Source organism: Exiguobacterium sp. s160 (assembly GCF_018617575.1).
Lineage (GTDB): Bacteria > Bacillota > Bacilli > Exiguobacteriales > Exiguobacteriaceae > Exiguobacterium > Exiguobacterium aestuarii_A.
Window position 1 is genome coordinate 57672 of sequence record NZ_JACSKK010000004.1, and the last position, 57269, is coordinate 114940.

Genomic DNA, 57269 nt, shown 5'->3' on the forward strand with positions numbered 1-57269 from the left:
GCTCACGACCATCGTCTGTCAACTCGACATAGATGACACGGTTGTCTTGTTCACAGCGTCTTCGCGTGATCAGTCCTTGTGTCTCTAATTGCTTCAGGTGTCGGGTGATGGCGGCATGGTCGACATCGACGCGCTGTTGCAATTCACGCTGTCGCAATGGACCGACGTGATACAGGTTGCTTAAAATGTCGTAGCGACTCAGGCTGAGCCCGTCCATTTCAGAGTCGAATAATTGCCCCAATTCTTTTTGTACGGTGATGATGTGATAGAGAATTTGATCACGGAGCGAGCAGGAATCTCGCATGCACATCGCCTCCTCAAATCATTGATGACTCAATCATTGATGGGTCACACAATGTATAGTAAACCCATCCTGACGAGATTTCAAATAAAAAGTTTTAAGAAATGGGTTGTCAAACTGTTATATAATAGTCTATATTGTAATCAACTGATATATAACAATGGTTAAAGGAGGATGTGAACGCTTGGAACACTATGAACGACTAAATACGTATCATGTTCATGAAAAGCTGGTTGAATTTGTGAATAAAAACGTACTTGAACCCCAGGAAATCAACGTTTTTTGGGAAGGCGTTGAATCGCTTCTAGAGCGTTTCATTCCAGTGAATCAGACACTTTTGGAGCAGCGCATGACATATGAGCGATTGTTACAGGAGTGGTACAGTCGCGAAGAAGAAGTCGATCCAATCGAATATGAGACATTTTTAACGTCAATCGGCTATATCGAACCGATCGTCGAAGATTTTAACATCGATGTTTCGGGTGTCGATCGTGAAATCGCGCATCAAGCGGGACCGCAACTCGTCGTACCGTTAGACAATGCCAGATATGCACTTAACGCCGCCAATGCCAGATGGGGAAGTCTCTACGACGCCCTTTATGGAACAGATATGATTGAAGAGGCGGACGGTATGGAAAAGGGACGAGGATATAATCCCGTTCGCGGTAATGAAGTTATTCGGTTGGCGAAACAGTTTCTAGATGACACGTTCCCGCTACCGTCAGGGTCGCACAAGAAAGTGACGCAATACGTCGTTCGTGATGATGTCGCTTATGCGGTAATCGGGGATGACGAGCATTCGTTCGCAGATGATTCTTTCGTCGGTTACACCGGGGAACCGAACGAGTTGAAGACGTTGATGCTCAGACACCATGCCTTACACGTTGAACTGCAATTTGACCGCGAGCATCCGGTCGGCAAAATCGATCCTGCTGGACTGATGGACATCGAGCTCGAATCAGCCCTATCCGCAATCGTGGATTGTGAAGACTCGGTCGCAGCCGTTTGTGCGGAAGACAAAGTTCATCTGTATCATAATTGGCTAGGCTTGATGGATGGGACGCTTGAAGCCTCGTTCCAAAAGAACGGGAAGCGACTCTCTCGACGTTTAAACGAAGATAAGCGTTTGATTGGAAAAGGTGGAGCGGAAGTTGTGCTCCCAGGACGCGCGCTCTTATTCATTCGAAATGTCGGACACTTGATGACGACCGACTTGATGCTTGATGCAGAAGGTCGTGAGGTACCAGAGGGGATCGTTGATGCTATCTTCACTTCATTGATCGCGAGTCGCCATCTACATCGTCGGCTCAACTCTAGGGAAGGATCGATCTATATCGTCAAACCAAAAATGCACGGGTCTGAAGAAGTAGCATTCACCAATGACTTGTTTGACGCTGTAGAAGATCTGTTAGAACTTCCGCGCCATACGTTAAAAGTCGGCGTGATGGATGAAGAGAGACGAACGTCGCTCAACTTGAAAAATTGTATCGCTCAAGTAAAAGAGCGGGTCGTTTTCATCAATACGGGCTTCCTCGACCGGACGGGGGACGAGATTCATTCCTCGATGACACTCGGACCGATGCGTCGAAAGGGAGAAATGAAGACGTCACCTTGGCTCGCTGCATATGAACGGTTGAATGTATCAACCGGTCTCGAGAGCGGGTTCCATCATCAAGCACAAATCGGAAAAGGGATGTGGGCGATGCCCGATCGGATGCGGGACATGATGCGTGAAAAAATTGCACATGTACGCTCCGGGGCGACGACGGCATGGGTGCCTTCACCGACAGCGGCGACGCTCCATGCGATGCACTATCATCAACTCGATGCTTTTGATGTACAGCGAGAATTGATCAAGCAGCCTCATTCGAAACATGAGCGACAACAGCTCCTCGACATTCCGCTCGCGACACGCATCTATTCGCAAGACGAAATCAAAGAAGAACTCGAGAACAACTTACAAGGATTGCTCGGATACGTCGTTCGTTGGGTCGAACAAGGTGTAGGTTGTTCGAAAGTGCCGGATATTCACCATATCGGACTGATGGAAGACCGGGCGACACTTCGAATTTCGAGCCAACACGTGGCCAACTGGCTGCATCACGGCATCTGTTCAGCAGATCAAGTGGAAGTCACGCTTTATCGGATGGCACAAGTTGTCGACGAGCAAAACGAGTCAGATCCGAATTACCGACCGATGACACCGAACGTCGATCAATCGATCGCCTATCAAGCCGCCCACGAACTCGTGTTTCATGGGTTGAAACAGCCGAACGGGTACACTGAACCAATCTTGCATCGCCGCCGCCGTGAATTTATGAAACGACAAACTGTGGAGTTCAATTTAAAAGGAGGAACCTCATCATGACAACGAAAAAAATGGAAAGCGAACAGTTGATTGAACGTTGGGTCGTCCGCCGCATCGTATCTGGAGAATCGACAGCATCTTTAGCGAATACAGCATTCGTATACGGCAACGACTTGATGCGCCTCGTCTTGGATCGTGCCGACGGCTCGCTCCAAATCATGAAAGAGCCGATCGATGAAGTCGTCGTCTTCCGCAAACCGGAAGATCGGGACGAAGAGAACGTATGCCGTTGCTGTGGGATGGAGCATTCGACGTTCAAAGCAGCGTTGGAGTGCTGTGCTTACCTCGACTAAAGTGTTTAATTTGCACTATCTGTTATATAACAAATTGAATAAATTAAAATTAATATAATACAGGAGGGTTTATTAATGAAACAACGCGAAGAATTGGTGAACAGCTGGAAGTCAGAACGATTTGAAGGGGTAGAGCGTCCATACTCTGTAGAAGACGTCATGAAGTTACGAGGGTCTATCGTGATTGAACAAACGCTTGCGACAAAAGGAGCGGAACGCCTGTGGGAATTGATGCACGAGCGTGACTACGTCCATGCGCTCGGCGCGTTGACAGGGAACCAGGCCATTCAGCAAGTGAAGGCAGGACTTGAAGCCATTTACTTAAGCGGTTGGCAAGTAGCGGCAGACGCTAACCTGTCAGGTCACATGTACCCGGACCAAAGTTTATATCCGGCCAACTCGGTTCCGAGTGTCGTCAAACGAATCAATCAGGCGCTTCAACGTGCCGATCAAATTCAAACGGCAGAAGGAAAAGGCGATACGCATTGGTTCGCACCGATTGTCGCGGATATGGAAGCCGGGTTCGGTGGTGTCCTCAACGTATTCGAATTAACGAAGGCGATGATTGAAGCGGGTGCTGCTGGTGTTCACCTCGAAGACCAGCTCTCGTCTGAGAAGAAATGTGGTCACCTCGGTGGGAAGGTGTTACTCCCAACCCAGACGGCTGTGAAAAACTTGATTTCGGCTCGACTCGCGGCAGACGTCATGGGCGTCCCGACAATCATCGTAGCGCGGACAGACGCACACGCGGCAAACTTGATCACGAGCGACATCGATCCAATCGATCATCCATTCATCATTGGAGAGCGTACACCGGAAGGCTTCTATCGTACAGAAGCTGGTATCGAGCAAGCCATCGCTCGTGGTCTCGCTTATGCACCATATGCAGACCTCGTCTGGTGTGAGACGTCTGAACCAGATTTGGCAGAGGCACGTCAATTTGCCGAAGCGATTCATGCGAAGTATCCAGGAAAACTTCTCGCTTACAACTGCTCGCCATCATTTAACTGGAAGAAGAAGTTGTCAGACGAAGAAATTGCGACGTTCCAACAAGAAATCGGCGCAATGGGATACAAGTTCCAGTTCGTCACACTCGCTGGGTTCCACGCGCTCAACTTCGGTATGTTCGAGCTCGCACGCGGATACAAAGACCGTGGCATGGCAGCCTACTCGGAATTGCAACAAGCAGAATTTGCGGCTGAAGTACATGGTTACACGGCGACACGTCATCAACGTGAAGTCGGGACGGGTTACTTCGATGAAGTCTCACTCGTCATCTCAGGTGGACAATCATCAACGACAGCCCTGGCTGGATCGACAGAAGCAGAGCAATTCACAAATTAATCACACTTTGGAGACGCTAATTTGTTGGCGTCTCTTTGTTTATGTGAAAATGTGTGGTGTAAGACCTGAAATATGTGAAAAAAAGATGAATTCGAGTTCATTTTGACTTCTCTATATCGACGAATAGTTGTCACAAATAGCAAGAATAAAACGTTTCCATTCCTTGTATACTCAATCTGTTCACAAGTTGGACACAAAAAATAAGGGGGGAAGCGTTATGCAAGGGGAACGATTGAACAAACGCAACGCTTGGTATCGAGCGATTTGGCGTTGGCACTTTTATGCAGGTCTTATATTTGCACCGATTTTCATTATCTTGGCTGTGACAGGAAGCATTTATTTATTTGAACCACAAGTAACGAAGATGCAATACAAAGACATGATGACGGCATCTTTCACGAAAGAACAGCCGATAGAAATCCAAAAGGAATCATTCATGACAGAATATCCGGATGCGATGATTACATCGATTCGATTGCCGGATGAAGGTGAATCGACTCGAATCGGTTGGATGAACAATGACGAGATGATGTATACATATATCCATCCGGAAACTGCCGAAGTTTTAGGGACACGAACTGCTGAAGGTAGTATGGATTTGTTAGTTGTGATTCATGGCACACTATTAGGCGGACAAATCGGGAACTGGATTGTCGAGCTCGCAGCGTCATGGGCGATTATTCTACTCATCACGGGAACGTTCTTATTCTGGCCACGTGGGAAAAATCCGGTTCGGATGCTCATGCCGAAGCTCGGGAAAGGTCGGCAATGGTGGAAACAAATGCACGGTAGCGTCGCTTTATGGTCATCGCTAGGCCTCGTCATCATCATCAGTTCAGGTCTTGCCTGGTCATCCGTGTCAGGGGCTATGTTGCAGTGGGTCTCCTCGTCGACAAATACGGGAGCACCGATGTATGCCTATGCGTTTGGCGCTAAACCGGAATCAACTGTGACCACAAAAGATGTGGCAGAAGACGTACCTTGGGCAACACAAGCAGATCTTGTACCGGCATCTTCACCAAGTACACTGTTGCCAATTGACTTGAATCAGGTCGTGAACAATACGTCGATCAATCGACCGTACACAATCTCGCTTCCGGAAGGCGAAACAGGCGTCTATACCGTCACATCAGCAGCAGGACACCCGTTTAAAGAAGCAACGGTGAACCTAGATCAATATAGCGGTGAGACACTTAGTTCTGTAACGTATGCGGATTATGGGATTCTTGGAAAACTGATTACGATCGGAATCGCCTTCCACGAAGGTCGTTTGTTTGGATTACTGAATCAATTGGTCGGGGTCGCACTTTGTCTAGGTCTCATTTTTGTGGTCATCAGTTCGTTTGTGATGTGGCGCAAACGAAAAGTCGGATCTATCGAACAGATGAAGCGGTTCGAAGACGAACGGATCAAACGAATCGTTGGTATCTCGATCTTACTGCTCGGTGTGACATTACCGCTCGCGGGAATCAGTATCCTTATCGTTCTCGTATTTGATTGGTTGGTCGGACGCCGGAAGTTGAAAGCGGAGGTGGCAGCATGAGACGATTCAAAACAGTCCTTCCTGTCATCCTAGCGACGATTTGGTTAGGCGCGTGTCAGCTTCAACCGATTGAACGCACCATTGATCCGATTGGGATTCAATTGATTGTACCTGAACACGTGGAAGTCGGATTGACGACACTTGCGATGAAAGTAGAGAATGACGAACGCGTGACAGAAAGCCATATCCAAGTCACACCTTATGCCACCGAGGACACACGGACATACGAAGTGACGGAAAGGGATGGCTACCTCGTAACGAGCGTGAAGCTCGATCAAGGAATTTATCGAGTGAACGGCATGGTGCATGAAGGGCAGAAAGTGTATACCCCAACTGCATGGATGATTGTCGGCGATGTACCACAAGACCAAATCGACCAGATTGAACAATCGACAGTTCAGTCACATGATCACGATGGTGGACATCATCACTAAAAATAACCGCTGCACGCGCAGCGGTTATTTTGTTTGAGGCGTGCCCCGATTTCTCCGATGAGAATAGCGATTCCCATAAAACCTGCACCAAGTATGGCCATCTGATTCTGATTGGCCACCCCGACCTCGTTTTCGAATTGATAAATGTCACGAGTGAAGAATTGGATCGGCTCACCGGATGTGAGTGCTTGTTCATAACCGAGCCAAATCAAAATTGAGAATGTGACAATGGAGACACCAAGTCCGATGAGTGCAGCGATACTAACGCGGATTGCGATTCGAGTCATAGCGGTTCCTCTTTTCCTGTTTGCATACGATACGTCACAAGTAGAGGAAAAGATTCACAGTGCACTCATTTCGGAATGGTCAACACTTGTCCGACACTGATGAGATTGATGTTCGTGATGTTGTTGGCGGCTGCGATTTTCGCAACAGTCGTATTGTACATCGTCGCAATCTTATAGAGTGTGTCACCCGACTTCACGGTATACTTCACGGTCGTTGTAGGTGGTGGAGTGACGGTTGTTCCTGGAATGATGAGCACCTGTCCGACACTGATGAGATTGATGTTTGTGATTTTGTTGGCGGCTGCAATCTTCGAGACGGTCGTATTGTACATTGTCGCAATCTTGTAGAGCGTGTCACCCGATTTCACGGTATATTTCACAGTCGTTGTAGGTGGTGGAGTGACGGTTGTTCCTGGAATGATGAGCACTTGTCCGACATAGATTAAGCTATAGTTTGTGATATTGTTAGCTGCCGCTAGAGCGGATACCGTGACGCCATACGTCCGTGCGATGCTGTACAACGTGTCACCGGACTTCACAGTATACGTTTTGTTCGTTGACGTGTTTTGATAGGCGAGTAATTGCGAGACCGTGACAAATTGGTACCCTTTTGCTTTCAGTTGCGAAATCATCGTTGGCAATGCGAGTGGTGTACCCGGTGCACCCGCACCAGTATGCATTAAGACGATTGAACCCGGTTTAATATTGGTTTGTACTTTCGTATTGATTTGGCTCGCGGTCAATCCTTTCCAGTCAATCGTATCGATATTCCATTGAATCGTGTAACCATAGCCGGCAGCACCGACGTCGTTCAACACAGTACTATTGACGGCTCCGAACGGGGCTCTGAAAATCGGTTTCGTCGTTTTGCCGGTCAATGATTTAATCAAGGCTTCCGTGCGGTCGAGTTCGGATTTCATTTGAGTGGCAGTTAGTTTCGTGAAGTCAGGATGTGTATACGAGTGATTACCGAGTTGATGTCCTTTCGCGGCGATATTTTTAATGTATTGGGGATGGTTGTTTGCACCCGATCCTGTCAAAAAGAAAGTGGCTTTGACGTTGTTTTTTGCCAAAATGTCTAAAATCTTGTTCGTGTTCGCTCCGTCTGCCCCATCATCGAACGTTAACGCAACGACTTTGTTTGTCGTGTTCACGCTCGTGATAAATTTTGAAGCGGCGGCACTGACAGAAATCGATTGTGTGATCACCATCGCCAATAAGATGAACAGTGCCATCGCCCCACGAATGACCCTACGTTTCATCTGAATTCGCCTCCATTCATGATGTCATCCTCTTGATGTTAAGGCTTTCCAAATGCACACCCTATATAGTTTTTATATACCCCTTTTTAGAAATGATGGACTAATATTCGGAAATGGATGAAACAAATTTTGATTCAACTATATGTGTGAAATTTGTGAGAAGGTATCGTGGGTTATCTCACAGAATGCTCACACTCTTTCTGGAAAAGGGTGGTATCATGAAAAATGTGTGAAAGATGTAAGCGATTTATAAGGAGGACTTATGATGAAAAAGATGATGACACGGTTTGGGGTCGTGTTTGGACTCATCGGCCTGTTCGTACTCGGTGCATGCGGCACGGAGAAAGAAGCGGAAAGCGCAGCTGTCCCACAATCGATGGAGCCGGTAGAGGCAGAGTTGACGGTGGCTGCGACGGCAGATCAAGGAGAAGCGGTACCATTATCTGTTCGCGTCACACAGGACGGTCAGCCTGTAGACGATGCGGATGAGATCAAGTTCGAAGTATGGAAGAATGGTGCAAAGGAAGAAAGTGACATGATCAAGGCGTCGCTCACAAAAGACGGTGTCTATGAAGCAGAGACGACGTTCGCGGAAGAAGCGGTCTATACGGTCCAAGTTCACGTGACAGCACGTTCGATGCATACGATGCCAACGACGAATGTGACGGTCGGACATCCTGAAACGGCTGCCGAAGCGGAAAAGGATAGTGACCACCATCACCATGCAGGAGCGGACATCACGCTCGAACCGAAATCGGCGACAGCAGGTGAGGAACAGCCGTTCATGGTTCACGTTATGATTGAAGAGGAGATGTTAGCGGGGGCAGACGTACAACTCGAAATCTTCCAAGACGGGGCAGAGAAGCATGAGTGGGTGAAGTTAGAGGAAGCAGATGCTGGTATGTACAAAGGGATGCACACCTTTACTGAATCTGGCGCATACAACGTTCAAGTCCACGTCACGAAAGGTCATGACATTCATGAGCATGTGATGGAGACGGTAAACGTCAAATAAAAATGATCGGCTCGCGTGAGCCGATCATTTTTATTATGCATTTTGGTAAAGTGATTCAACTTGTTGTTGGAGCGCTTCGTTCTCCAAGTACTCATCGTAAGTTGCTTCTTTATCCACGATGCCATTCGGTGTCACTTCGATGATGCGTGTCGCAATCGTCGAGATGAGCTGATGGTCATGTGAGCTGAAGAGGAGTACGCCTTTGAATGACTCGAGACCGTTGTTGAGTGCTGTGATCGATTCGAGGTCCAAGTGGTTCGTCGGATCGTCGAGGACGAGCACATTCGAGTTTGAGAGCATCATCTTCGAGAGCATGCAGCGTACTTTTTCTCCCCCTGAGAGGACAGACGCCTTCTTCATGACTTCTTCGCCTGAGAAGAGCATGCGGCCAAGGAATCCACGAAGGAACGTATCTGACTCATCGGCTGGTGAGAACTGACGCAACCAGTCGAGGATGCTCTTTTCCGAGCCCTCGAAGTATTCCGAGTTGTCTTTCGGGAAGTACGACTGAGTCGTCGTCACGCCCCATTTGACCGAACCTGTATCTGGTTCCATCTCACCCATGAGAATTTTGAAGAGTGTCGTGATCGCAACGTCAGAACGACCAACGAATGCGACTTTGTCCGTCTTGTTAAGTGAGAACGTGACGTTGTCGAGCACTTTTACGCCATCAATCGTTTTCGAAACGTTGTCGACATAGAGAACATCGTTCCCGATTTCGCGTTCCATCGTGAATCCGACGAATGGATAACGACGTGATGACGGACGAATGTCGTCGAGTGTGATCTTATCGAGCAACTTCTTACGTGACGTCGCTTGACGCGCTTTCGATGCGTTCGAGCTGAAACGTGCGATGAAGTTTTGAAGCTCTTTGATCTTCTCTTCTTTCTTCTTGTTCTGATCTGCCGCCATACGTGTAGCAAGTTGGCTTGACTCATACCAGAAGTCGTAGTTCCCGACATACAATTGGATTTTTCCAAAGTCGAGGTCTGCCATGTGTGTACAGACTTTGTTCAAGAAGTGGCGGTCGTGGGAAACGACGATGACTGTGTTTTCAAAGTTGATTAAAAACTCTTCTAACCATTGAATTGCTTTGAGGTCAAGTCCGTTGGTCGGCTCGTCCAAAAGCAAGATGTCTGGCTTACCGAAGAGTGCTTGGGCAAGAAGGACTTTGACTTTCTCGCCACCTGTGAGTTCGCTCATTTGTTTCTGGTGAAGCGCTTCTGTGATCCCAAGACCTTGAAGAACCATCGACGCTTCTGACTCTGCTTCCCAACCGTTCAACTCAGCGAACTCACCTTCGAGTTCAGCTGCGCGCATTCCATCTTCGTCTGAGAAATCTTCTTTCATATAGATGGCGTCTTTTTCTTTCATGACGCTATAAAGACGCTCGTGACCCATGATGACGGTCTCAAGAACAGCACTGTCCTCATACGCGTAGTGGTCCTGTTTGAGGACCGCGAGACGCTCACCCGGTGTGATGCTGACATCACCCGTCGTCGTATCTTGCTCACCTGATAAAATCTTTAAGAATGTCGATTTACCGGCACCGTTCGCACCGATCAATCCGTAACAGTTGCCTGGTGTGAACTTGATGTTCACGTCTTCGAACAACTTGCGACCGCCAAATTGTAGGCTGACGTTATTTACTGTAATCATGTATGGTATCCCTCGTTTTTCTGATTAGTTTACGACGTGTATTGTATCACGTTTTTGAAAAACGCGCAGTGTCACGTCATGATTCACAAACGTTAAAGAAAAACTTGTGCATTAGGATAGAGGATTATACAACGTAAGATGGAAATATTATGTAGAACAGAAATGCACGTGAATCAAATGGGGGGTACTATGAAACAAATTAGACTCTGGCTGATCATCCTATTCATTGCGGTCAGTTCAAGTATCGTGAATTCGCTATTGAAGAATGAACTTCAAGCGTTTGAGGTGGGGAAATTTGAGTTTGGGAAATATGATGATTTTGACGAGGCGTTGGCTAAAGGTCTAACTTATGACATGAATAAATTGATTTATATAACACGACACGATGGGGTGACCATCGTCATGTACACGACGATTCCGGATCCTGTAGAGTTCCAAGATGTCATGGAGTTTCAAGATGTCATGGAGTTTCAAGATGATATTGATTTTCAAAATGAGATGGAGGCATTAGTCGTCCAGTTCTTTGAGGGGAATAATGAGGAAGGGTGGGAGCTTCTTGGACCAAGAGGGTGGACGCACTATGAAAACGACAATTTCACCTCATATAGCACATTTTTACGAGAATACGATGACGCCGGAAACGTCGAACATTCTTTCGATGTGACATTTGGAGAAGTAAACAATCCAAACATCGATACAGTTGAAACGAAATCCCATCACGACACTATGTTCACTGAGGCAACGATGATTCGAAAAGGTCTGGGTCGATATTATTTTCAAATCGGGCAAGGAGCGATTGTACGAGGAATTTCTGTGGACGGTGAAATCATCGATCAACAAGGTAGCTGACACTTCGATGCACAGAAAAAGCCATCATCATGATGGCTTTAATCGACTCGTATAATGGTCGTATTCAATTCGAACGCCACATTTCCTGCGAGCGCGCGTGAAATCATACATTGATCTTTCGCTTTTTTCGCAATACGCTCGACCAACGTGATCTCTCGGTCGGTCATCTCTGCAGGGACTTGAATCGTTGTCGTATAGCGAATCGTCTCGTAAGTGAAGATGCCGTTTGTCACATCGACGATTCCTTCCGCGTCAATCGTGATGCCACGGTGAGTCAGGTCACTTCGCCCGAGTACGGCTGCGAGTGTGATGATATAACACGTGGCCGCTGCCCCGAGTAACATTTCATCCGGATTCGTGCCGACTCCGGGACCGTCCATTTCGGGTGGAATCGAAATCTGTGTCTTTAATCGCTCAGCCTCGAGGGTACCGACGTCATTTCGTCCGCCATCCCAGCCGAGGTTCATGCTAAATGTATGTTTCATCAAAAATCGCCTCCAATGTCTCTAGTGTAAAAGAGAACGATTGGAGGCGCATGTGTTATGCTTGTGCACGCTTCGCGAATGTGCGAAGTGTTTCGATAATGACCGTTGTTGCTTTTTCCATGTTGTTCACAGAGATATATTCGAACTTCCCGTGATAGTTCTCGCCACCCGTGAAGATGTTCGGTGTCGGAAGACCCATGTAAGAAAGTTGTGATCCGTCTGTCCCACCACGAATCGGTTCAATCTTCGGTTCGATGTCAAGGCCGCGCATGACGTCAGCAACGGTATCGACGATGTGTTTCACCGGTTCGATTTTCTCGGCCATGTTGTAATACTGATCTTCCATTTTGAGTTCAATCCGCTCTTCCCCGTATTTTTGTTTCCATTCGAGGACAAGTTTCTCCATCAACGCTTTACGCGCTTCGAACTTCTGTTTGTCGTGATCGCGGATGATGTATTGAAGTGTCGTCTTCTCCACATCCCCATTAAAGCCGTTCAAATGGAAGAATCCTTCGTAGTTGCTCGTACGTTCCGGTGCCTCATCAGCCGGTAAACGGTTTTGGAACGCCATCGCGAGCTTCATCGAGTTGACCATCTTGTTCTTGGCGCTACCCGGGTGAACGTTCGTCCCGTGGAAGGTGACGGTCGCACCGGCTGCGTTGAAACTTTCATACTGTAACTCTCCGAGCGGGCCACCATCCATCGTGTAAGCGAAGTCCGCGTTAAAACGAGCGACATCGAATTTATGTGGTCCACGTCCGATTTCTTCATCCGGTGTGAAAGCAATGCGGACCGGTCCGTGCGGAATCTCAGGGTGAGCCAATAAGTATTCGACGGCTGTGACGATTTCGGCAATCCCTGCTTTATCGTCCGCACCGAGGAGTGTCGTTCCGTCCGTTGTCATGAGCGTATGTCCGACATACCCGTCAAGTTCTGGGAAGTCTTTTGGTGACAAGACGACATTTAAGGATTCGTTCAAGACGATATCGCCACCTTCATAATGCTCAACGAGTTGAGGGGAAACGTTCGTACCCGTGAAATCGGTCGCCGTATCCACGTGAGCGAGGAATCCGATTGTCGGGACGTCATGATCGACGTTACTTGGAAGTGTGGCGAATAGATAGCCGTATTCGTCCGTCTCGACATCTGTCAGCCCAAGTTCTTTCAGTTCTTTTTCCAAATGACGAATCAAATCCCATTGTTTGGCCGTCGATGGTGTTGTCGTACTCGTGAAGTCAGACTGTGTATCAATCTTCGCGTAAGTCATTAAGCGTTCAATTAATTTTTCTTGCATGGATTGCCCTCCTCTAAAAAGTTTCATCTTCATTAGTTTATCACGCGCGCTCGAAGTCGAAACAAAAAAGTCACGCCCATCGATGAAATGAGCGTGACCTGTTCAAAAGAGAAACGGGTATAAAATGGGCAAGATGAACGAAGTGAAGATGGCGGTCAATCCCATCGCGGCACCACCTGTTGCACCAGACAACGGATGTTCCGTCGCTGCTTGAGCGGTCCCGATCCCGTGACTGATGGTGCCGAGTGTGAGCCCACGCGTGAACGGGTCGTCTATACGAATCCATGTCAATAGTACCGGACCGAGCATCGCACCTAAAATACCGCAGGCGACGGCAATCGAAGCCGCAAGCGTTGCATCACCTTCTAGTTGTCGAGCCAATTCAAGGGCAATCGGGGACGTGGCCGATTTGACCGATAGTGCAATCAATACGTTTTCGGTAAACGAAAACAATTTGCCGAAAAGGACAGCAACAAAAATTGTGGAAAGTGACCCAAGTACGATGGCACTCAGGGCCCGTTTTGCCCGGGCGAGTAACACGGGTAAGTTGCGATAGAGCGGTAACCCGAGGGCGACAGTCGCCGGACCGAGTAAGATGGTAATGAGATCGGTAGCCGGTTTATACGTATCATAGGACTGTCCTGTCACGAGTAACAGGAGAATCAGAATCGCTGTACTTAAGAAGACGACATTAGTGAACGGAGATACCCACTTTTTCGAAAGTTGACGACTGAGCGAATACACGAGAATCGTCAATCCAATCCAAACGTATGTCATGACGCCTCACCTTCTTTCCCGGAAACAAACGCTGTCACGACCATACCGACCGCCATGCTGATGAGTAAGGTCACGAGAAGAGGGATGCCGGCGGCTTTTAACAACGTACCGTACGCCATGAGACCGACGGCAATCGGGATGAAGAAGAATGCGAGGTGCTTCGTCAAAAATCCAGCGCTGTCTTCAATCCATTCCACGCGGATGACTTTTGTTACTAAGAGGACGAGCAACAGCACCATGCCGATGACGCTACCTGGTACTTTCCACGAGAACGTCTCAACCATCCAGTTGCCGAGCGTGCTCAATCCAAACAAGAGTGAGAGCCCGATCATCCATTTCAATAATTTCATCTATAAGACTTCCTTTCGCATCATTCAAAACGTATGCATCTTCTCAAATTCATCCTCATCGGTCAAGAAAAGGGTATAACAAAAAAGATAATGGGTACATACGTTCGGCATGCTATACTATATCTATCATAAACAAGCGGGGTGTCGAGATGGAACTAAAAACGATTGAGCAATTTATTGAAGAGCATGGATTACAAAACGGGGAAGACATTTTACGTGCGTTCACGAAGCGGGTCAATTTGACGCTTGTACCACGAACCACACGAGAAGAAGTTCAAATCGGCCATTCAAAATTCGGTGGGCATCCCGATTTGCCGAATGCTGACTTGCACCCTGGGGAGAATATGACGTTTTTAGCTCAGTTCCGTTTAAGTGATTTAGCTGAGTTTGAATCCGTGGATGCACTCCCGAAAGAAGGTTTGTTGTCTTTCTTCTATGACTTGGAAGAACAACCTTGGGGAGATGAGGACGAGCGTCATCTTTGGCGTGTCTTGTATACGGAAGAAACGCAACTTGAGCGAGTGCGGGTTGGAGAAGCATTGAATGAGCGTGCCGTTTCTTTCAAAGAGGGCTATGCGGAGAATGGATATGATTTGTACGATTTGCTCGGTGACGACCTGTACGAAACGCTTGTCGAACAATTCGAACAAGAAGAACTCCACGCAATTGGTGGACATCCGAATGAAGTGCAGAATGACGTGTTTGAAGAAGTAGAAGAAACATATGGGGAACGATTCGATCATCCTTTCCTGCTCTTTCAAATGGATTCTACTGAAGAATTAGATGTCATATTTGGGGATGTTGGCATTCTTTATTTTCTTATTCCAGAAGATGCCCTCCGCGCCAAACGATTTGAAGAAACCGAAATCATCATGCAGTGTTATTGAACGAAAAAAGAGAGTCGACTTGTCAAAGTCAACTCTCTTTTGTTTACGCTTGTTTTTTCTTACGGAATCGTGCGAAGAACTCATAGACGATCGGTACGATGAGCAACGTGAGAAGCGTCGAACTTGAAAGTCCGCCGATCACGGTGACTCCGAGACCTTTCGAGATGAGTGCCCCGCCCTCGAGACCGAGTGCGAGCGGTGCGAGTGCACCGATTGTCGCGAGTGCGGTCATCAAGATTGGGCGAAGGCGTGTGCCTGCTGCCTCAAGTAACGCTTCACGTGTTGATAAACCAGCTTCTTCTTTATGAATGACGCGGTCAATCAAGACGATGGCGTTCGTGACGACAATCCCGATTAACATGAGTGCCCCGATCAAGGCAGAAACCGAAATCGTTTCACCAGTGATGAGGAGGGCGACAAGTCCCCCGATAATCGCATACGGGAGTGAGAACAACACGACGAATGGTGTGAGTGCCCCTCCGAATGTGATCACGAGAACCAAGTATACGATGGCGATTGCAGCGAGCATCGCAAGACCGAGCTGTGTGAACGATTCTTGAATCTGTTCCGTTACACCGCCGACATCATACGATACGCCAGACGGGAGCTCGATTTCTGATACGCGTTCTTCGATCGCAGCCGACGCTTCCGTCGCTTTATCCGTGCTGAGTTCGACACTCACTTGTGCGAGCAGCTTTCCGTCGCGCTCGACGAGTGTGTCCGGCGTTGTGCCTTCTTCGATTTCAATGAAGTCTGAAATCGGGCGTGGTCCGAACGGTGTCGTGATTTCTTGTGCTTGCAGGTCATCGACACTATTATACGTCACTTGCTCGTTCGGGATGACGACGTCTAACTGTTTGTCATCCACCGTCACGCTCGCGAGTGGGCTTTCTGGTGCCTGGAATTGGCTGATGACTTGTGCGATTTGACCTGCAGATACACCAGCTTCCGCTGCGGCTTGTTGGTCGACGTTGAACGTATATTGTACATACGATTCACGTAAGTCTGACGTTGCCTGACGGACGTAATCCGTTTCTTCTTCAATCGTTTCGATGAAAGTCGGCACGATGGCTTCTAAATCTTCAAGCGAGTTGGCATAGACGTTATATGTCACACCGCTCGTTGCGCCGCCACCTGAGAAGTCTTGTTCTTTCCACTCCCCGTTTGAAGCGAGTTCGTTCAACTTCTCGATATCAGCCAATTTCACATCTGCGAAATCTTCTGTATCCGGGTCATACTGGACGATGAAGATTCCTTGTTTATTGTTTCCTGGGTTCAGCGGGTTCTCTCCACCGACCGTGAACTGAACGTCCGTTGCGTTCGGTTGTTCTTCCATGAAGTATTCTTCTGCCACTTCAGCTGCAGCAATCGAATCTTCAAGCGTTTGACCCGGTTCTGGGTCGAACGTGACGAACAACGTCTTCTCCGAATCTTGGTTCAAGAAGTTGACCCCGATCGCTGGGACGAGGGCAAAACTACCAATCAATAGGGCAGTCGCGAGTCCGAAGACGACGAGTTTATGGTTCAGTGACCAGTTCAAGACGCCGCGATACCATTCCGCGAGCTTGCCTGGACCTTCTTCTGGCTTCAACTTGTCGCGGTTCTTAAAGAACGAGTCGGCCATCATTGGTACAACCGTGATCGCGACGAGTAATGAAGCAAGAAGGGCGAAGACGACCGTCAATGCGAACGGCAAGAACAATTCACCGACAAATCCTGTGACGAATCCGAGCGGTAAGAATACCGCGATTGTAACGATTGTCGACGAAGCAATCGGGATGAATACTTCTTTTGTCGCCGCGATGATTAATTCTTTACCGCGAAGTGGTTCGTTCGACCGTGTGAGTCGACGGTAAATATTCTCGATGACGACAATGGAGTCATCGACGACACGACCGATGGCGACGGTCATCGCACCGAGTGTCATGATGTTTAACGTGATATCCAATTGCTTCAACACGATAAGTGCCATGAGAAGCGATAACGGGATCGAGATGACAGCGATGATTGTCGATCGGAAGTTACGCAAGAACACTAAGATGATGAGGATGGCGAATAAGCCACCGAGCAATGCTTTCGATAACATCGTCTCGACCGACTCTTCAATCGGTTGTCCTTGGTCGAGTGTGATCGATACATTCGCCGTGTCATACTCTGCTTCGAAGTCATTCAATACTTCTTTGACGGCATTGACGACATCGACCGTGTTCGCATCTTGTGTCTTCGTCACCTGTACGCCGATTGAACGTTCACCGTTCGAGCGAGAAATCGATTCTTCAATTCCTTTGTCCTCGATTGTCGCGAGTTCGCTCAACGCGACAGTCGGAACCGTCGTCGGAACGTTTGGTGGTAATGCCGATGGTGTTTCCGTCGGGACCTCTGTCGGCACGTCTGGCGTTTGACCAGGTGGCAATTCAGTCGGGGCAGACGGTGTCGTCGGCGTGGATTGTGCTGGTGAGTACGGAATCTGAAGGTCGCGGAACGCCTCGAGCGTCTCAGACTTCCCGTCGATGACGACAGCCTGTTCCGTATCGCCTAACTCATATAACCCAAGAGCAATCCGGGCATCGTTCGCTTGAATCAATTGTTTGACCGTGTCTTCTGTCAAATTGTATTCAGCGAGTGCGTCTTGATCGAATTGAAGTTCGACACGGCGAATTTCCTGTCCGGCAATTTGGACGGTTTGTGCGCCTTCCACTCCTTCAAGGGCAGGTTGCACTTCTTCCTCGACGAGCTTCGTCAATTCAGCCAAGTCAAGACTTTCATCCGAAATGGCAGCCCCGATGACCGGGAAAGCGTCGAAGCTGAGACGCGACACTTGGGGTTCTTGTGCTGATTCAGGTAGTTCGACGTTGCTTAACGCGTCTTTGACTTGCTGTTCCGCTTCATCCATGTCGGTACTGAAGTCGTAGTCGATTTGGATGTTCGAAGCGTTTTGGAACGATGAAGAACGAACTTGTTCCACACCATTTAGACTTTGCAGGCGTTCTTCAAGAACGGTACTGACTTCTTCAAGCACTTGCTCAGGGGATGCGCCTGGATAAATGGTTGTGACCGAGACGGTCGGTGTCGTGATGTCCGGTAACGTCTCGAGCTTCATCGTCAGACCGGCGAAAAGACCGGCGGCTGTCAAGATGATTGTCATCAACCAAACCGCAAACTTGTTGTTGACGGAGAAGGACGTGATTTTCTGCATGGGTTTTTAATCTCCTCTATATGTTGTTTTTTATGATTGGCTGTCGATGGCGTGTGCCCGTTCAATCAAGCGGGTAATGATTGCTTGTTTGAGTTCGGCAGGGGGAACACCGACCCCAAAATGTTCTGACATCATCATGCCTTCGAGTGCATAACGAATGATCATCGTTTCAACCGGGTCGGCTGTTTTTTGGAACTGTTCGAAAAACGTATCTAAATCATGCTTCCATCGATTCGCATACTCTTGGTCGACGGCAAACAGCGTGAGAAATGCGATCATTTTCTCGACGTCGATATGAATGGCAGCACGTTCGGGATGCAAATTCGTTTCATCGAACAGACGAACGAATGCTTCGACTGGACCGTGACCTTCCTGTTGCAGTGAGGCATACAACTCGTTTTGCTCTTGCTGTAACCGTTCGACGATTGCTGTCATCAATGCCTCTTTTGAAGCGTAATGATAGAGAAGTCCACCTTTTGAAACACCTGCTGTTTTGGCGACTTCATCTAATGTAAGTTGATGCACCCCTTGGTTCATGATGATGTCCGTTGCCGCATCCAATAGCTTTTGTTTCGTGATATTCGATCGGTTTGTCATATCTCCACTCCTTTCTGTACCGACCGGACGGTTTGTTTGATTTCACTATATCGTTCGCATTCTTTTGAAGTCAAGAAATGATGACCTCAAAACTGTCACAAATTAAGCATTCTTACTGATAGCGATTGCAGAAAACCCTTGACGTGAGAATGATTATCAGTGATGATAGGTACTGAGAGTAATTATCATTACCAGAGAGAAATCATTGAACGTGGGGGAATGACAGATGAACAAAAAATATGCAGCTTTAGGAATTTCAGCAGCGTTAACGACATCGCTCCTTGCCGCTTGCGCAAGCACAGATGAGACAACTTCAAATGAAGGCTCGGACGATTCGAACGTCGTCAATGTTTACTCGAGTCGCCACTACGATGTCGATCAACAATTATATAAACAGTTTGAAGAAGAGACGGGCATCAAGGTAAACGTCGTGGAAGGTAAGAGTGACGAACTTCTCGAGCGTTTAAACACTGAAGGAGAGAGCACAGAGGCTGACCTCTTCATTACGGCAGATGCCGGAAACTTGTACCAAGCGAAAGAAGCGGGACATCTCCAAGCGGTCGATAGCGATGAGCTTGAGTCAAACATTCCTGCAAAATATCGTGACACGGACAACGAATGGTTCGGTTTGACGAAACGTGCACGTGTCATCGTTTACTCGAAAGATCGCGTGAAACCAGAAGAATTGTCGACGTATGAAGCATTGACAGAAGAACAATGGAACGGCAAAGTACTCGTGCGTCCGTCTGAAAACATGTACAACATCTCACTTCTCGCATCATTCATCGAAGTGAACGGTGTCGATGAAGCGAAAGAGTGGGCGAAAGGCTTAGTGAATAACATGGCACGCGACCCACAAGGGAACGATCGTGACCAAGCGAAAGCGGTCGTCGCCGGTGAAGGAGACGTGGCCATCATGAACACGTACTATATGGGTCTCATGTTGAATTCTGAAGACGAAGAAGAGAAGAAAGTCGCCGAGCAACTCGGTGTCTTCTTCCCAAACCAAGACACAACAGGTACACACGTAAACATTTCTGGTATCGCGATGACGAAAGCGTCGAAAAACACAGAAAACGCTCAAAAATTGATGGAGTTCATGTCAGAACCGTCAGCTCAAGAGAAATTTGCGGGTGTGAACTACGAATACCCAGTCAACGAGTCGGTTGAGCCAAATGAGCTTCTTCAATCATGGGGCGAGTTCAAAGAGCAAGACATCAACCTCTCTGCACTTGGAGAAAACCAACAAGAAGCAATCCGCATCTTTAACGAAGTAGGTTGGAAGTAAGATGACTTCGGCTTGAACGAGAGTTCAGGCCGGAGGTTTTTGCGTTTCATACACCCTAAGCGCTACACGGGACGCGTAGAAACTGATATGATGGGACAGGAATTGATTGTTTACAGAACGGGAGCGGTACGACATGAACTGGCACGCGGTAAAACGACAACTGAATGGATGGGCGATCCTAAGCTTTCTCGCGATTTTATTGATCGTCTTGCCGGGGATTGTCGTGCTCGTGGAATTATTCGCACCGGTCAATGACAACTGGCAGCATATTCAAGAGTATTTGTTGCCCCGTTATGTACGGAACACGTTGTTCATCATGGTGGCTACTGGTCTCCTGACGACTGTGATTGGAACGAGCCTTGCTTGGTTCGTGACCGTCTATGATTTTCCGTTCCGTCGCTTCTTTAAATGGGCACTCATCTTGCCACTGGCGATTCCGCCTTATATCGGGGCGTATACGTATCACGGCATTTTAAATTACACCGGAGTGATCCAAACAACGCTACGGAATCAGTTCGGGATCACTGTCGATCAGTCGTACTTCAATATCATGTCGATTCAAGGAACCGTGTTTATTTTCACCTTGTTCCTCTATCCATACATTTATACGATCACACGAGCGTTCCTGCATAACCAATCGTCCTCGATGATTGAGAACGCACGGATCCTCGGTCGTGGGTCATGGGATATTTTCTTCACCGTCGTCATTCCGATTTCCCGAGTCGCCATCATCGGTGGTGTCAGTCTCGTCTTGATGGAAGTACTCAACGACTATGGCGTCGTGAAATATTTCGGGATCCAGACGTTCAGTACCGCTATTTTTAGCACATGGTTCGGGATGAAGGATACGTCGTCGGCGCTGAAGCTGGCAGGTACCCTCATGATTCTCGTCATCGCCATCTTGACGATGGAGCGACTCGTGCGAGGACGGAAGCAATTTAGTTACGCTTCGACGAAAGTGAAACCGCTCAAACCGAGACCGCTTCAAGGCTGGCATCGCTACGCGGTATTCGCTTATGTCTCGATCGTCTTTGCCATCGCATTCGTCATTCCGTTCACGCAGTTGACGGCCTGGACGTTCCTGACGTTCGATACGGTCTTCACGGAAGAATTTTGGCAACTTGTTTGGAATACGGTGCGTGTCGCCTTTATCGCAACAGTGATCATCCTGTTGTTCGCACTCATCATTGCGAATTACACGCGGCTCTTCCCGTCGAACATGACACGCGTCATTTCAAAGGTGACGACGCTTGGGTATTCGATTCCAGGGGCAGCGATCGCGATTGCGGTCATCACGCTCTTCTTGTGGCTCGATGGCAAAGTGCTCGATATGGCTAAGGCGCTCGACTTGAGTCAGACGTTCGTGTTTCGGACGACGCTCATCATGCTCATCTTCGCCTATGTCATCCGTTTCCTCGCCATCGGCTACAACTCGATTGAGAGTGGGTTCGAGAAGGTCGGGAAATCGTTCACGGAAGCATCCCGCATGCTCGGATGGAACACGGTCCAAACGTTCTTCCGCGTGGATATCCCGATGATCAAAGGTGCCATCATGAGCGCATTTATCCTCGTCTTTATTGATATTATGAAAGAGTTGCCGTTGACGCTCTTTTTACAACCATTTAACTTTTCGACGCTTGCGACACAGGCGTTCAAATACGTGAGTGATGAGAAGATTCATGAAGCGGCACTCGCTTCCATCGTCATCGTCCTCATGAGTGGACTGTTGATATTCGTTTCCCACAAGGTGCTTGATAAGGAGGCCGACTAATGTTCGTTCAAATCAACGATTTACATTTTAGCTATAAAGGTGCACATGAAGAGACCATCAAAGGGTTCTCGATTTCAATCACAAAAGGCGAAATCGTCTCGCTTCTTGGGGACAGCGGTTCTGGGAAAAGTACGATTCTCCGATTGATCGCAGGGCTCGAGATGCCGAACCAGGGCGTTGTCGTCGTGAACGACTGCGTCTGTTGCGACGATTGTCAGTTCATGCCACCAGAAGATCGTGGCGTCGGGATGGTCTTCCAAGACTATGCACTCTTCCCGCACATGACCGTTGAAAAGAACATTCGGTTCGGTCTTCATAAACTAAGCCGGAAAGAACGGAATGCGCGTGTCGAAGAGATGCTCGCGCTCGTCAACTTGACGGAGTTCCGTCATCGTTACCCGTACGAACTCAGTGGGGGACAACAACAGCGTGTCGCGCTCGCGCGTGCACTCGCACCGAAACCAGCGTTGTTGATTCTAGACGAACCGTTCAGTAACTTGGACACGTCACTTCAACATCGGATTCGTGACGATTTGCGCCGTCTCTTGAAGCAGACGGGCACGACGACAATTTTCGTGACACACGACGAGGAAGATGCAGAGGCACTTGCTGACCGCATCGTCTACCTCGGAGAAGGCAAAATTAAAAAGCAAGTCATGACGGAGAACAACAAGACGTTCAACCCGCAGATTCCTTGCTTCGTATAAGTACGACGCACTCATTGATGAAATGGGTGCGTTTTTGTGTCGAGTCTATCATTCGATGTATTGATTGTCTAAGACGGATAAATTCTCCTGCCAATCCGTCCAAGAAGATTGGAGTGATGTAATCAATCCTTGCCCACCGAAACTAATCGTACTTTCATGGGATGCATAAATAATCCAGTTCATTTGTTGATCAAACCAATACCGTTCTAAATAGCGACCATCATAACAAGGGTCTAATGAAGCGGTATCGATTTGCCAGAGTGTACGGTCCTCATGTAGTTCAAAGATGAGCTCCGTTTGTTGATTCCGTATCCATTGCTGGATGTCTTTAATTTTTTGATCAACATCTTCAATGTAATCGCTATCGAATGCAATCACATCTAATCGAGGAGGAGTGGAAAGGGGGTACCAATAATATGAATCGTCCACGCCCCAAATGGCGCGAATTCTTCTTTTTAATTGATTTGCGAGAGGTTGCGAAAGTCGAGTCCTCATGACGTGTAAACTCCTTATCCTGAATATGATATATATGTATTGCTACATTCACTATACATGAAAAGCAGTAAAAAACCGCCCTTAGAATTTTATCTAAGAGCGGTTTTGTATTTACTTCGTTGTTTGCGACGGTTTGGACTCGTTCCCAAGTTGGTCAATCGCAGTCACATAATAAGAAACACCTGTTTTACTTGCGACTTCGATACTCTTTCTTGCATGGGATGGGACGCTTTCGATATGAGTCGCTTTTCCGTCGACGACTTCATAGATGCGATATCCGATCACGCTCTCTTGACGCACGGCGTGCCAGGTTAACAAGTTTCCTTGTCGCTCGACTGCCGTCGGGATCTCGAGATCGACAGTTTCGTTCAGTTCGGTATCCACTAGCTCTGTATACACGACGAATCGTTCATCGTAGCCCCCGTCCCCGAACGTACCCGAACAGGTGATCAAATTTAAATTGCGATTTGATGTGGCACCGAAAATCTCTTCGATTGGCGCGGTTTTCGTATCATAGCGTTCTGTTTTTGTGACGCGGAACCGAAGTGTGTTTCCGGCTTCGTCTAGAATCAGAACGTCATCGCCTTCTTTAAGTTGATCGAGTTGATAAAAGACGGCCGGGCCGGTCTTACTGTCGACGTGACCGGCGATCACGGCGTTCCCTTTACTTCCCGGTGTGACACCGGGTTCAAACCACCCGACCTGATTTTCATCTTCTGGTACACCCATCTGTCCGTTTTCCAGTACCCCGACTTGTTCAATTGCCGTATCGACATCAATTTTAGGGATCTGGATTTGAACAGGGGTGACGGCCTTGGCGTTTTCTTCTTCCTCAGCTAATCGTAACTTCTCCACCTCTTCCTGTAGAAGTGAGAATTCAGCCGTTAAATCCGGGCTCTCCTCTATTTGTTTTTCTTCTACAGGTGGTGACGACGATTCTTGGGCGCTCGTCCACGTCCAGAAGCTAAAACAAAAGAGAGAGAGCGCCAGAAACAAATGGCGCTTGTTCATGGGGCTCCCTCCTTATTGATTATTGTTCAGACACTTTACGTTTGCGAAGCGTTACGAAGGCGAGTAAGATTCCGCCAAGTACAGCTAATCCAGCGTAGAGCGTGTTCATTGATTGTTCTTGTGCACCACCGAGACCTGTTTCAGGCATCTCTTCAGGCATCATTGTTTCTTCAAACTTGTCAGGCATTTGTGTCACGATCGCGTTACCGAGTGTTTCACCAACACCGAACATGAACGCATATCCTTCACGGAATGACATCCAAGCCGCTTCTGCATCGCCTGCGACGTATTGATCGAATGTGTCGAGTACGAGTGTCTCATGCTGTTTGATGGCTTCTTCACCAGCAGCTTGTGGCAAGTTACCTTCTGTTGCTGCATCGAGGAATGTGCTGAAGTCGACAGCGAATGTGTCGAGGCGCATACGTGCTTCTTCAATCTTCGCTTCGTCACCTTCAAGTGTAGCAGCTACGATATCACCTTGTGCTGTGATGTGGTCTGAGTTCCAGATTTTTTCGAACTGTGCAGCACCTTCGTCACCGTATACAGATGCGATGGCCGCTTTGAAGTCGAGTGTGTTCTGATCTTCTGCCCATGTGACGTAGTCATAGTCCTCTGCTTGGTCATATCCTTTTTGCATACCGATTGCAGCGAGGGCGAAGTGCTCACCTGCAAGACTGTTCAATGTTGAGCGGAGTTCAACAGCTGGTGTATCTGCTCCAGTCGTGAATTTGTCAGGCATTTGTGTGACGATTGCACCTGAGAGGGCTTTACTGATGTTGAACATGTGCTTGTAACCTTCACGGAACGTCATGTAAGCTTCTTCGTAATCTCCTTCGACATAGTTATCGAATACAGAGAGGACTTGGTCTTCATGAAGTTCAAGTGCATCTGCTGCCGCTTCTTTCGGTAAGTTCCCTTCCGTCGCTGCATCGAGGAATGTTGAGAATTCTTCTACGAACTCATCGACTTCAGCTTCAGCTTCCATGCGTAGTTCTTGGTTGTCTGATTTTGCAGCTTCTACGAAATCAGCTGAGTAGTCGTTATGACCACGGAAGATTTCTTCGAACTTCATGCCGCCTTCTTCCCCATAAATTGATGAGATGGCTGGTGTCATGTCGAGCGCGTTTTGATCGAGTGCTTTCATCGAAACTTCAGCATCTGCTGCCTCGTCGTATCCTTTCATCATCGATGTGACGGCTAATACGTAGTGCTCAGATAAGAGTTGATCGAGTGTGGCGCGAAGGTCACCTGCTGGTGTACTTGCTGTCGGTGTGTGATCCGCTGCCTGTGCGTTGACCGGTACGAGTAGTCCTAAGGCTAGTGCCGGTGCTACGATTTTGTTTAACGTCTTCTTCTTCATGTGTAATCGCTCCTTTTCGTAAGTGAGTGTTGTTGTCGTTATTTACACCCATCTAACGGAGCGGTTCAAAAAATGGATCACTCTTTTTTTATTTTTTTTCGTTTTTTTGTTGAAGAGTGCGATAAACCCCTGGTGCTACGCCATATTTCCGTTTAAAAATTCTGTGGAAATATGGATAACTTCGAAATCCAGACAGTTCCGCAATCGTTTCTAACGAATGTTTTGTATAGCGCATTTGCTCTTCGGCAAGCTGTAAGCGAATCGATTGTGCATATTCGATGATTGTCATCCCGGTCTCTTCTTTAAAGAGATGAACGGTCCGTGAAACGCTGAGTCCGACCTCTATAGCAACGTCTGCCACTTTAAAGTCATTGGTGACGTGCGATTCGATAAAGCGCATCATGCGAGAGACGACTGGAGGTCGCGCCTGGGAATGCACATCTTGAATCGAACGATCCAGCATGAGTAGAAGCGCTTTGACGAGAGTTTCAATTAATTCAGGACTTTGTTCCGATGGTGGACGGCGCACTTCCTCTGTAATGTGTTGCCATAGCGAAAGTAGGCGGGAATCGATGGTGATCGCGTATAGTCTTTCCCGTGGCGTCGCATGCCACCACGTATCCATCGCATGTCCGGTGCAGAAGATATGATAGTCTCCGCTCGCAGGTGTATCGACATGCATTTCATAGAAGTCACCCGGGCGGACAATCAATACGTCACCAGGTCGTGTGATCATCATTTCCCCATTGACGACGATCCGAGCCGTCCCCTCTGTCTGTAAGCGAATCAGATACGTATCGAGTAAGTTAGCGAATGGAAAAGTGTAGGTCGTTGTATGATACGAATAGCCACAAAAGCCGATTTCCATAATAGTCTCCTCATTTTATAGCAAAATTGTACATATCCTAATCATATCATGGATGGTCATGAATCCTTGAAGGCAGTACGATGAAAGCGTTGAAACGGAAATGAACTTCAAGGAGGACGTAACATGAAACAATGGTGGAAAGAAGCGGTTGTGTATCAAATTTATCCGCGGAGCTTCAATGATTCGAACGGGGACGGGATTGGTGATATCCAAGGGGTCACGGAGAAGATGTCTTACTTGGCAGAACTCGGAATTGATGTCATCTGGCTCTCGCCGGTATACGATTCGCCGAACGATGACAACGGATACGACATTCGTGATTATCGTGCCATTATGGAGGAGTTCGGTACGATGGACGACTTTGATGCGATGCTTGAAGAAGCACACCGTCACGGGATTAAAATCATGATGGACCTGGTCGTCAATCACTCTTCCGATGAACACCAGTGGTTCATGGAGTCACGCTCTTCAAAAGAGAGTCCATATCGCGACTATTATATTTGGAAAAAAGGAAAAGACGGTCAGCCGCCGACGAACTGGGGAGCTTTCTTCGGCGGCAGCGCTTGGCAATATGATGAGGCGAGCGATGAGTACTACCTTCACTTATTCAGTAAGAAACAACCGGATTTGAACTGGGAGAGCGAAACGCTTCGTCGTGAAGTGTACGATCTCATGACGTATTGGCTCGATAAAGGGGTCGACGGGTTCCGAATGGACGTGATCAATATGATCTCAAAAGACCCGAGCTATCCAGATGGTCAAACGCAAGGAACAGGGTACGGTGACGGCACGCCATTCTTCTTTAACGGACCACGTATCCATGAATTCATGCAAGAGATGAATCAAGAAGTCTTATCTAAATACGACACGATCACGGTCGGTGAGATGCCAGGAGTCAGTGTGGAAGAAGCGAAATTGTATACAGGGGAAGACCGTAACGAACTGAACATGGTCTTTCATTTTGAGCATGTAGACGTCGGAAACGGCAGCTTCGGGAAATGGAATCCGACGGACTGGAAACTCACAGAGTTGAAGACGATCTTCTCGCGTTGGCAAGAAGGACTGGAAGAAGAAGGATGGAACAGCCTGTATTGGAGTAACCATGATCAGCCCCGTGCCATCTCGCGCTTCGGGAACGACTCCCCGGAATATCGTGTCCGTTCCGGGAAGATGCTTGCGACACTTCTTCATCTATTGAAAGGGACACCTTACATTTATCAAGGGGAAGAGTTCGGGATGACGAATGTCGCGTTTGATTCGATCGATCAGTACCGAGATATCGAAACGTTAAACGCTTACCGTGACTACACGTCAAAAGGGTTGTTGACGCACGACGAGATTTTCCGTGGAATTCATGAGCGGGGACGTGACAATTCACGCACGCCGGTACAGTGGTCGGACGAAGCACATGGTGGCTTCACGACAGGAACACCATGGATTGGGGTCAACCCGAACTATGTCGACATCAATGCGGAGGCGGCACGGAAAGACCCGAATTCGCTCTTCCATTACTACCGTCAATTGATTGCGCTCCGTAAAGCCAATCCAATCGTTGTCTATGGAAAGTATGAGCTGTTGTTACCGGAAGATGAGGCAGTCTATGTGTTCACGCGTTCGTTCGAAGGAGAGACATGGCTCGTGCTCTGTAACTTCTCAGGTGACACACAACAACGTGACTTACCATATGACGTAAAAGAACGCGTCATCGGAAACATGGAACCGATTGAACCGTTCACTCTTCGTCCTTACGAAGCACAAGTGTATAAACTGTGACGAAAAGCTCGCCAGACGGCGAGCTTTTTTGAGTGGTCGCGTATCTTCTTCTCACGATTCGGGAATAGTGTAAGTAACGTCTGACATGAAAAGAGGGAACGACATGGGTACTTTAATCGCGTACTCTTCCAGATATGGAACGAGTGAAAAAGTGGCGTCTTTACTCGCTGAACGGTTATCGGGAGACGTTCATGTCCAAAATATCGTAGAAGAGCCGAACGTTATGTGGGAGACGGTGGATCACGTCATCGTCGGCAGTTCGATTCGGATGGGTACCATCCAGGACGAGATGAAAGAATGGTTGACGCTTCATGAGGCACACTTGCTGGAGCATCCCCTTGCTCTATATTTGTGTGCCGGGACACCGACAGAATCGGAACGGATTCGCGAGCTAGAAGAAGCTTATCGTGACACGCTACGAGAACATGCCTATTTCGTCGAAGTTGTCGGGAGCGGGTATGACTTTGAACGAATGGGCTTTTTAGACAAAGCGATCGTCCGCATGATGGCCAAACAGAAAGAAAGCTCGCTTGAACTCGATGAGGACAAATTGGATCGGCTTGTCGAGGCGGCTCAAACGTCTGAACGTACTCGGTCCGAGAATCCGTAAACGAGCATGTCTTTCGCATCGATTGGACTTTTCGTGGAGATGAGTACATCTCCGCTTTTTTTCTGTCCTTCGATTTGATGAAGTGCGATTTTCTCCAGCTGACGTCCTATTCTTAACGCGATTGGCGCAGATTCAAGGCATCGTAAGTTTTCGATGGTCACTTCATCGGTCCGATTATCCCCTCCGAACAGTTCGAGATCAGCTCTCGAGGTTGTAAATCCACGTACGGAGATGCGATGTAATTGAACGCGCCGAGACTTGTATTGAACCGCCAGTGCCGGATGTTTTTCGTAATCGTAAGTCGGGTCACCGATCGCGGTCAATCCATGGATCAAGACGTCTTGATAGGCCGATACGACCAGGCTTCGTGGCGAGGATTTCGCATATAGCGAGCTTCGGACCGGTTCGACGGATACTAAGTTCGTACCAGACAGAAAGCGTGCTGTCGCCGAATCGGGATCGTCTGCTAAATGATGACCAATGTGACGGAAGTTAAATGAGCGATTGTCATGAAGTGAAAGGTGTCCAAAAATATGAACGTCATGAGCCGCTGACGAGGTTCCATGTGCCTTTACTTCGATTCCGCCAAAACATCCTTCACTTTTATTGTTCACGAGTGTGACGTGCCGCGATCCATCGTCAATCTCAATGCCATTCGAGTTTGAAAATCCAACGGCGTGTGTTCGGCCATGAGGGTGATGACAATAACAGTTAGTGATATAAATGGCATCGCTATGGTGTGTCGTGATTCCGTCATCCCCATAGTTCGTCGCCTCAAGGTGATCAAGATGAATATACCGACTTCCGTTTGCGGCACGAAGTCCATCCCCTAAGTAATGATAGTGCGGAGACGTGATGTCGAACGCATGAAGACCGGCATTTTTAGCCGTCACATGATGCACCCAGCCATACGTCACATGCGCAAACGTCAGAGCACTCGATGTCGTGTCACCGCTCGTCGTTCGTTTCACATCGCCTAATCGTGCAACGTTCCAATCGAGCGTCAGGTGACATACCTCGATATGATTGTTTCCCGCAAACGGGGTGGCATTTCGTAACAGTCTTCGATGCTTTGGCGCACGATCGGATAGTTTTAGAATGGTGACGTCCTGTCCGGCACCTTCTAACACGCAGTTCGAAGGAAGGCGAAGGCCCCGAACGATATACACACCTGCCGGGACAAAGACGCGGCGATTGGAGCGGAGGGCGAGACGAAAAGCGAGCGTGCAATCCGTTTTTCCATCTCCGACAGCGCCATAGTTCGTTACATCGACGTGTTGTTTCGTCGTCTGCATCAAGTTCAAATATTCAGCATCGAGCCGGCGCATCCATACAGGACGAACCATTCCGTCCATTTGTTCGAGCGGGAGTGACGTTTGAACAGGCGTAATACGTTCTGTCATTGGAATTCGGCAAGGGATGGATTGTTGCTGCTCTGAGTAAGATGTCTCGCGCGTGGCGCGGTGCCATTCGAGTGTTCGCTGGATGAGGTCTTCTTCCGACCAATCAGAATAAGAGGCAATCATCGATGCGATTGATTGCGGGTCCTTTGCATTTTTCATAATAAATCCTCCTAGCATCATCTTCTCTAGCATGTACCCGTTTCACCTCGTTTTTTAGCAATCAGAAGTATTTACTAGACAGAAGCATCTAGTCGTGTTATATTCAATATGTGCTTAATTAAGAATAGCTGGAATCATAATTCACAAGTGCTTGGGATTATTTTTCATTAGATAATCCAGAGGCTTGTATTTTTTTTGGTCAAGTTTTTTCTAGTAAGGCACTACTATAACGCATAGCGTTTATTTCAGGAGGGTTCATTCATGAACACAGGTAAAGTAAAATGGTTTAACTCAGAAAAAGGTTACGGCTTCATCGAAATGGAAGGCGGAGACGACGTATTCGTACACTTCTCAGCAATCCAAGGCGACGGCTTCAAAACACTTGAAGAAGGCCAAGAAGTAACTTTCGAAATCACAGACGGAGCTCGTGGACCACAAGCTTCTAACGTTGAAAAAATCTAATCTTCCTTTCTAAGGAATATGATACCTGCTCGCATCGGCGAGCAGGTTTTTTTTGTGTTTAATCGTGTAGTTTGAGGGAACAGTATACGAGCGACAAATCATGAAGGAGGAATTTGGAATGAGTGCAAAAGAAACAGCTTTGAAGATCCTAGATTCAAGTGATGTAGGGACGATGGCGACCGTATATAAGGTGAAGCCCCATAGTCGATACATGACATTTTTCCATGATGATTTCACGCTCTATACAGCAACCTCGAACGATACAGATAAGGTAGAGGAATTAGAGAAGAATCCATATACGCATATTCTGATTGGTTATGATGGAGATGGAGTGGGAGACACCTACTTAGAAATCTTAGGGAAAGCGACTGTGTCAGACGATGAATCGATGAAAGAAAAAGTGTGGAACGACAAACTCGAGGGCTGGTTTGATGGTCCGGACGATCCGAAATTGGTCATTCTCAAAATCGAACCAGAATCGATGCGTGTGATGAACAAAAAAGGGCAGCCACCTCAAGAAGTAACGTTGTAAACTTCTCAAAGACGCCTCGAGTAGGCGTCTTTTTGCTGGATGTGAATAGAGTGTGACGTACATATGGACGAATCATGAACAAAGCAAAATATATATGTGAAATAGTGAACATAGGTGGTATATTGTGAATGTAATCACATTATTCATTTATTCAACTTCTTGAAAGGGAGGAATCATTATGTTCACGAAATTTTGGCAAAATCATAACATCGCTACGGCAATCTTGACGGTGTTACGTGTATGGCTCGGTTATCATTGGTTAACAGCAGGTTGGGGTAAAATCACAGGTGGCTTTGGAACGGAGGGATTCTTAAACAACGCGGTGACACTCGCGACTGGAGAGCATCCAGCCGTTGCGGGATGGTGGGCTGCATTCTTAGAAAACGTTGCGATTCCGAACGCCGGATTATTCGATGTCCTTATTCCTTATGGTGAATTTTTGGTCGGGTTAGGGTTATTGCTCGGTGCACTCACACGTAGCGCGGCGTTCTTCGGTCTTGTCATGAACATGGCGTTCTTGCTCTCAGGGACGGTCAGTACGAACCCGACGATGTTGATCGTATCTGTATTGATTTTGGTTGCTGGACATAACGCAGGAAAAATCGGAGTCGATGGCTTATTCCTTCGCAACTTCGTCGAAACAAAAGTATTGCATCGTTCACCAAATCGTCAAATAGCCTCGTAACTTTTATGCACTCTCCTGTGACAAACCTCTCATGTTTCGGCTACGATAGATATAGCCTACAGAGATAAAGGAGAACGCATATGACTACGACTCATTTTAAATGGCTTGGCTACACAGAAGGTGTGTCCTTCTTGTTGTTACTGTTCATCGCGATGCCACTGAAATATATGGCGGGTATTCCACTCGCGGTCAGCATCGTCGGCGCAGCGCACGGTTTCTTGTTTGTGGCTTACGTACTTGCGGCCATGTACATGGCGTGGCGCTTCCGTTGGGGCTTCAAAGTGCTGACGCTTGCCGTCATGGCATCCGTCATCCCATTCGGACCATTTTTATTAGAAAAACGGGTACTCCCGTCAACAGAGAAGACATCGAACTGATTCGTTCGATGTCTTTTTTTGTTAGGATACTCGTTCAATTGACTGAGCTGCTGCTCGTTCTGCTTGGATGTCATGGCGAATCCGATATGTGAGCGTGAAGGTACATAGGAGTAGGCCAATCATACATGCAGTGTATAGATGTGCGACTGGTACAAGATCACTCAATACCCCGAATAGAATAAAACCGATTGGCGTGATGCCCATCGCAAGTGACTCGAGTACCCCAATCACGCGACCTAAATAATTTGGATCCGTATTCGTTTGTAGGAGCAATTGAACCGGAATGTTGACACGTACGATAAAGAACCCGCTTAATAAGGCGAACATTGCGAAAAAGAAAATCGACGTGAGGACGTTGAAGTTCAAATATAATGGAATGGCAGGGCCGACAAATAGAACACTGAGTATGGTCAGTGCAGATCGCATGGTCGACAGGCGATGTTTGATTTTGAATAGTGGCAAGGCGTGAAGTAAAGAAGCGATTAAGAATCCAATGGCAACCATGCTTTCAAGTAGTCCAAACTGAAACGGAGACACGCCGACCTCTTGTAAAGCGGCTATCGGGAACAACACTTCTGTCGCGACGAAAAAGAAGTTCAAGAATGCAGCTAGAACGGCGACTGTCCATAAAACTCGTTGCTGTTTCAAATAAGAGAGACCAGACCGTACATCTTCCCAAGTGGATTGTTCGGTTGGAGCAATCTCTTTCTGATGAAATGTGAGTCGAGAAGCAAGCAAGGCGGCAATCATGAAGAATAGGGCTGAACTGAATAAAAAAGCTGAAATCGGTATGAGTTTAAACAGTGCTCCGGCAAGAAGCGGAGTGCCGATACTTGAGATGGAGATGATGCTCTGAATGAGGGAGTTGGCACGTTGAAGCTCTTCCTCTTCGAATAGAAGGGGAATCGAACTCGATAGCGTGACCGATAAGAAGGTAGAGACGATGGATAGGAAGAACGTGATGACATAAAAGGCAGGTGCTTCGAACGTCCAAAGCAAACTTGCGATCCCTGCGAGTAAAAATAATCCTCCATTCAAAGACTCCATCTTGATGATGACTCGTTTTCGGTCAAGTTTGTCCGCATAAGCGCCTGCAAATGGGGACAAAAGAACACGTGGCAATGTGCCTGCCAGTAAGACAAATGCGAATTGTAATCCAGATCCAGTCGTCGTCAACACCGTTAATCCTGCTACGAACGTAAATAAGTTGGATGCGAACAGTGACATGAATTTACCGAGTAATAAAATCGATAAATTGGAAGAAAAGAATTTCATAGAGAACACTCCTTTGCAAATTAGTTAAATGTGATTTAACATTATCATAAAGGTAATCGAGTGAAATGTAAACATAAAGTTCAATATAATTTAACTTATAGAGGTGGCATATGATTGGTGAACGAATTAAAACGTTACGAAAACAGAAGAAAATGACCCAAACGCAGTTGGCGGAAGGGATCGTCACGAAATCGATGCTCAGTATGATTGAAAATGGGAAAGCGGAGGCATCGATGCGTAGCTTACGAGAACTCGCAAGTCGGTTAGATGTCTCGATGCAGCAGTTATTGACTGACCCGAAAGAAGCTGAACTACAGACGATGGTCGAGCAGTTAGAATATGAAGAAATGACACTCGTTTCGCGGCCAGATCAAGAAATACGACAGATGCTTTCCCCATACTTAAAAGAAGAAATGAACTCCGTGTGGCAAGGTAAAGCATACATGTTGTATGGGGATACGTACTTTCAAGAAGGAGAAAATGAGAAGGTATTGACCTACTACGATCGTGCCATTGAAATTTTTGAGAAGCTAGGTGAATCTGATGAATTGGCAATGGGACGAATCAGCCAGGCTTATTATTTATTGATGTGGAACCGATTTGAAGAATCGCTTGAACGGATTGACGCGATCGAACTTCTTGATGCGAAATACATGAAAACGAAAACGAGAACTGAGTATGTCATGTTGATTGTATTTAAAAACCTTCTTTGTGACGAGGATTTGGAAGATTCGATTCGACAGCTTGAAGACGTGCTCGAGTATATGAAACGGACAAGAATCTACTACCGTGCGGACGACGTGTATCGCACCATTTCGATTTGTGCGCTCTATTTGAACGATGAAAAGCAAGTTCATGAGTCTTTACAAAAGGCGAAGCAATACATTCAATTCACGGAAGACCGCTTGGCAGAAATCAAAGTGGCACTTTCCGAAGCGCTCTATGCGATGGAATATCGACATATTGATCTGTTAGGGGAAAACGTCAAGTTGATGGAATCACTCACGACAGAGGTTGAGCCGTTCATTGCGGCGATTTCGATGGCGAAAGGTGTGTACTACGCTTTTCGAGGGGAATCGGAAAAAGGAAGAGAGTGTTTATTGGCACTATGGGAAAACAGAGACGAGTGGAAAGCACATAGTTTAGTCGATATCGCGATTTACTACGAAGGGTTATTAAGGGGAACACTGAACGGATGCGGAGACGACTGGGTATCGGTCATCGAAGAACAAGTAGCGAAATTCCCGCAAGGACTGTTTCGTAAACGTTTAGAAACGTTGCTACAACAAATCAAGGGCTGACGAATCAGCCCTTGAACGTTTGAATCAATGTCCCTTGACCATGCTCGACTTGGACGGAGGCGTGTGCTCCATTGACGAGCGTCATTTGCGGCGGAACGTGTCCGAAATCGATATCGTAAAAGATTGGAACCTCTAACATGTGGTGAAGCTCCTCATACACCATCTCGGTCGTATAGTCTTGATGCACAGATGGGGCATCACTTCGTCCGAACAGAATACCAGACGTCTGATCGAACCAACCGGCCCACTTCATTTGAAGAAGGGTCCTTTTTAATGCCGGAACGTTCATCTCGACGTTCTCAAAATACCAAAGAATCGGTTCATCATTCAGGTGCTCGTGTTGGAACGTCTTAACGTCTCCATACGGTGTCCCGATTGTATGTAAGAGCACGTCAAGACATCCACCGAGCAATCGACCTGTTGCGTGTTGACCATCGATTGCTTTCCATTCAGTCGCTTCCGTCAAATGGAACAGATGTGGCGTCGGATTGTCAAACTGCCATTCTTTTTGGAACTTCTCGGACGAGCGTTGGATGACCGTCTCGTCGACCCGCGTTGACAATACATCGAGCCAGCGTGAACTCGTTTCGTCCCAAATATCGGCACGTAAATCGACCAGGTTCGGACCATGGGCCGAGGCGATTCCGGTTTTTAATGTATAGACGAAGAGCAACAAACTCGTATCCGAATAACCGAGCATCCATTTCGCGGGTAAGGATTGCCAATCGATTTGATCGAGGATTTCCATTAAGAGTTCCCCACCCCAGGGCGGGATGATCAAGTCGATATTGTCATCTTGAAGTAGGGATGTCAGTTCATGTGCACGCACCCGAGCCGGAGCAGATTTTCCAAATCGTTGTTTCCACGCATTCGGAGTGAATTGTAACGTGAACCCTCGATCGGAAAACTTCTGTTCCGCTTGATGCAATAAATGGTGTAATTCTGTTGGTATACCTGACGAGGGAGCGGTGACACCGATTTGATGACCGGTGAACTGTGGATAACGAATCATGACGACCTCCTGTGGATAAGTTATAAATGAAATCGGTTAAAACGGTTATCCACATGTGGACAACTAGTTGGAGCGCATCCGTTCCGCGTGACGCATTCCCCATTCGTTCATCGCTTCGAGAATCGGGATCAGTGTTTTCCCATACTCGCTTAAGCGATAATCGACACGGGGAGGGACTTCTGGATAGACGGTCCGGATGACGATATCTTGTTCTTCTAAATCACGGAGTTGTGCGGTCAGTATCTTTTGACTGATTTTTGGTAACGCTCGTTTCAACTCACTGAAGCGTAACGTATCCCCATTGATTAGGACGAGGAGGATGGAGTGCTTCCATTTTCCTGTAATTAGTTCGAGTGCCGTATCGACTTCGCAGCTTGTTATCTTGGTCACATCGTTCTTCCTTTCCATTAGTATCGTTGAAGTAACTATACCACCTTTTTGTGCCTACTTCTGCAATGTGAGCCGAGCGGGTATAGTGAAGGTGAGGTGATTGTATATGAAAATCGAAAATATTGAACTAGGACCGGTGACGCTACGCGTCCGTGACATCGAACAGATGAAACAATTTTATGTAGACGTGATTGGGATGAGTGTCCTTAAAGAAACCGAAGAGCTTGCCACGCTCGGAACGAAAGAGCGTTCGCTCGTCATCTTGCACCATGTTCCGCAGGCGAAGACGAATCCGCGAGCGGCAGGGTTGTTTCATTTAGCGATTCTATTACCGGATCGTGTAGCGTTGGGAAGCATCTTGGCGCATCTTATCGAACAACGCATTGAAGTCGGGCAAGGCGATCATTTAGTGAGTGAAGCGTTCTATTTGAGTGACCCAGAAGGGAACGGGATCGAGCTATATGCCGATCGTCCGAAGGAACAATGGAGTTATGAATCGAACGGGCATGTGAAGATGGCGACTGAACCAGTCGACTATGAATCGATGCTTCAAGCTGCAGTGAATCGACCATTCACTGGGTTACCGGTCGGCACGACGATGGGACATGTGCATTTTAAAGTCCGGTCGATCGAAGCAGCAAAACGCTTCTACCATGACCGACTCGGGTTTTCCATTACAACGGATTCTTATCCGGGGGCACTGTTCTTAGCGGCAGACGGGTATCATCATCACATCGGCACGAACGTGTGGGCACGTCCGAGTGAGGTTCTAGGAGTCGAAGCAGGACTCGAAGCGTGGACACTTCTTGTCAACGAAGAGACAAACCAGGCGTTAGGTGGAACATCGTCTGAATGGACGTTGACCGATGAAGATGGAATTACTGTGCATATAAAAAGAACGGGCGCATGAGCGGCCGTTCTTTTTAACGTGCGGATGTTTTCTTCTGACCTGCGTTGAAGGAGAGACGAAGTCCGCGTTTTTGATACGCTTGCTCGACTCGCTTCGGGTTGAGGCTGAGCTCGAGATGAGCCAACTTCAAATGGTCAAGTGCCGGCACCGTGACATCAAGACGAACGAGCTCCATGTTGCGCTCTGCTTTTTTGCGTGTTCGTCTCAAGTTACGGGGCACCTCCTCTGACGTCAGTGCCGCGATCGTTTCATTTACTTGTTGTCGTTTATCACCTTTGATACTCAAGGCAGAATACAGCTTATCGAGCGAACCGAATCGTTTGATCAGTTGGACTGATTGGTTTTCGTCAAGCCCCGCAACTGGGGGGATTCCGTCTGAACGGTCTCCCGTCAACGCTTTAACGGCTGACAACTGTTTCGGTTTCAACCCTTCGTATAACGCCGCAATCTCTTCTGGTCGAATTTCTAAATGACGTTTGAGCGGTAACGGACGGTTATCACGAATGTTACAACGAGCCTGCATTTGCTGAAGCTCCTGTGTTTGCAACCAAACGGTGATTCGTGGACTGACAAGCTGTAACAAGTCTTTGTCTTTTGTCATGATGACCACAGGTGCACTGCAACTGAATTTACGTGCGATGTGGGCGATTAAATCTTCCCCTTCATAGCCTTCTACTTGGAATTGTGGAATTCCACTATCCTCAAGCAATTGGCGCATGAGTTCCATCTGTGCTTTCAATTCAGGCGGTGTTTGACGTCTGCGGCGTTTATAGCCCGGGTAGAGTTCTCGACGCCATAATGTTTCACGTGAGACGTCCCAGACGACGACAAAGTGAGTCGGACGATGTCTACGTAGAATCGTCCGGATGAGGCCGGTCATTCCGATGACGGCACTCCGATCGTTTTTGGATACCTCGCGTCCTTTTTTCGTTCGGCTCGCGGCGGCACCATAGTAAGCACTGGCCAGCATGGAGTTACCGTCAATCAAAAATAGTTTGCGTTCCATGCGTAACCTTCTTTCTATTTCTTTCTGTTTAAACCGAACATCTCGCCATGTTTCGGTGATGTTGTGTCATTGAGTGCGTCACACTCAAATAAGCAACATATGTGCAGTATATCACGGCAAGAGGCGAAAATATAGCGACAGTTCGGTTCACACATGAAAAACCCTTCTCCAAATCAAGGAGAAGGGTTTGACAGAAACCTTATTCTGAGAGAGGCTCTTCCTCTTCATGTGAGGCCAAAATCAGGTCGACGAAGACGATTCGGTGGTTATCGACTTCACTGACAATCAATTCATGGTCGCCAGGTAAGAGGAAGCGTTCGCCCGTCCGAGCATTCGCTTTTTGCGATAAGACAAATCCGCCAACCGTATCGACATCATCTTCGATTTCGATCCCAAACCGTTCCTCAAGTTCTTGTGTTAACACAAGTCCGGAGAGACGGTAATGTTTCGGAGCAATTTCTGTAATTTCTGCTTGTTCATCTCGGTCGAACTCGTCGCGAATCTCACCGACGATTTCTTCTAGGATGTCTTCAATCGTTAAGAGGCCGGCAGTACCCCCGTACTCATCGATGACTAAGCACATCATTGTCTGCGCGTTTTGCATCTTTACCATCGCTTCTTGAAGCGGCGTGAACTCGGTGACGAGTGGCAATTGATGAATGAACGACTCGAACGGTGCGTCATTTTTTGAAAGTTGAGCAGTGAAGAGTTGTTTTGCATTCACGAATCCGAGCACGTCGTCACGGTCGCCATCTCGTGTGACCGGATAACGCGTATACTGGTGCTCTTCGACAACTGAAATGATCTCTTCAATCGTATCTTCTTCATCGATTGTGACCATGTTCATACGTGGAACCATGGCATCCTTGGCGATTCGTTCGTCAAACGAGAAGATATTTTGTACATATGCCAACTCGTTTTCGTTGATTTCACCACTGCGGAAACTTTCCGTCATGATGATTTTCAGCTCTTCTTCTGAGTGTGCCGTCTCCTGAGCCGTCGTCTGCACCCCGAATAAGCGGAGGGTGAGACGTGCCATACTGTTCAAGGCACGAATGAACGGGTAGAAGATTTTCGTGAACACGTAGAGTGGACGTGCGACAAGGAGCGTCAACTTTTCGGCTTCATGGACCGCAAGTGTTTTCGGCACAAGTTCTCCAATGACGACGTGCAAGAACGCAATGAGTAAGAATGCGATCAGGAACGACAAGAATGTCACAAGAGATGGCGATAAGTTTAGCTGGTCGACCAACGTGTGGATATATGTTTCGATTTGGTCGGCACCAATCCACCCGAGCCCGAGTGCAGAAAGTGTAATCCCGAACTGAGATGCAGAAAGGGAGTCGTCGATATTCTCGATGACTTTTTTTGCGCTAACCGCTTTCTTGTTTCCTTCAAGCACGAGCTGGTCGAGTCGAGCGCCACGCACTTTCACAATTGAAAATTCGGCTGCCACGAAAAAGGCAGTCAAAAAGATTAAGAGCGCAACGATGAGTAAGCTGAGTAACATGGGACTGTCCAACAATTCCCCCAAAAATCGGGGAGTCACCTCCATTGAGTATAAGATCAAACGTCTTTCAGGCAGTTCCTGAAAACAAATAGTTTGTTTCAGTATAGTTGATTTGTTTCAAATATTCAAAATGCAGCCAATCATGTTTGATGAAGAGGGGAATGTGGGAACTAAAAACGAGAAGATGAAGGAGGAGTTCACATGGCAAACTATCCAGAATTAAAAGGAAAAGTCGCGGTCATCACGGGAAGCTCGAAAGGTCTCGGTCGAGCAATCGGTGAGCGTTATGCGAAAGAAGGGATGAACGTCGTCCTGAACTATCGTAGTAGTGAAAAAGAGATGGAAGAAGTCATCCGTGGCATCGAGGCAGGTGGTGGGAAAGCCGTCGCCGTAAAAGGGGACGTCTCGGAAGAAGGACTCGCGGAGAAAATGATCGAAAAAGCCATTGCTGAGTTCGGGAAAATGGATATTTTTGTGAATAACGCCGGCGTTCAAGTCGAGGCGAAAACACATGAGATGGAATTCGACAATTGGAAGAAGATTATCGACGTCAACTTGAACGGAACGTTCCTTGGTGTCCGTGCTGCCTTGAAGTACTTCGTTGAGAACAAAATCGAAGGCAATATCATCAACATGTCTTCTGTTCACGAAGTCATTCCACGTCCTGGTTATACACATTACGCAGCAAGTAAGGGCGGCGTAAAAATGTTCACGAAATCAGTCGCTCTCGAATATGCACCGAATCACATTCGTGTGAATGCGATCGCACCAGGGGCAATCGATACGCCAATCAACGAAGAGACGATGAGCGACCCAGAAGAGAAGAAAGGGTTAGAGGCACTCATCCCATCTCACGTCATCGGGAAACCGGAACAAATCGCTGCCGTTGCTGCTTGGCTCGCGTCGGATGAATCGTCATATGTCACAGGGACAACAATCTTTGCGGATGGTGGACTATCACTTTATCCCTCATTTGGTCCAGAGAATAAAGTACAGTAAACAAGAGGGTGCGCTATCGCACCCTCTTGTTGTTTAACTACTCATTTGATTCGATACATCCATTTTTGGAAGACTAACGGTGAAAATGGACCCTTTACCGATGTTCGACGTGGCATGAATTGTGCCGCCATGACCTTCTGCAATCTCTTTACAAATCGCGAGACCAAGGCCAGTGCCTCCGATTTTGCGACTGGCGGAATTGTCGACGCGATAAAACTTGTCAAACAACTTCGATAGTGCGGTCTGAGGAATCCCGATTCCATGGTCTTCAATCGAAATATCAATCCAATCCGGTCGCTCACATGCGACGCTAACATGGATGTCTCCACCATGAGGAGAATACTTCACAGCATTATGAAGTAGATTCATGAAGAGTTGATTGAGTCGCGTTCGGTCTCCATATACATAAAGGTCTTCCTGACAATCAAACGAAATATGATGATGTTGACTTGCTCCTTGATGCACCGCGATAGCCTGTTTCAGGATGTCCGATAGGCGCTCCGTCTCATTGTGGTACGTCTGTTGTCCTGATTCCATCCGTTGAACATCGAGCAAGTTGGAAATCAAATCTTCGAGACGCAATGTCTCTTGATGAATCATCCCCAAATATTTCTCCGAACGTTCGGGAGATAGCTGTCGAAAACGAAGAAGTTCGGTGAATCCGATGATACTTGTGAGTGGGGTACGAAGCTCGTGAGAGACGGTCGAAACGAGTTCGGTTTTCAAACGGTCGACCTCAGTCTCATGGGTTACATCACGGAAGACGAGCATCGTGCCGTGGCGTGTTCCTCTCAAGTAAATCTTCTCCGCATACATTTGAATGAAGCGCTCTTCCTGGTTCATCGAGAACGTGACGCTCTCTTCTTTACACTGTCCGTCAAACGACCGCTCCATGAACGCGAAAAAGTCATCCTTTTGGTCGACCTGCAGTCCAAGTTCTTCAAGGCTGGCGTCTAAACGATATAAGTCGACTTCGTTTCGCTTTGTAATGGGTTGGTTAAACAAGACAAAGAGTGCTTGGTTGGCCACTTTTTCGCTTGTTGCGTGCTCGACATAGATGACGGCATCGCGGATGGAATGAAGGAGACGCGCTGTCTTTTCACGCTCTTCTTCGATTCGATGGCGCTGCGTTGTGAGTGACGAAGCCATCTGGCGGAATGAGGTCGTCAGTTGACCGACCTCGTTTTTAGATTGAACGGTGACCGGCGTGACCGGTTGTTTCTCTCCGGCAAGGCGCTTGCTGTTTTCAATCAATTCCTGAAGTTGACCCGTTAAGCGTCTGACGTAAGGGCGAGCGACGATGAAGAGAATGAATAGGACTCCGAGTAAGGAGAGGAGCCATAAAGCTTGTGCCCATTTCGTATGTGTCGCAAGTTGAGCACGGAGCGCATCCTCTTCTGCGTTCAGTGAGTTCCGATATTCCGTGAAGACGCTCTCCATATCGACGATGCTCGCGCTCATATCTGCGGCACTTTTCGAGTTGATTTTAAATTTACGGTCTGCCGGCGGCTCTTTTTGAGGGTTTACCTTCCCGAGCGTTGGCATTTTTAAAAAGGGTTCGGTCACACTTCCGTCCCGTTTTCCTTCTACATAACGTTCGAGGCTCGGCATGACGCGTTCTTGATAAGCAACAAACAGTGTACGGGCATCGCTCGCATACGTTTTTTCCTTATCGGTTACGGCGTTCTGTTCGAACCAAGTCGTCTGTTCGTCAATCAAAACTTGTTTATCTTGTACGCGCTCTAGCATCGCATCGTCTCCGAGGATTACGTAGCCGCGCATTTCATATTGCATCGACTGCCATGTTTCGAACAATTCGGTCGCATTTGTGCGCCGTTCACTGATGTTCTCGAGCGATGACGTCGTCTGTTCGATTTGGTTTTCCGTATACACATATACGGCAAGTGATGTGAGGAGGATCAGTCCGATGAATAAATAGAAGACGAATAAAAACTGTCTTCCGATCCGCTGGTCAATCCATGACTTCATAAAGACCGTTCCTTCCTAGAATGATGAACATTCCGACTGTGACAAATATCCTACGAGTGTCGTTCTTTCATTGTACAGATTCACCTCCTCAGAAGCTAGATATTGAGAAATCAGGGGAATGGCAACTATTATATATTGAATAGTAGTGATTGATGTGCTATTGTTCTATGTATAGTAGGGGGTGGGATGATGAATCCTCAATTCAAGAAGGGTGTACTCAATCTTTGTGTGCTGGCGCTTGTAGCGGAACAAGACCGCTACGGCTATGAACTCGTCCAAGCGATTTCGGCTAAAGTAGCGATTTCAGAAGGTGCCGTCTATCCGTTGTTACGTCGATTGACGACAGAGGGTTATTTCACGACATATTTAATGGAGTCCGGAGAAGGCCCTCCACGGAAGTACTATCAGATCACGGAACAAGGGCGGACACATTTGGCTGAGTTGCGAACGGAATGGGATGTATTCACGAACGGCGTCAATGATTTAATCCGAGGGGGAGACGACAGATGAATGAAGAACAGTACTTGTCAGAGCTTGAGCAATTATTGATGAACGTGAAGGTGAAAGATCGCCTCGATATTTTACGAGATGTGTCTGAGTACTTCACGAGTGGTCGATTAGAAGGAAGAAGTGATGAAGAGATGGCGCGCGAGTTAGGGGAACCGAGCGTGCTCGCATCGGAACTACTTGCTTCTGTCGATTTTGAAGTAGCGGAGTCGACACGACCGCCTGCAGTTGTCAAAAGTTCGACCATCGCTTTCCAAAGCGTCCTCATTCAAGTTCAACATGCGCAGGTGTTCGTGACACCATCACAAGATGGGTATGCTTACGCGACACTTGAAACAGAGACCGACCATGGGGTAGTCATGGATATCGTCGGGGACACGTTAGAAATCCGGATTGAATCCGAACGTCGTTTCGGTCTGTCTGATTTGTTTTCGTGGTTTGGGTCGAAAGCGCCGGTCCTTCGGGTCGAACTACCTCATCACGCCTATCATCAAATTCAATTGAAGAATCGTCACGGTTCAAGTGATGTACAAGATCTTCAAGCGGAACGCTTACTCGTAGAGAGCGAGAATGGGCGAATCACCGCATATCACATTCAAGCACGTCATGGCGAGCTTCGTACATCGAACGGGAAAGTGCTCGCATCAGACTGTCACGGTCACGATTGGGAGCTTCATTCCTCAAACGGTCGTGTTGAAGCGAAGCACTCTCAGCTAGAGCGCATCAACATCCATTCCTCGAACGGTCGAATCGATGTTGATCATGTCACAGGAGCCATTGATGCCAAGACGTCGAACGGCCGGATTGACTGCCTCGTTCAATCGATTCAAGCACCGATTCGTTTGAAGACAAACAACGGAAAGATTGACTTGCACGTGGATGAACGTCCGGAAGATGTGACGATTCGGGCGAAGTCACGGAATGGAAAAGTCAATGTGTTCGGAGAACGGTCGAAAGAGTGCGTGTTCGGTGAAGGATCCATTGAAGTGAAACTAACAAGCTCAAACGGGAGCGTCACGGTATCAGGATAAACGTAGCCCCTCCATCGATCGATGGAGGGGCTATACTTATAGATCATGCACCAACACATAGGCAACCCGGACAGGTCCATGAACACCGACGATGAGGTTCATCTCGATGTCGGCCGAGTTCGACGGACCGGAGATGAAATTGACACCGTTCGGGGAATGGAGACCATCTCGATCGAGTGCGGCAAGCTGTTGTGCCGTTTGCGTCATACGTGGGACAAGGACAGATTTCGGGATGATCGCAATATGGTCTTGCGGTAACAGGCTGATCGTCCGTGATTTTCCAGGCTTCGCATATTGGACGATTGTTGCACTTTCCGCAAACGCTACATCTGCGATCGTGATGCCGATGTCGGCACGTGCGGCGAGCTCTCGGCTCGTGTCCGGCTTTGTCGAATCCCACCATGCGAACGTCTCACTCGTGGAGGGAGCCCAAGCGGAAATTCGGTCATCGTTTTCCGCGAGGATCCGTGTTCCTTCGTAACGTTCAATCAAGAGACGGAGCGTATCATCGAGATTCGCAGATTCACATTCCACCAAATCGGTATGGATTCGTGTCGCGACCATGCGAAACGTCTCGAGTAGCTCTTCTTCGCTCGCATCTTTTAACACGTCGTCTTGTGGGCGATGTTTGTACTCGCGTTTCGGTGGGGTGAGGTCGACCTCACGCCCGAGCTGTTTGGCGATGCGTTGTAAAAAGTCTTCACGGTTTGTGATTGTACCAGGATTCATCAGGCGTTCCCCCGTTTCTTGAACCAATCTCGGACAGTTTGTTTATTCGGTTGCGGCAAGTCTTTCGAGTCCGTCCAAGCCGGCAGTCCTTTTTCGATCTGACCGGATGTGGCGAACGGTGATGTCGCAAACGGTGCGACATGTTCCGCTGCTTCGAATAAGAACGGACTTGATGCTGTGACGGCAAAACCTTTCATCGCAATCCGTTCCACGAAAGGTGATTGTTTCTTTTCCTCTACGATGACGCGGCGGTGTTCAATCAACAGCTCGTGTAACGGAATCTTCACGGGGCATGCCTCTGTACAGGCACCACAAAGACTCGACGCATAAGGAAGTTCTTTATAGTTCTCGTATCCATCTAGGAGTGGGGCTAAGACGGCACCAATCGGACCAGGATAGATTGAACCGTACGCATGACCGCCGATGTGACGATAGACAGGACAGACGTTGATACAGGCCGCGCAACGGATGCATTGCAGGACCGATTGGAACTGTGTACCGAGAATGCCAGAACGCTTATTGTCGACGATGACAAGGTGGAATTCCTCAGGACCATCGACTTCACCGACCGCGCGCGTCCCGGCGAATGTCGTGATGTATGATGTGAGGCGTTGACCGACCGCGCTTCGACAAAGCATATTGACGAGTACTTCGAACTCTTCATAAGAAGGGACAACGCGTTCCATCCCCATGACAGAGATGACCGTGTCAGGAAGTGACGTCACCATGCGTCCATTCCCTTCATTGGTCACAAGCCCGACGGCTCCACTCTCTGCAATGGCAAAATTACAGCCGGTGATGCCGACTTCTGCCTTTAAAAAGTCTTTTCGTAGTTCTTTTCGTGCATAGCGCCCGAGTTCAGTCGGATCGTTTGAACCGGCATAGCCGTGAGCGGTGAACGTCTCATGAACAGCGTTGCGGTCTTTGTGCAGGGCGGGGGCGACGATGTGAGACGGTGGATCTTCGTCGAGTTGTAAAATCCATTCCCCAAGGTCGGACTCGACGACGGTACATCCTTCTTCCTGAAGCGCCTCGTTCAAACCGATCTCTTCTGTGACCATCGATTTTGATTTCACGACATGTTTGGCTTGTTTCGAACGAACGACTTCCCGAATGTAACGGTTCGCTTCTTCTGGCGTCTCTGCGAAGAAGACGCTCCCACCTCGTTTTGAGACATTCTCGCTCAATTGATACAAGTAATAGTCGAGATGCTCGAGCACGTGTTGACGAATCTCTTCCGAGTGGTCACGGAACGCTTCCCAGTCTCCGAGTTCACCCGCAGCATCCAACCGTCCATCCCGCAGCCGGTTTTGAGCTGAACTGACGGCTTGCCGCATGAACGCATCCTCAATCCCGTCCTTGCGACGGTCCTGAAACTTCTCATCTAACCGAATCCCCATGCTCATGCTTGCTTCACTCCTTCGTTCAAGACTTCGGCAATATGCATCACTTTAATCGGATGCCCCTGTTTATGAAGGCGTCCGCCGATGTTCATCAGACACGATGCATCTGCCCCAATCAAAACGTCTGCACCGGACTGTAAAATCGATTCGACTTTCTCATCCACCATCTGCACTGACACGTCCGGCATCTTGACGGAGAACGTCCCGCCGAACCCGCAACAGTTATGTACGTTCGCAAGGGGAACCATCGTCAGTCCATCGACGTTTCCTAGCAACTTTCCAGGCGCCGCTTCAATTCCAAGAAGGCGGGTCATGTGACAAGACGCATGATAGGTCGCTTTGGCGGAGAATTTGGCGCCGACATCAGTGACTTCGAGCACATCGACGATGAACTGCGTCAGCTCAAACGTTTTGGCGGCATGTGCCTCTGCCCGAGGACCCCATACCGGATCACCTTGGAACAAATGCGGATAGTCGCGCATCATCATGACACATGACCCCGATGGTCCGACGATATATTCCGCATCTGCTTGTTCGAACGTTTCAATCATGTGTTTGGCGATTTTTTTCGTTTCCTCATGATAGCCGCTATTATAAGCAGGTTGCCCACAACACGTCTGTTCAAAAGGGAACGTCACCTCACACCCTAAATGTTCGAGCAGTTCGACTGTCGCTTGTCCGACGGATGGAAACAACGTATCTGATAAACAAGTGACGAATAAAGCTACATTCGGCATAGCCATTCCTTCTTTCTTCTCATGATAGCGATTTCACCGTCATTATTTCATAATACGTAGGAAAGTGACAGAAAAATGGGGAGAAAAACTGATTTATTTGTAAAATCCTGTCTAATTGATAATGTATCTCACTGAACAGATATTCATCTCTTTTCTGATATAAAACAGGAAGGAAGAACGTATAACAGAAAAAGACCCTCGTCATATGACGAAGATCTTGTGTCTAAATTATAGGAAGAACATTTCCAAGATGAAGAGTGCGCCGAACAAATAGATGAGCGGGTGAACCGTCTCTTTGTTCATCGCTTTGAAGATCGGGTACAAGATGAACCCGAATGCGATCCCGCGTTCGATACTTCCTGAAAGCGGCATGATCAAAATGGTCATGAAGGCCGGGAAGTATTCGCTAAAGTCGCTCCAGTCGATATAACGTACGTTCGTCAACATGAGCGCCCCGACGATGATGAGTGCAGGAGCTGTGATCGCCGCAACGCCAGAGATGGCACCGATGAGCGGGCTGAAGAAGAGCGTCAATCCGAACAAACCAGCGACGACGGCCGTTGTGAGACCCGTACGTCCACCTTGTGCGACACCGGCTGCAGACTCGATGTATGCCGTCGAAGGACTCGTCCCGACGAGTGAACCACCCATTGTGGCAAGTGAGTCGGCAAAGAGTGCACGGTGACCATTTTCAATCGTTCCGTCTTCTTTTAAGAGACCAGCTTGTTTCCCGACACCGACAAGTGTACCTGTCGTATCGAACAATGTGACGAGGAAGAACGAGAGGACGGCACCGAATAATCCATATTGAATGACATCACTAAATGCTGTTACCGGGTTGACCATGAGTCCTTCTGGAAGTGTCGGCATTGCCGTGACACCGTTGATTTGTAAGATGTCCATGAAGTAAGCCACGATTCCAGTGAGTAGCATCCCGATCAATAATGAACCGGGGACATTGCGCGAGAAGAGAAGTGCCGAGACGATTAAACCACCGAGTACGAGTAACACTTCTGGTGAGGATACGTCACCGAGACGCACCAAGTTTGCCTCATCTGCGACAATCAATCCCGATAACTTCAATCCGAGCGAAGCGATGAAAAGACCGATTCCGGTCGTGATCGCATGTTTCAGCGAAGTCGGGATCGCTTGAATCAGTTTCGTCCGAATCGGAGAAAGCGACAAGATTAAAAAGAAGACGGACGAGACGAAGACGACGCCGAGTGCGGCGGATGGTGCGATTTGTTCTTGGGCGACGAGCGTGTAAGCGAAGAAGGCGTTGAGCCCCATCCCGGGTGCCACAGCAATCGGCAAGTTCGCATAAAATGCCATTAAGCCTGTCCCGATGAGGATGGCAATGATTGTCGCCGTGAAAGCTTGAGCAAATGGAATCCCAGCATCAGATAGGATGGCCGGGTTGACGACAGAGATGTACGCCATCGTCACGAACGTTGTGATTCCGGCTGTCACTTCTTGTTTAACATTCGTACCATGTTGTTTCAGTTGAAAAATATTCATCGATAAAACTCCTTATTTCGGTCTATTTCCGAACATTAATTGAGAAAAATGTTTAAATTAACGTTATCAACTTGATGACTATACAAAAATGTTTGATTCCCGTCAATTGTTTTGAGTAAAAAACATGAAAAATGAAAGTTACGAATAAATAATGTTCGGAAATAAACTTTTTTCAAAAAAGACCTTGCTCTGAAACGCGTTTCAGAAGATACGGTATAGACAAAGGGAGGGGAACCGATATGAAACCGACAACGTGGAAGACATGGTGCAGTGGAATCGTATACGAACTCGTCATCAATCAGTTGTATACGCCGTTTGGAAAAATGTTGTGTACCCGTTTCCAGGAAGAGTTTCTTCATTTACCGTTAGAGGAGTGCTTCCGTCTCGTTCAATCGATTCGAAGTCAAGTCGTCGAAAGAGGTGACAGTCAGCAAGCAGAGTGGGTACACTATATGCAAAGACTGACAAGTTGAGGTGGGGCGAATGGCAAACATTCGAGATATCGCGAAGCACGCTGACGTATCGGTGACGACGGTCTCGCGCGTGTTGAACGAGCATCCGTATGTATCGAAGGAAAAACGGACCCGTGTCCATGCGGCGATGAAAGAACTCGGGTATTTGCGAAATCAACAGGCGTTGACGTTGTCGACGGGGAAAACACAACGCGTCGTCGTCATCTTACCTTATATGGATCATCCGTATTACGGTCTCTTCGTCAACGGGCTCGCGAAAGCGGCCCTCGAGCACGATTACCGACTCGTCATGTGGCAGACGGAGTATAAGCTGAGTGAGGAGCGACAAGCACTCGATTTATTGAAGCATCGCGAAGTCGATGGGGCGATCGTCTTGTCGCACGAAATGTCCTTTAAGGAAATGGAGACGTATCGTGCGTACGGACCGATTGCCGTAGCGACCGTCGGCGCACCGGAGACAATCTCATCCATCCATGTCGACCATTATGCGTCGTTCGTATCAGGTATTCATGTGCTACAGGAGCATGGATATGAAGAGATTGGAATCATCTTGTCAAGAAGCCATAGTCCGAGCTCCCTTGCGCGTCAGCAAGCCTATTTCGATGAAGTAGCGCATGCGCGTGAGCAATGGATTTGGACCGGTTATTTGACGAGTGAGGATGGTATTCGGTTAGCAGAAACGTTCCTCTCTCAAAAAGAGCGTCCTCGAGCGCTCTTTTTCTCGTCTGATTATGTCGCTCTTGGATTTTTAGGGGAGATGCAACGACGGAACATCTCCATTCCTGAGGAAGTCGCCATGCTAGGGTTTGACGGACATCCGATTAGTCGGGCATTCGGACTGTCGACGATGCTTTCTCCGAATGAACAGATTGGTCGTCAACTGTTTGAAACGACGCTCGCTGAAATGAACGGAGCCATTCCAGAGATTCACGGGATGACCGTCAGCTATCAAGCGGGAATGACACTTTAGGCAACATCCTCGCTCGACTCTTTTGAAACGTTTAGAATGAAAGAAGTAGTCGAGAGGAGGAAATGTTATGAAGATTCAAGTAACAGAAGAAGCGCTCCAATGGTTTAAAGAAGAAATGGAAGTCGAAGCGGGTCAAACGGTTCGTTTGTTTGCAAAATACGGGGGCTCGACAGACTTGACGCACGGTTTCTCCGTGGGAGTCATCACAGAAGACGTGAACAATGCGGCTGTTGAGACCGAAGAAGACGGCATTCGTTTCGTCGTGGCGGAGCAAGATGAGTGGTTGTTCCAAGGACAAGACGTGAAAGTCGAACTTCGCGGAGAAGAAATCGTCTTTGTTCAAGCCTGACGTTTCAGTTTGTTTACGTTTGATGAAATGTCGTTTGACGAAATCTGGCTTGGGGAACAGATTACGACAAGTCGGATTTTCGAAAGGATGACACGATATGTCAGACAAAGAAAAGCGTGAACAAGAAGAAAAAGAGAAGTTGAAACGAGATCAACCGGATATATCCCACGAAGAAGATTCAAAAGGAGATCATTCCGACCTCGAGGAGACAGATGAAGACGAACAATCATAAGAGCCGAAACGGCTCTTTTTGTTTGGGGAATTGAAAGAAATGCCATGGACGTTATAATGGATAAGGGAAAACTATTTAGTGAGGAGAATGAGATATGAGTACAGTACTAGTCTTCGGACATAAAAATCCAGATACCGATACCATCACATCAGCGCTCGCCTATGCCGAGTTGAAAAAGAAATTAGGGGTGGACGCAGAAGCGGTCCGTCTCGGCGAAGTGAACGGGGAAACGCAATACGCACTCGATCACTTCCGTGTGAAAGCACCACGTTTGATTGAAAGTGTAACAGGTGAGGCAGAAGAAGTCATCTTGGTCGACCACAACGAGTTCCAGCAAAGTGCAGACGGCATCGAAGATGTGCGAATCCTTGAAGTCATCGATCACCACCGCATCGCGAACTTCCAAACGTCAGACCCGCTCTACTATCGTGCGGAGCCAGTCGGCTGTACAGCGACGATTTTATTGAAGTTGTATAAAGAGCACGGTGTCGAAATCGCAGCGGACATGGCCGGTTTGATGCTTTCAGCCATCATCTCGGACTCACTTCTCTTCAAATCGCCGACATGCACGGATGAGGATATCAAAGCAGCGAAAGAACTTGCTGAGATTGCTGGCGTAGATGCAGAAGCATACGGGCTTGAGATGCTCAAAGCCGGTGCGGACCTTAGCCAAAAAACGATTGAAGAGCTCATCTCACTCGATGCGAAAGAATTCGCAATGGGCGACTATCGTGTCGAGATCGCGCAAGTGAACACGGTCGATGCGAATGATGTCTTGAACCGTAAAGAGGACGTCGAAGCGGCGATCGCCAACACGGTTGCGGCGAAAAACTTAGACTTGTTCGTCTTTGCGATTACGAACATTTTGACGAACGATTCAGAAGCAATCGTCGTCGGACCAAAACCAGAACTCTTCGAACAAGCGTTCAATGTGACGCTTCAAAACGGATTGGCGACACTTCCAGGCGTGGTCTCACGTAAGAAGCAAATCGTGCCGGTTTTAACGGAAGCGGCAACAAAATAAAAACTCGAAGCCGTAGCCTCGAGCGGAACTGCAGACGTATTCTCGTCTGCAGTTTTTGTTTGAAGAAAGACCGGACAATGAAGTCCGATCTTAGGATGATTTCGTTTGTCTTCCATAAGTCCCTAAGCGCCATAGCTTCTCAAATGGTCCGTAACGGTGATGCTTCAGCCACCACATCGAGAAGAATGCCTGGACAATCAAGATTGCGATGCTGAGGAATAACCCTTCGGTTAAAGAAAGCGTCCCGTACGCACCGAGTGCGATCACCGGTAAGAACACGATCAGCGTATGCGTCAAATAATTCGTGAGTGCCATCCGTCCGAGCGCTTGAAGCGGCGCGAACGTACGACCTTTACGAACGGCTACTGTGAACAGGCAGACGTAAGTCGTGGCGAGTAACTTCCCGGAAATCAAGACGGCGAACAAGTTCAGCCAAAAGTATGCATACCCTTCACCGTAATGATGCCAAATGATCACGCCGAAGAATGGAAGGGCGAGGACGGCACAGATGATGGCCGTTCGCATCAAGCCTTCTAAACGCCACGTCAGGAGTTTTCGTTCACGTCCGATATACAGTCCGAATAAGAATAGACTGAGAATCTCGAAACCGACCACGAACGAGTTGGAGAAGGCGTTAAAGATTTCGATGGAATATCGATAATCGAACCAGGCACCGAAGCCTTGATTGAATACATCAGGGAATGGGATGCCACCATAATAGCTTCCACCCATGCTCCATTCATTTAACGCGGAAGTTCCATACAACAGAAGGATACTTCCAATCAACAAGCCCCATGCCCACGTCAGAATGGCACGGTTGCTCAACTTATAGAAAAGGGGAAGCAATAAGCCCCAAATCGCGTACGTATGGAGGATATCACCTGACCAAATCGCCAAGTGCGCGAGACCGAACAAGAAGAGGATCAAAATCCGGCGTATGTAACGACTGACCGATTCGCCACGAGCGTAAGAACGCTCGAGGAAAATCGAAAAGCCGATCCCGAATAACAGGGAGAAAATCGTATAAAACTTCGTCTGCACGAACAAGTCAAAGAGCGTGCGAACGAACAAGTCGCTCCCATAATAATCGGGACGACCAAACATCCAGTCGCTCCCGAGCATACTCGGGATATTGACGAGGAAAATGCCGCAGAGGGCAAACCCTCGGATAATGTCATACAAAATAATCCGTTCATTCGTTTGAATTGGGGTCGCCATACGACACGTCCTTTACTGAATTAAAATACTTTCGTTGTCCACGACTCACAGTTCCAGACGTCTGTGACGATATCTTCATAGAATTCTGGTTCGTGACTGATGAGGAGGACACTTCCTTTGTACTCTTTCAACGCACGCTTCAACTCTTCCTTCGCGTCGACGTCCAAGTGGTTCGTCGGCTCATCGAGTAAGAGAAGGTTTGTCTCGTTGTTGAGAAGTTTACAAAGACGAACTTTCGCTTTTTCACCACCACTGAGGACGGAGATCTTACTTTCGATGTGTTTCGTCATGAGTCCGCACTTCGCGAGCATCGCGCGTACTTGTTGTTGGTTGAGTGATGGGAACTCGCTCCAAATCTCTTCGATACATGTGTTGTTGCTCGTTGCTGCTTCTTGTTCGAAGTAACCCATCTCCAGAAACTCACCGCGTTCGACGGTTCCTTCAAGCGGATTGATCAATCCGAGCAAGCTCTTTAAGAGCGTCGTCTTCCCGATTCCGTTCGCTCCGACGAGGGCAATCTTTTGACCGCGCTCCATCTGAAGGTCGAGCGGACGTGAGAGCGGCTCGTCGTATCCGATGACGAGACCTTTCGCATCAAAGATGAGGCGTCCCGACGTGCGGGCCTGCAGGAAGCGGAATTCCGGTTTCGGACGCTCCGCACTCAATTCGATGACATCCATCTTATCGAGTTTCTTCTGACGTGACATCGCCATGTTTCGTGTCGAGACGCGTGCCTTGTTTCGGGCGACGAAGTCTTTCAAGTCAGCAATCTCGGCTTGTTGACGCTTATAAGCGGCTTCAAGTTGCGAGCGTTTCATCTCGTACACTTCCATGAACTTGTCATAGTCCCCGACGTAGCGGTTCAACTCTTGGTTTTCCATATGGTAGACCAAGTTGATGACGCTATTTAAGAACGGGATATCGTGTGAGATCAAGATGAAGGCATTGTCATAGTTTTGGAGGTAGCGTTTCAACCACTCGATATGCACTTCATCCAAATAGTTGGTCGGCTCATCGAGGAGCAAGATATCTGGCTTCTCGAGAAGCAACTTCGCAAGCAATACTTTCGTACGTTGCCCACCTGACAAATCCGTGACGTCCCGGTCGAGACCGACATCTAAAATACCGAGACCGCGTGCGACTTCTTCTACTTTCGCATCGATGATATAAAAGTCATTTGAGTCGAGCGTCTCTTGAAGTTCACCGACTTCAGCGAGCATGTCTTCCATCTGTTCAGGTGTCGCGTCACCCATCTCCATGTAGAGTTCGCCGATGCGCGTCTCCATGTCAATCAAGTATTGGAAAGCACCTTTCAAGACGTCGCGAATCGTCATCCCGCGCTCGAGCACCGCATGTTGATCGAGGTAACCGACACGGACATTTTTCGCCCATTCGATTTTCCCTTCATCCGGTTGCAGTTTGCGTGTGATGATGTTCATGAACGTCGATTTTCCTTCACCGTTCGCTCCGACGAGACCGATGTGTTCCCCTTTTAAGAGGCGGAAAGAGACATCGTTCAAAATAGCGCGGTCACCAAAGCCGTGGCTCAAGTTTTGTACCGTTAATATACTCATAATTCGTTTTCGTTCCTTTCAAAGTAAACTACCCGATATTGTAGCATGAATCCAATCAAATTAGTACGCCAGTCCGACCGACTCCCGTACATGTTCATTCTCTTCGATGGCGTGAAGCATGAACTGGGCGACATCTGCCCGTGAGATGTGTTTCCCGTTATCCGGTACCTCGTCGATGGCCGTACGATACGTCGAGGTGCGAGGACCGTCCGTCAATTGCATCGGGCGCACAATCGTATAATCGAATGACGAGTTGCGCCATAGGTCCACGGCTGCCCGATGATCACGTAGCGGTTTCCGGAGCATGAACGTAATAGCTTTCCCTGCAAGTCCCGGGATCTCATTGTCGATTCCGGCTGAAGCCAAATAGACGACGCGTGAGATACCATTCGTCTTCATCGCGGGAACAAGCTTGTCCGTGACACTCGCTAAAAAGTCCGGATCGCTCAAATCCGTTCCGAGACAGCTGATGACCGCATCATGACCGTGCATCGCTTCTGTTAACGCATCGATGTCATATAAGTCGCCTTCGATGATTTCAAGTTGTGGGGTCCGAATCAACTTTTTCTGTTCACGTACGAATGCGGTGACGTCATGACCGTGCTCGATGGCTTGGTCGATGAATTGATGTCCGGTCCGACCGGTTGCGCCTAATACGAATAACTTCATAAGGGCAGGGCTCCTCTCTCATATCCAATACATACAGTATACAGCAGTTTCAGAAAAATCGAACATTTCACCGTTTGATTCCAACCTATTGCATTTCTCGTCAGCTCGTCTACAATAAGGTCTATCTTATAAAAATAGATTCGCACTCGTATATCAGCGGAAATATGGTCCGCAAGTCTCTACCGAACTACCGTAAATGGTTCGACTACGGGTGGCGCTTGTCGTATGCTGTCGTTGATTTCCATGCGGTTCGTTGCCTCCCGATTAGGGGTGACGAATCGCATTTTTTAATGGAGGGAACAACAATGAAGCAGTTAGAAGACAAAATCCGTGAAGAGGGTCGGGCCTTATCCGACCAAGTGTTGAAAGTTGACGCTTTCTTGAATCATCAAATCGATCCCGCACTCATGCAAGCCATCGGAAAAGAGTTCGCAGAACGTTTCAAAGACGCTCAAATCGACCGAATCGTCACACTCGAATCGAGTGGGATTGCGCCAGCGATGATGACAGCGCTTGAGATGGGCATCCCGTTCGTATTCGCGCGTAAACGGAAATCGCTGACGCTCCAAGACGACCTCGTCGAAGCGGATGTCTACTCGTTCACGAAACAGGAGACGAACCGCATCAGCTTGAGCCGGCGCTTCGTTTTACCAGGCGAACGCGTTCTCGTCATCGATGACTTCCTCGCGAACGGGGAAGCGGCACTCGGACTGACACAACTCGTCGAAGCGGCAGGTGCAGAAGTGGCAGGTGTTGGAATCGTCATCGAAAAATCGTTCCAACCAGGGCGCGATAAACTGATTGAGCGTGGTTATCGCGTCGAATCGTTGGCACGTATCGCGAAATTAGAGAAAGACCACATCTCATTCGTGGAGGTCGTTCGATGAATACATTTAAGACGGCAAGTCTCGGGTTTCAGCACCTACTCGCCATGTACACGGGAGCAGCCATCGTTCCGCTCATCGTCGGTGGTGCCATCGGGCTTGGTCCGACCGAGCTCGCTTATCTCGTCGCAATTGATTTATTCATGTGTGGAGTGGCGACGCTTTTACAAGTATGGACGACACGCTTTACGGGTGTTGGATTGCCGGTCGTCCTCGGATGTACGTTCACGGCGGTCGGTCCGATGATCGCCATCGGAAGCGCAAATGGGATTACGGCCATTTATGGCGCTTTGATTGCCAGTGGTCTCATCGTCATCCTCATTTCCGGATTTGTCGGGAAGCTCGCACGTTTCTTCCCGCCGGTCGTTCTCGGTTCGGTCGTGACGATCATCGGTCTCTCACTGATTCCGGTCGCTATCAATGACATCGGTGGCGGGATGCCAGGTGAGCCTGGATTCGCATCCATGCAGAATCTCGGATTAGGTGGTTTGACGATTTTACTCATTCTCATCTTGAACCGTGTCGGTACTGTCTTCACACGCGCCGCTGCTGTCCTCTTTGCCGTCCTCATCGGAACGGGGGTTGCTGCTTCGCTCGGTCTCGTGGACTTCAGTCCTGTCCGTGAAGCGGGATGGTTCCAAATGGTTCAACCGTTCTACTTTGGGATGCCGACATTCGATGTGTCTGCCATCCTCGTCATGACGCTCGTCGCCATTATTTCGATGATTGAATCGACAGGTGTATTCTTGGCGCTCAGCGATATCACGAAAAAGCCGATTGGTGCGAACGAATTGACGAAAGGGTATCGTGCGGAAGGCGTCGCGACGATTCTCGGAGGGATTTTCAACAGCTTTCCGTACACGACGTTCAGTCAAAATGTCGGACTTGTTCAATTGTCTGGTGTAAAATCGCGCCGTGTCATCTTCTGGACAGGTGGGTTACTCATCTTGCTCGGTTTCCTTCCGAAAGTCGCCACGTTCACGACATTGATTCCAAAGCCTGTTTTAGGTGGAGCGATGCTCGTCATGTTCGGAACGGTCGCCGCTTCCGGCATTCGGATTCTGAGTCAGGTCGATTTTTCGAAAAACGAGAATTTGATTACCATCGCACTCTCGAT

57 protein-coding genes and 1 riboswitch (2 of these 58 cut by a window edge) are annotated in these 57269 nt (G+C 48.1%); of the genes, 29 read left to right on the forward strand and 28 right to left on the reverse strand.

Annotation, left to right across the window (positions count from 1 at the left end):
- On the reverse strand, positions 1-304 hold the 5' portion of the coding sequence (locus KNO86_RS09890) for a MarR family winged helix-turn-helix transcriptional regulator (protein WP_078146066.1). Its footprint begins 143 nt before the window's first position; the window shows 304 of its 447 coding nt (coding positions 1-304); the start codon lies at positions 302-304; the stop codon falls past the left edge of the window.
- Between the two features lie 181 nt (positions 305-485).
- On the opposite strand from KNO86_RS09890, the gene KNO86_RS09895 reads away from it, so the two are divergent.
- The 5 genes from KNO86_RS09895 to KNO86_RS09915 all read left to right on the forward strand — a co-directional run bounded on the left by KNO86_RS09895 (position 486) and on the right by KNO86_RS09915 (position 6283).
- Positions 486-2669 (forward strand): malate synthase G, encoded by a 2184-nt coding sequence (locus KNO86_RS09895; protein WP_483298402.1) that lies wholly within the window; start codon positions 486-488, stop codon positions 2667-2669.
- The gene (locus tag KNO86_RS09900) at positions 2666-2962 is read left to right on the forward strand and encodes a hypothetical protein (RefSeq protein ID WP_015880380.1); all 297 of its coding nucleotides are present in this window, start codon (positions 2666-2668) and stop codon (positions 2960-2962) included. Before KNO86_RS09895 ends, KNO86_RS09900 begins: the two co-directional genes overlap by 4 nt.
- A gap of 75 nt (positions 2963-3037) precedes the next feature.
- Positions 3038-4306 (forward strand): isocitrate lyase, encoded by a 1269-nt coding sequence (gene aceA, locus KNO86_RS09905; protein WP_214695738.1) that lies wholly within the window; start codon positions 3038-3040, stop codon positions 4304-4306.
- Between the two features lie 217 nt (positions 4307-4523).
- Positions 4524-5849 carry a PepSY-associated TM helix domain-containing protein gene (locus KNO86_RS09910; RefSeq protein ID WP_214695740.1) on the forward strand — a complete coding sequence of 442 codons (1326 nt, stop codon included), beginning with the start codon at positions 4524-4526 and terminating at the stop codon, positions 5847-5849.
- Positions 5846-6283, forward strand: coding sequence for a hypothetical protein (locus tag KNO86_RS09915; RefSeq protein WP_214695742.1), 438 nt, complete (start codon positions 5846-5848; stop codon positions 6281-6283). The genes KNO86_RS09910 and KNO86_RS09915 overlap by 4 nt, the downstream gene beginning before the upstream one ends.
- Here KNO86_RS09915 and KNO86_RS09920 read toward each other — a convergent pair.
- Positions 6280-6570 carry an LlsX family protein gene (locus KNO86_RS09920; RefSeq protein ID WP_214695744.1) on the reverse strand — a complete coding sequence of 97 codons (291 nt, stop codon included), beginning with the start codon at positions 6568-6570 and terminating at the stop codon, positions 6280-6282. The genes KNO86_RS09915 and KNO86_RS09920 overlap by 4 nt on opposite strands.
- 65 nt (positions 6571-6635) lie before the next feature.
- A complete protein-coding gene (locus KNO86_RS09925; protein WP_214695752.1) occupies positions 6636-7832 on the reverse strand; it encodes a LysM peptidoglycan-binding domain-containing protein in 1197 nt (398 codons plus the stop codon).
- 265 nt (positions 7833-8097) lie between these two features.
- Between KNO86_RS09925 and KNO86_RS09930 the strand changes: the two genes are divergently transcribed.
- Entirely contained in the window at positions 8098-8847 is a 750-nt protein-coding gene (locus KNO86_RS09930) for a FixH family protein (RefSeq protein WP_214695754.1), read from the forward strand.
- Positions 8848-8880: 33 nt separating this feature from the next.
- Here the strand turns inward: KNO86_RS09930 and KNO86_RS09935 are convergent, their stop codons facing one another.
- Positions 8881-10506 (reverse strand): ABC-F family ATP-binding cassette domain-containing protein, encoded by a 1626-nt coding sequence (locus KNO86_RS09935; RefSeq protein ID WP_214695756.1) that lies wholly within the window; start codon positions 10504-10506, stop codon positions 8881-8883.
- A gap of 189 nt (positions 10507-10695) precedes the next feature.
- On the opposite strand from KNO86_RS09935, the gene KNO86_RS09940 reads away from it, so the two are divergent.
- Positions 10696-11355, forward strand: a complete 660-nt coding sequence (locus KNO86_RS09940) for a hypothetical protein (protein WP_214695757.1) — start codon at positions 10696-10698, stop codon at positions 11353-11355.
- A 38-nt stretch (positions 11356-11393) separates the two neighbouring features.
- Here the strand turns inward: KNO86_RS09940 and KNO86_RS09945 are convergent, their stop codons facing one another.
- The 4 genes from KNO86_RS09945 to KNO86_RS09960 form a co-directional block, all read right to left on the reverse strand.
- Entirely contained in the window at positions 11394-11843 is a 450-nt protein-coding gene (locus KNO86_RS09945; protein ID WP_483298403.1) for an SACOL1771 family peroxiredoxin, read from the reverse strand.
- Between the two features lie 52 nt (positions 11844-11895).
- The gene (pepT, locus tag KNO86_RS09950; RefSeq protein ID WP_214695762.1) at positions 11896-13134 is read right to left on the reverse strand and encodes a peptidase T; all 1239 of its coding nucleotides are present in this window, start codon (positions 13132-13134) and stop codon (positions 11896-11898) included.
- A gap of 102 nt (positions 13135-13236) precedes the next feature.
- Positions 13237-13911: an LrgB family protein gene (locus tag KNO86_RS09955; RefSeq protein WP_214695764.1), complete on the reverse strand. Its 675-nt coding sequence runs from the start codon at positions 13909-13911 to the stop codon at positions 13237-13239.
- Positions 13908-14261, reverse strand: coding sequence for a CidA/LrgA family protein (locus KNO86_RS09960; protein ID WP_214695766.1), 354 nt, complete (start codon positions 14259-14261; stop codon positions 13908-13910). Before KNO86_RS09960 ends, KNO86_RS09955 begins: the two co-directional genes overlap by 4 nt.
- 149 nt (positions 14262-14410) lie before the next feature.
- Between KNO86_RS09960 and KNO86_RS09965 the strand changes: the two genes are divergently transcribed.
- Positions 14411-15148, forward strand: a complete 738-nt coding sequence (locus KNO86_RS09965; RefSeq protein WP_214695768.1) for a YwqG family protein — start codon at positions 14411-14413, stop codon at positions 15146-15148.
- A gap of 43 nt (positions 15149-15191) precedes the next feature.
- On the opposite strand, the gene KNO86_RS09970 is transcribed toward KNO86_RS09965, so the two are convergent.
- Together KNO86_RS09970 and KNO86_RS09975 are read right to left on the reverse strand one after the other, a co-directional pair.
- Positions 15192-18344: an efflux RND transporter permease subunit gene (locus tag KNO86_RS09970; protein ID WP_214695770.1), complete on the reverse strand. Its 3153-nt coding sequence runs from the start codon at positions 18342-18344 to the stop codon at positions 15192-15194.
- A 30-nt stretch (positions 18345-18374) separates the two neighbouring features.
- A complete protein-coding gene (locus KNO86_RS09975) occupies positions 18375-18941 on the reverse strand; it encodes a TetR/AcrR family transcriptional regulator (protein WP_214695772.1) in 567 nt (188 codons plus the stop codon).
- A gap of 226 nt (positions 18942-19167) precedes the next feature.
- Between KNO86_RS09975 and KNO86_RS09980 the strand changes: the two genes are divergently transcribed.
- The 3 genes from KNO86_RS09980 (at position 19168) to KNO86_RS09990 (ending at position 22707) form a co-directional block, all read left to right on the forward strand.
- Positions 19168-20229 (forward strand): Fe(3+) ABC transporter substrate-binding protein, encoded by a 1062-nt coding sequence (locus KNO86_RS09980; protein WP_214695774.1) that lies wholly within the window; start codon positions 19168-19170, stop codon positions 20227-20229.
- Between the two features lie 133 nt (positions 20230-20362).
- On the forward strand, positions 20363-22000 hold the full coding sequence (locus tag KNO86_RS09985; RefSeq protein WP_214695776.1) for an ABC transporter permease: 1638 nt from the start codon (positions 20363-20365) through the stop codon (positions 21998-22000).
- Complete coding sequence (locus tag KNO86_RS09990; protein ID WP_214695778.1) at positions 22000-22707, forward strand: ABC transporter ATP-binding protein; 708 nt, start codon at positions 22000-22002, stop codon at positions 22705-22707. Before KNO86_RS09985 ends, KNO86_RS09990 begins: the two co-directional genes overlap by 1 nt.
- A gap of 48 nt (positions 22708-22755) precedes the next feature.
- Here KNO86_RS09990 and KNO86_RS09995 read toward each other — a convergent pair whose 3' ends face one another.
- The 4 genes from KNO86_RS09995 to KNO86_RS10010 form a co-directional block, all read right to left on the reverse strand.
- On the reverse strand, positions 22756-23202 hold the full coding sequence (locus tag KNO86_RS09995; RefSeq protein WP_214695780.1) for a hypothetical protein: 447 nt from the start codon (positions 23200-23202) through the stop codon (positions 22756-22758).
- A 111-nt stretch (positions 23203-23313) separates the two neighbouring features.
- Positions 23314-24213 (reverse strand): class F sortase, encoded by a 900-nt coding sequence (locus KNO86_RS10000; RefSeq protein ID WP_214695782.1) that lies wholly within the window; start codon positions 24211-24213, stop codon positions 23314-23316.
- 19 nt (positions 24214-24232) lie between these two features.
- The gene (locus KNO86_RS10005; protein WP_214695789.1) at positions 24233-25573 is read right to left on the reverse strand and encodes a copper amine oxidase; all 1341 of its coding nucleotides are present in this window, start codon (positions 25571-25573) and stop codon (positions 24233-24235) included.
- An 88-nt stretch (positions 25574-25661) separates the two neighbouring features.
- Positions 25662-26441, reverse strand: a complete 780-nt coding sequence (locus KNO86_RS10010; RefSeq protein ID WP_214695798.1) for an AraC family transcriptional regulator — start codon at positions 26439-26441, stop codon at positions 25662-25664.
- A 123-nt stretch (positions 26442-26564) separates the two neighbouring features.
- Between KNO86_RS10010 and KNO86_RS10015 the strand changes: the two genes are divergently transcribed.
- Entirely contained in the window at positions 26565-28214 is a 1650-nt protein-coding gene (locus KNO86_RS10015) for a glycoside hydrolase family 13 protein (RefSeq protein WP_214695800.1), read from the forward strand.
- Positions 28215-28317: 103 nt separating this feature from the next.
- On the forward strand, positions 28318-28824 hold the full coding sequence (locus KNO86_RS10020; RefSeq protein ID WP_214695802.1) for a flavodoxin domain-containing protein: 507 nt from the start codon (positions 28318-28320) through the stop codon (positions 28822-28824).
- Here the strand turns inward: KNO86_RS10020 and KNO86_RS10025 are convergent.
- A complete protein-coding gene (locus tag KNO86_RS10025; RefSeq protein ID WP_214695804.1) occupies positions 28788-30386 on the reverse strand; it encodes a glycoside hydrolase family 55 protein in 1599 nt (532 codons plus the stop codon). The two genes, KNO86_RS10020 and KNO86_RS10025, sit on opposite strands and share 37 nt — an antisense overlap.
- A 261-nt stretch (positions 30387-30647) precedes the next feature.
- On the opposite strand from KNO86_RS10025, the gene KNO86_RS10030 reads away from it, so the two are divergent.
- The 4 genes from KNO86_RS10030 (at position 30648) to KNO86_RS10045 (ending at position 32442) form a co-directional block, all read left to right on the forward strand.
- Complete coding sequence (locus KNO86_RS10030) at positions 30648-30848, forward strand: cold-shock protein (RefSeq protein WP_015880427.1); 201 nt, start codon at positions 30648-30650, stop codon at positions 30846-30848.
- 118 nt (positions 30849-30966) lie between these two features.
- A complete protein-coding gene (locus tag KNO86_RS10035) occupies positions 30967-31380 on the forward strand; it encodes a pyridoxamine 5'-phosphate oxidase family protein (RefSeq protein ID WP_214695810.1) in 414 nt (137 codons plus the stop codon).
- A gap of 178 nt (positions 31381-31558) precedes the next feature.
- Positions 31559-32065 (forward strand): DoxX family membrane protein, encoded by a 507-nt coding sequence (locus tag KNO86_RS10040; protein ID WP_074034146.1) that lies wholly within the window; start codon positions 31559-31561, stop codon positions 32063-32065.
- Between the two features lie 80 nt (positions 32066-32145).
- Positions 32146-32442: a DUF3817 domain-containing protein gene (locus KNO86_RS10045; protein ID WP_074034148.1), complete on the forward strand. Its 297-nt coding sequence runs from the start codon at positions 32146-32148 to the stop codon at positions 32440-32442.
- Positions 32443-32463: 21 nt separating this feature from the next.
- Here the strand turns inward: KNO86_RS10045 and KNO86_RS10050 are convergent, their stop codons facing one another.
- Positions 32464-33717 carry an MFS transporter gene (locus tag KNO86_RS10050; protein WP_214695812.1) on the reverse strand — a complete coding sequence of 418 codons (1254 nt, stop codon included), beginning with the start codon at positions 33715-33717 and terminating at the stop codon, positions 32464-32466.
- A gap of 110 nt (positions 33718-33827) precedes the next feature.
- On the opposite strand from KNO86_RS10050, the gene KNO86_RS10055 reads away from it, so the two are divergent.
- On the forward strand, positions 33828-35018 hold the full coding sequence (locus KNO86_RS10055) for a helix-turn-helix domain-containing protein (RefSeq protein ID WP_214695814.1): 1191 nt from the start codon (positions 33828-33830) through the stop codon (positions 35016-35018).
- 4 nt (positions 35019-35022) lie between these two features.
- Here the strand turns inward: KNO86_RS10055 and KNO86_RS10060 are convergent, their stop codons facing one another.
- Both KNO86_RS10060 and KNO86_RS10065 read right to left on the reverse strand, forming a co-directional pair.
- Positions 35023-36030: a S66 family peptidase gene (locus KNO86_RS10060; protein WP_214695816.1), complete on the reverse strand. Its 1008-nt coding sequence runs from the start codon at positions 36028-36030 to the stop codon at positions 35023-35025.
- A 63-nt stretch (positions 36031-36093) separates the two neighbouring features.
- Complete coding sequence (locus KNO86_RS10065; RefSeq protein ID WP_214790236.1) at positions 36094-36420, reverse strand: winged helix-turn-helix transcriptional regulator; 327 nt, start codon at positions 36418-36420, stop codon at positions 36094-36096.
- A gap of 106 nt (positions 36421-36526) precedes the next feature.
- Here KNO86_RS10065 and KNO86_RS10070 point away from each other — a divergent pair, with 106 nt between their 5' ends.
- Complete coding sequence (locus KNO86_RS10070) at positions 36527-37330, forward strand: VOC family protein (RefSeq protein ID WP_214695820.1); 804 nt, start codon at positions 36527-36529, stop codon at positions 37328-37330.
- 13 nt (positions 37331-37343) lie between these two features.
- On the opposite strand, the gene KNO86_RS10075 is transcribed toward KNO86_RS10070, so the two are convergent.
- Both KNO86_RS10075 and KNO86_RS10080 read right to left on the reverse strand, forming a co-directional pair.
- The gene (locus KNO86_RS10075; RefSeq protein ID WP_214695822.1) at positions 37344-38336 is read right to left on the reverse strand and encodes a 5'-3' exonuclease; all 993 of its coding nucleotides are present in this window, start codon (positions 38334-38336) and stop codon (positions 37344-37346) included.
- A 199-nt stretch (positions 38337-38535) separates the two neighbouring features.
- Entirely contained in the window at positions 38536-39858 is a 1323-nt protein-coding gene (locus tag KNO86_RS10080) for a hemolysin family protein (RefSeq protein WP_214695824.1), read from the reverse strand.
- 189 nt (positions 39859-40047) lie between these two features.
- Between KNO86_RS10080 and KNO86_RS10085 the strand changes: the two genes are divergently transcribed.
- On the forward strand, positions 40048-40845 hold the full coding sequence (locus KNO86_RS10085) for a glucose 1-dehydrogenase (RefSeq protein WP_214695826.1): 798 nt from the start codon (positions 40048-40050) through the stop codon (positions 40843-40845).
- Positions 40846-40878: 33 nt separating this feature from the next.
- On the opposite strand, the gene KNO86_RS10090 is transcribed toward KNO86_RS10085, so the two are convergent.
- Entirely contained in the window at positions 40879-42834 is a 1956-nt protein-coding gene (locus KNO86_RS10090; protein ID WP_214695828.1) for an ATP-binding protein, read from the reverse strand.
- 189 nt (positions 42835-43023) lie between these two features.
- Between KNO86_RS10090 and KNO86_RS10095 the strand changes: the two genes are divergently transcribed.
- Positions 43024-43344, forward strand: a complete 321-nt coding sequence (locus tag KNO86_RS10095; protein ID WP_074034162.1) for a PadR family transcriptional regulator — start codon at positions 43024-43026, stop codon at positions 43342-43344.
- On the forward strand, positions 43341-44372 hold the full coding sequence (locus KNO86_RS10100) for a DUF4097 family beta strand repeat-containing protein (RefSeq protein WP_214695829.1): 1032 nt from the start codon (positions 43341-43343) through the stop codon (positions 44370-44372). Before KNO86_RS10095 ends, KNO86_RS10100 begins: the two co-directional genes overlap by 4 nt.
- A 36-nt stretch (positions 44373-44408) precedes the next feature.
- Here KNO86_RS10100 and KNO86_RS10105 read toward each other — a convergent pair whose 3' ends face one another.
- From KNO86_RS10105 to KNO86_RS10120, 4 genes are all read right to left on the reverse strand, one after another.
- Complete coding sequence (locus KNO86_RS10105) at positions 44409-45101, reverse strand: LutC/YkgG family protein (protein WP_214695831.1); 693 nt, start codon at positions 45099-45101, stop codon at positions 44409-44411.
- A complete protein-coding gene (locus tag KNO86_RS10110) occupies positions 45101-46501 on the reverse strand; it encodes a LutB/LldF family L-lactate oxidation iron-sulfur protein (RefSeq protein WP_274665068.1) in 1401 nt (466 codons plus the stop codon). Before KNO86_RS10110 ends, KNO86_RS10105 begins: the two co-directional genes overlap by 1 nt.
- Positions 46502-46503: 2 nt before the next feature.
- Positions 46504-47241: a (Fe-S)-binding protein gene (locus KNO86_RS10115; RefSeq protein WP_214695834.1), complete on the reverse strand. Its 738-nt coding sequence runs from the start codon at positions 47239-47241 to the stop codon at positions 46504-46506.
- A gap of 228 nt (positions 47242-47469) precedes the next feature.
- Positions 47470-48753, reverse strand: coding sequence for an NCS2 family permease (locus KNO86_RS10120; RefSeq protein ID WP_214696041.1), 1284 nt, complete (start codon positions 48751-48753; stop codon positions 47470-47472).
- A gap of 245 nt (positions 48754-48998) precedes the next feature.
- Here KNO86_RS10120 and KNO86_RS10125 point away from each other — a divergent pair, with 245 nt between their 5' ends.
- The 5 genes from KNO86_RS10125 to KNO86_RS10140 all read left to right on the forward strand — a co-directional run bounded on the left by KNO86_RS10125 (position 48999) and on the right by KNO86_RS10140 (position 51807).
- Positions 48999-49232: a hypothetical protein gene (locus KNO86_RS10125; protein ID WP_214695836.1), complete on the forward strand. Its 234-nt coding sequence runs from the start codon at positions 48999-49001 to the stop codon at positions 49230-49232.
- Positions 49233-49242: 10 nt separating this feature from the next.
- Positions 49243-50202: a LacI family DNA-binding transcriptional regulator gene (locus KNO86_RS10130; protein WP_214695838.1), complete on the forward strand. Its 960-nt coding sequence runs from the start codon at positions 49243-49245 to the stop codon at positions 50200-50202.
- A gap of 67 nt (positions 50203-50269) precedes the next feature.
- Positions 50270-50551, forward strand: a complete 282-nt coding sequence (locus KNO86_RS10135) for a HesB/YadR/YfhF family protein (RefSeq protein WP_074034990.1) — start codon at positions 50270-50272, stop codon at positions 50549-50551.
- Positions 50552-50648: 97 nt separating this feature from the next.
- Entirely contained in the window at positions 50649-50783 is a 135-nt protein-coding gene (locus KNO86_RS14795; protein WP_256441184.1) for a hypothetical protein, read from the forward strand.
- Between the two features lie 94 nt (positions 50784-50877).
- Positions 50878-51807: a manganese-dependent inorganic pyrophosphatase gene (locus KNO86_RS10140; RefSeq protein WP_214695840.1), complete on the forward strand. Its 930-nt coding sequence runs from the start codon at positions 50878-50880 to the stop codon at positions 51805-51807.
- A 90-nt stretch (positions 51808-51897) separates the two neighbouring features.
- Here the strand turns inward: KNO86_RS10140 and KNO86_RS10145 are convergent, their stop codons facing one another.
- The 3 genes from KNO86_RS10145 to KNO86_RS10155 are packed head-to-tail and all read right to left on the reverse strand — an operon-like array spanning position 51898 to position 55268.
- Positions 51898-53025, reverse strand: a complete 1128-nt coding sequence (locus KNO86_RS10145) for a DUF418 domain-containing protein (RefSeq protein WP_214695841.1) — start codon at positions 53023-53025, stop codon at positions 51898-51900.
- Between the two features lie 20 nt (positions 53026-53045).
- A complete protein-coding gene (locus KNO86_RS10150) occupies positions 53046-54599 on the reverse strand; it encodes an ABC-F family ATP-binding cassette domain-containing protein (RefSeq protein ID WP_074034179.1) in 1554 nt (517 codons plus the stop codon).
- 60 nt (positions 54600-54659) lie between these two features.
- Positions 54660-55268 (reverse strand): NAD(P)-dependent oxidoreductase, encoded by a 609-nt coding sequence (locus tag KNO86_RS10155; protein WP_214695843.1) that lies wholly within the window; start codon positions 55266-55268, stop codon positions 54660-54662.
- A 126-nt stretch (positions 55269-55394) separates the two neighbouring features.
- A riboswitch (purine riboswitch) is annotated at positions 55395-55496 on the forward strand.
- Positions 55497-55573: 77 nt separating this feature from the next.
- Here KNO86_RS10155 and KNO86_RS10160 point away from each other — a divergent pair.
- Both KNO86_RS10160 and KNO86_RS10165 read left to right on the forward strand, forming a co-directional pair.
- Entirely contained in the window at positions 55574-56155 is a 582-nt protein-coding gene (locus tag KNO86_RS10160; protein ID WP_214695845.1) for a xanthine phosphoribosyltransferase, read from the forward strand.
- A protein-coding gene (locus KNO86_RS10165) for a nucleobase:cation symporter-2 family protein (protein ID WP_214695846.1) crosses the window boundary here: on the forward strand, positions 56152-57269 show its 5' portion. 187 nt of this gene lie beyond the right edge of the window; 1118 of the gene's 1305 nt are visible here — the first part of the coding sequence; it begins with the start codon at positions 56152-56154; the stop codon falls past the right edge of the window. The genes KNO86_RS10160 and KNO86_RS10165 overlap by 4 nt, the downstream gene beginning before the upstream one ends.

Bases quoted from the DNA above. Each gene is read 5' to 3' on its own strand.
- KNO86_RS09900 (WP_015880380.1), top strand. From the start codon at position 2,666: ATGACAACGAAAAAAATGGAAAGCGAACAGTTGATTGAACGTTGGGTC.
- aceA (WP_214695738.1), top strand. From the start codon at position 3,038: ATGAAACAACGCGAAGAATTGGTGAACAGCTGGAAGTCAGAACGATTT.
- KNO86_RS09910 (WP_214695740.1), top strand. From the start codon at position 4,524: ATGCAAGGGGAACGATTGAACAAACGCAACGCTTGGTATCGAGCGATT.
- KNO86_RS09915 (WP_214695742.1), top strand. From the start codon at position 5,846: ATGAGACGATTCAAAACAGTCCTTCCTGTCATCCTAGCGACGATTTGG.
- KNO86_RS09920 (WP_214695744.1), bottom strand. From the start codon at position 6,570: ATGACTCGAATCGCAATCCGCGTTAGTATCGCTGCACTCATCGGACTT.
- KNO86_RS09925 (WP_214695752.1), bottom strand. From the start codon at position 7,832: ATGAAACGTAGGGTCATTCGTGGGGCGATGGCACTGTTCATCTTATTG.
- KNO86_RS09930 (WP_214695754.1), top strand. From the start codon at position 8,098: ATGAAAAAGATGATGACACGGTTTGGGGTCGTGTTTGGACTCATCGGC.
- KNO86_RS09935 (WP_214695756.1), bottom strand. From the start codon at position 10,506: ATGATTACAGTAAATAACGTCAGCCTACAATTTGGCGGTCGCAAGTTG.
- KNO86_RS09940 (WP_214695757.1), top strand. From the start codon at position 10,696: ATGAAACAAATTAGACTCTGGCTGATCATCCTATTCATTGCGGTCAGT.
- pepT (WP_214695762.1), bottom strand. From the start codon at position 13,134: ATGCAAGAAAAATTAATTGAACGCTTAATGACTTACGCGAAGATTGAT.
- KNO86_RS09955 (WP_214695764.1), bottom strand. From the start codon at position 13,911: ATGACATACGTTTGGATTGGATTGACGATTCTCGTGTATTCGCTCAGT.
- KNO86_RS09960 (WP_214695766.1), bottom strand. From the start codon at position 14,261: ATGAAATTATTGAAATGGATGATCGGGCTCTCACTCTTGTTTGGATTG.
- KNO86_RS09965 (WP_214695768.1), top strand. From the start codon at position 14,411: ATGGAACTAAAAACGATTGAGCAATTTATTGAAGAGCATGGATTACAA.
- KNO86_RS09970 (WP_214695770.1), bottom strand. From the start codon at position 18,344: ATGCAGAAAATCACGTCCTTCTCCGTCAACAACAAGTTTGCGGTTTGG.
- KNO86_RS09975 (WP_214695772.1), bottom strand. From the start codon at position 18,941: ATGACAAACCGATCGAATATCACGAAACAAAAGCTATTGGATGCGGCA.
- KNO86_RS09980 (WP_214695774.1), top strand. From the start codon at position 19,168: ATGAACAAAAAATATGCAGCTTTAGGAATTTCAGCAGCGTTAACGACA.
- KNO86_RS09985 (WP_214695776.1), top strand. From the start codon at position 20,363: ATGAACTGGCACGCGGTAAAACGACAACTGAATGGATGGGCGATCCTA.
- KNO86_RS09990 (WP_214695778.1), top strand. From the start codon at position 22,000: ATGTTCGTTCAAATCAACGATTTACATTTTAGCTATAAAGGTGCACAT.
- KNO86_RS09995 (WP_214695780.1), bottom strand. From the start codon at position 23,202: ATGAGGACTCGACTTTCGCAACCTCTCGCAAATCAATTAAAAAGAAGA.
- KNO86_RS10000 (WP_214695782.1), bottom strand. From the start codon at position 24,213: ATGAACAAGCGCCATTTGTTTCTGGCGCTCTCTCTCTTTTGTTTTAGC.
- KNO86_RS10005 (WP_214695789.1), bottom strand. From the start codon at position 25,573: ATGAAGAAGAAGACGTTAAACAAAATCGTAGCACCGGCACTAGCCTTA.
- KNO86_RS10010 (WP_214695798.1), bottom strand. From the start codon at position 26,441: ATGGAAATCGGCTTTTGTGGCTATTCGTATCATACAACGACCTACACT.
- KNO86_RS10015 (WP_214695800.1), top strand. From the start codon at position 26,565: ATGAAACAATGGTGGAAAGAAGCGGTTGTGTATCAAATTTATCCGCGG.
- KNO86_RS10020 (WP_214695802.1), top strand. From the start codon at position 28,318: ATGGGTACTTTAATCGCGTACTCTTCCAGATATGGAACGAGTGAAAAA.
- KNO86_RS10025 (WP_214695804.1), bottom strand. From the start codon at position 30,386: ATGAAAAATGCAAAGGACCCGCAATCAATCGCATCGATGATTGCCTCT.
- KNO86_RS10030 (WP_015880427.1), top strand. From the start codon at position 30,648: ATGAACACAGGTAAAGTAAAATGGTTTAACTCAGAAAAAGGTTACGGC.
- KNO86_RS10035 (WP_214695810.1), top strand. From the start codon at position 30,967: ATGAGTGCAAAAGAAACAGCTTTGAAGATCCTAGATTCAAGTGATGTA.
- KNO86_RS10040 (WP_074034146.1), top strand. From the start codon at position 31,559: ATGTTCACGAAATTTTGGCAAAATCATAACATCGCTACGGCAATCTTG.
- KNO86_RS10045 (WP_074034148.1), top strand. From the start codon at position 32,146: ATGACTACGACTCATTTTAAATGGCTTGGCTACACAGAAGGTGTGTCC.
- KNO86_RS10050 (WP_214695812.1), bottom strand. From the start codon at position 33,717: ATGAAATTCTTTTCTTCCAATTTATCGATTTTATTACTCGGTAAATTC.
- KNO86_RS10055 (WP_214695814.1), top strand. From the start codon at position 33,828: ATGATTGGTGAACGAATTAAAACGTTACGAAAACAGAAGAAAATGACC.
- KNO86_RS10060 (WP_214695816.1), bottom strand. From the start codon at position 36,030: ATGATTCGTTATCCACAGTTCACCGGTCATCAAATCGGTGTCACCGCT.
- KNO86_RS10070 (WP_214695820.1), top strand. From the start codon at position 36,527: ATGAAAATCGAAAATATTGAACTAGGACCGGTGACGCTACGCGTCCGT.
- KNO86_RS10075 (WP_214695822.1), bottom strand. From the start codon at position 38,336: ATGGAACGCAAACTATTTTTGATTGACGGTAACTCCATGCTGGCCAGT.
- KNO86_RS10085 (WP_214695826.1), top strand. From the start codon at position 40,048: ATGGCAAACTATCCAGAATTAAAAGGAAAAGTCGCGGTCATCACGGGA.
- KNO86_RS10090 (WP_214695828.1), bottom strand. From the start codon at position 42,834: ATGAAGTCATGGATTGACCAGCGGATCGGAAGACAGTTTTTATTCGTC.
- KNO86_RS10095 (WP_074034162.1), top strand. From the start codon at position 43,024: ATGAATCCTCAATTCAAGAAGGGTGTACTCAATCTTTGTGTGCTGGCG.
- KNO86_RS10100 (WP_214695829.1), top strand. From the start codon at position 43,341: ATGAATGAAGAACAGTACTTGTCAGAGCTTGAGCAATTATTGATGAAC.
- KNO86_RS10105 (WP_214695831.1), bottom strand. From the start codon at position 45,101: ATGAATCCTGGTACAATCACAAACCGTGAAGACTTTTTACAACGCATC.
- KNO86_RS10110 (WP_274665068.1), bottom strand. From the start codon at position 46,501: ATGGGGATTCGGTTAGATGAGAAGTTTCAGGACCGTCGCAAGGACGGG.
- KNO86_RS10115 (WP_214695834.1), bottom strand. From the start codon at position 47,241: ATGCCGAATGTAGCTTTATTCGTCACTTGTTTATCAGATACGTTGTTT.
- KNO86_RS10125 (WP_214695836.1), top strand. From the start codon at position 48,999: ATGAAACCGACAACGTGGAAGACATGGTGCAGTGGAATCGTATACGAA.
- KNO86_RS10130 (WP_214695838.1), top strand. From the start codon at position 49,243: ATGGCAAACATTCGAGATATCGCGAAGCACGCTGACGTATCGGTGACG.
- KNO86_RS10135 (WP_074034990.1), top strand. From the start codon at position 50,270: ATGAAGATTCAAGTAACAGAAGAAGCGCTCCAATGGTTTAAAGAAGAA.
- KNO86_RS14795 (WP_256441184.1), top strand. From the start codon at position 50,649: ATGTCAGACAAAGAAAAGCGTGAACAAGAAGAAAAAGAGAAGTTGAAA.
- KNO86_RS10140 (WP_214695840.1), top strand. From the start codon at position 50,878: ATGAGTACAGTACTAGTCTTCGGACATAAAAATCCAGATACCGATACC.
- KNO86_RS10145 (WP_214695841.1), bottom strand. From the start codon at position 53,025: ATGGCGACCCCAATTCAAACGAATGAACGGATTATTTTGTATGACATT.
- KNO86_RS10150 (WP_074034179.1), bottom strand. From the start codon at position 54,599: ATGAGTATATTAACGGTACAAAACTTGAGCCACGGCTTTGGTGACCGC.
- KNO86_RS10155 (WP_214695843.1), bottom strand. From the start codon at position 55,268: ATGAAGTTATTCGTATTAGGCGCAACCGGTCGGACCGGACATCAATTC.
- KNO86_RS10160 (WP_214695845.1), top strand. From the start codon at position 55,574: ATGAAGCAGTTAGAAGACAAAATCCGTGAAGAGGGTCGGGCCTTATCC.